The sequence below is a fragment of the Anaerococcus tetradius genome, assembly GCF_947087635.1.
GTDB classification, from domain to species: Bacteria; Bacillota; Clostridia; order Tissierellales; family Peptoniphilaceae; genus Anaerococcus; species Anaerococcus tetradius.
Window position 1 is genome coordinate 1 of the sequence record NZ_CAMUDP010000012.1, and the last position, 57,671, is coordinate 57,671.

The window sequence follows — 57,671 nt, forward strand, 5'->3', positions numbered from 1 at the left end:
ACAGACAGACAGACAGACAGACAGACAGACAGACAGACAGACAGACAGACAGACAAGATTAGATTAGGAAATATATTTAGTGCTGAAACTGGCGATGTTGATTTACAACAGTCGGATATAAATGGTAGAGGGACATATTTTATTAATTCAGGTCTACAAAATAACGGCATTAAGGGGAAAACAGATAAATGTGCAAAAATATTCCCATCGAACACAATTACAGTTGACTTTTGGGGCAATGCCTTTTATAGAAATTTTGACTATAAAATGGCAACACACAATCATGTATTTTCACTTAGTGGGGTTTCAATAAAGAATGAACAAGTTGGTTTATACCTTGTTTCATCAATGAGTTACCTCTCTAAAATATACTCATATAGTGATATGGGAACTTGGAATAAGATGAAAAAATTGGAGATAGTATTACCGACACTAGATGATGAGATTGATTATATATTTATGGATAAATTCATAAAAGTTGTTAAGAAGCTTATCATAAAAGATGTTGTAATATGGGCAGATAAAAAAATAGAAGCAACAAAACAAATTGTATTAAAACACTAAGGTGAAAAACGATTAGAAATAAAAATCTAGTCGTTTTTTTATTGTAAGAAAGGACACATTATGACAAGTAAAAGAATGAAGTTAAGTATTGAAGAGCAAATCGAAAAGAAAGAAGAAAGCATTAAGCAATTGCAAAATCAAAACAGACAATTGAAGAAAAAACTTAATGAACAAAAAAAGCAAGAAATAATAGACTAATAGATAAAGGAGAGGTGTTTGAAAGTATTTTTGAAAAAAAGTATTGATTTAATAAATCATTGATTTTATAACTAATCAAATAGTCAAGTCCATAATATTGTGTAAAATTTAAAAGATATCTGTAAAATTTTTGTGTATCAGCCTATATCCTTATAAAATGATATGTACCCTCCTTACTGGTTTGTCCAGTAAAGAGGTACATATAAAAGGGTAAAGGTTGATACATTTTATTTTTTTAAGGTAATATTAAGATACAAGAATCACATTAAGAAGTAGTTTCATTGTTTTATTTCAGAATTAAAAATGGAGCTAGAAACAGGACTTGAACCTGCAACCTACGGTTTACGATACCGGTGCTCTACCACTTGAGCTATTCTAGCATATATATATGATATCATATTTTTTGATTATTGTAAGCACTTTTAATTTTTTATTGTATCTTTAAGGATATTTGATATAATTATTAGTATGGAGTTATTATGGATTTTACAAATGTTTTTAATGATATAGGAAATGTATTAACCTACAATCAAATAACGCTAATTCCAATATTTTTTGCGGTGATTTTGTTGCTTTTGTTTGCTATTTCAAAGGCTTTTAGGAAGAGTGGTTTATTTTTGCTTGGACTAACTTTTGCAGTGGATTATGGGATTAGGTCTTTGCCAATCGACTTGTATGGTATGTTTCCTATTTTAAATAATGTTATTGCTGGTTTTTATTTACTTGGCGGTATTATTTTTGTTATTAGGATTATTAAAATTCTTGTTAAGTCGTCTACTAATTTGGTTAAGGCTAGTGAGTATAAAGCTAGGAAGAATGGATTTTTCAGCTATACTGGAGCTTTGCCTTTTTTAATTATGATTATAGTTAGTATTGTCGATAGTAATAATTTGTTGCCAAAGGCTTTAAAGAGTCTTTTTACTTCTTTGTCTTTTTTGTATATGATTTTTAGGACTTTATTTTCTACCTACAAGCATCTTAATGAAAAGGATATAAGGCTTGTGAATGATAAGATGAAGTTTGATGATATTGACCAATTTCTTAATGAGAAGACCAAGGATTCTAAGGCTAAGGGCATTAATGCTGATAGGAAGGTAAGAAAAAGTCTTGATGATGATGTTAAGATTTTTTCTGGTCTAAAGCCTAAGCTAGTTGCTAGTAAAAAGCCTGATAAGGTTGAGGATTTGAGAGATGATCTTTTTAGGCTTCAAGATAAGGAAAGAGAGATTGAAAAGATAGAAAAAGAACTTTCTAATACCGATATTATCCATATGGTTAGCAGGGAGGATAAGTCTTTTCTTAATGAAACTACTATTAGGATTACTAATATAGAAACGGGTGAAGTTACCTCATATACTAGTAGGAATGCTAAGTTCAATATCGTTGAAGAGAAGGAATATAAGGTTGATTTAGAGTTTAGGCATACTAATGAGTACGATTATGGGAGATTTATTGATATTTTGATAAAGTATTCTAAGGATAGACAAGCCTACAAGTTTGAGCTTATTGTCGCTCCTTCTGATATAAAAGAGTCTAAGATTGTTCTTTATGATCCATCGAATATTTTTGATTTTAGTGAAGAGAATTATCAAAATATTGGTGGTAAAATTATTAGTATGAATTTTCCAAAGTACAAAATTAATTTTATTACTGGAAATTAATTTTAAATAGTGGGGATAAGGATAGGATTTTGTGCCTATCTTTTCCCTTTTTAGGAGTTATTAGGTTAAGTATTTTATGAATATTACAGAAATTTTATCAAAACAATTAGAGATTAGCGAAAAAAGCATAGATGCTGTTACAAATCTCTTGGATGAAGGCTCTACTGTTGCTTTTATAGCCAGGTATAGGAAGGAAGTTACAGGTAATTTGTCCGATGTTGAGATTAGGGATATAGAAAAAAATCTCAAGAAGTATAGAAATATTGAGAAGAGACAGGAAGAGATTATTAATGCTATAGATGGTCAGGGCAAGCTTACCGATCAGTTGAGGGAGGAAATTCTTTCTACAAATACTCTAGCTATACTTGAGGATATTTACGCTCCTTTCAAGTCAAAGAGAAAGACAAGGGCTGATATCGCCCGTGAATTTGGTCTTGATAAGCTTTTGGATTTTCTAATGAATGAAGCTAAAAGCGAAAGTGAAGGCCTAGATGAAGCAGAAAAATATCTTGTTGAAGGACTAGATACAAAAGAGGATGCTCTTGAAAGGTCCTTAGATATCCTTGCCGAAGATATTGCTAACAATATAATGGCTAGAAATATCATTAGAAGGGATGCTTTCGTTAGGGCAAAGCTTGTAGCCACTTTGAAGGAAGATGAAAGTGGTCTTTATGAGAATTATTATGATTTTAATAAAAAACTTAGGGAAATGAAGTCTTTCCAAACCCTAGCTATTAATAGGGCTGAGAAGGAAAATGCCCTTAGTGTTAAGATTGAATTTACAGATAATTATAACAAAAAGTTAATAGGTGACTTGTACAGAAAAGATAAGAATTTTAATGATTATCAAAATTTCCTTCTGGATAAAACTGTAGATGATGCATATAAGAGGCTTATGCTACCTTCTATTACAACTGAGATGAGAAATTATATAACAGAAAAGGCTGAGGATGATTCTATAGAAGTTTTTGGCAACAACCTCAAGCCCTATCTTTTGCAAAGACCTATCAAGGGACAAGCGGTTATTGGTCTTGACCCAGGTTTTAGGACAGGATGTAAGGTTGCTGTTGTAGATCAATTCGGTAAGTATTTAGATTCTGCTGTCATCTATCCAGTTGAGCCCCACAATAAAGAAAAGGAGGCAATCGGAACTTTAAAGTCCCTCATTGAAAAATACGGGGTAAGTCTCATTGCTCTGGGTAATGCCACAGCTTCTAGGGAAACCGAACTTGTTGTAAATAAGTTAGTCAAAGAAGTGGATAATCTTAGTTATGCCATAGTAAATGAGGCAGGTGCTTCTGTATATTCTGCTTCTGAACTTGGAGAAGAGGAATTTCCAAATCTCGATGTTACTATTAGAGGAGCTATATCAATGGCAAGAAGGCTCCAAGATCCTATGGCTGAACTTGTTAAAATTGAGCCTAAGCACATAGGTATTGGTCAATACCAACATGACCTTGATTCTAAAAAACTTGATGAAGAACTTTCCAAGGTTGTAGAAGATGCGGTTAATGAGGTAGGAGTTACCATAAACAATGCTTCCTATAAACTTCTTAGCTATGTTTCAGGTTTAAACCCGAGCCTAGCAAAAAGAATCGAGGAAGACTTTAAGGAAGGTAAGTTAGTATATAGGAAAGATTTAAAGACTGTAAAGGGCTTAGGAGATAAGACTTACAAATTATGTGCAGGCTTTTTGAGATTTCCTGATTCTCCGGAAATTTTGGATAATACCGCAGTCCACCCCGAATCCTACAAGATTGCCAAGGAAATAAATAAGCACTCGCTTGACGATTTGGATTTAGAAAGCTTGGCAAGTAAGCTTGATGTTGGGCTTCCGACCCTTAAAGATATAATCGCCGAGCTTAAAAAGCCCGGTAGGGATCCGAGAGAAGATAATCCTGAAGTTTTAACTCGCAAGGAAGTAATGGGGATAGATGACCTAAAAGAGGGTATGATTCTTAAAGGAAAGGTTAGAAATATAACTGACTTCGGAGCCTTTGTCGATATAGGTGTAGGTGTCGATGGCCTTGTCCATGTTTCTAAGATCTCCGATAAATTTATCAAAAATCCACGCGAAGTTTTGACGAATGCGCAAATTGTTGATGTTAAAGTTGTAGAGATAGACAAAAAAAAGGAAAGAATAGGTCTATCAATGAAAGATATAGGTGAAAAATGAAATTATCAAAATATTATATGCCAACATTAAGGCAAGATCCAGTAGATGCAGAAACTGAAAGCCACAAGTTTTTAACTAGGGGGGGCTTTATTAGAAAACAAGCAAGTGGTGTTTATTCATTCCTACCACTTGGAAAGAAAGTAGTTAACAAGATTGAAGCTATAGTAAGAGAAGCTATGCAAGATTATGATTCTATAGAAGTTTCTACATCTATCCTTCAAACTAGAGAAATATGGGAAGCCTCAGGAAGATGGGAGACCTTTGGTCCTGAAATGTTCAAAATAAAAGACAGACATGATAGAGAATATTGCCTAGGGCCAACAGCTGAGGAATCTTTTACTAGTCTAATCAAAGACGAGCTTAATTCTTACAAACAACTCCCACTAAATATTTATCAAATAGTAGATAAATTTAGAGATGAGAAAAGACCAAGATTTGGTATCAATAGATCAAGGGATTTTTTGATGAAGGATGCCTACTCCTTTGATAAGGATATGGAAGGCCTTGAAGTATCCTACCAAAAAATGTGGGATGCCTATGAGCAAGCCTTTGACAGGATGGGTCTTGACTATAAAATCGTTGAAGGTGATTCTGGAAGCATGGGTGGAAAAAAGAGCCACGAGTTTATCGCCCTATCTGAAACAGGTGAGGGAGTAATTCTTTATACTGATGATTCAGACTATGCAGCTACAGACGAAAAAGCAAGATTTAAAGTAAATCCTATTATAGAAGAAGAAAAAGAGCTTAAACTAGTCGAGACCAAAGGAAAAACAACAATCGAAGAAGTTTGTGAGTTCTTGGATATAGACAAGAAAAAAACAGCTAAGGCAGTCGATCTTTTGGTTAAGGGTGAGCCTATCATCGTCTTCGTTCCAGGCAATAGGGAATTGAATATGGCTAAACTTATTTCCTATCTAAAAGTCCCAGAACATGAAATTGAGATGCTTGATGATGAAACAATTGAAAAAATCACTAAGGCTAAGGCAGGTTATACTGGACCAATAGGTCTTGGAGATGACGTTAGAGTTTTAATTGATGAGTCTTTAACTAAAATAAATAACCTCCTTGTTGGAGCTAACAAAACTGACTACCACTACATCAACGCAAACTTCGGCAGAGATTTTGATGGAGAAATTGTCGAAGATTTGCTTACTGCAAAGGCTGGAGATATGGCCTATGATAGCTCAGGCATCCTAAAAGAAGCTCGTGGTATAGAAGTTGGAAATATCTTCCAGTTAGGAACAAAGTATTCTGACAGCCTAGGGGCCTACTTCCTAGACGAAAATGGCAAGCAACAAGCCTTTATCATGGGATCTTATGGAATCGGTATAACAAGATCAGTGTCAGCCATAGTTGAACAATACCATGATGATAAGGGTATAATCTGGCCAACATCTGTTGCTCCTTTCGAAGCTATAGTAACTATTGTAAATATAAACAATGAAGAGCAAAAAGAACTCGGAGAGAAAATTTACAAGAGACTCAAGGAAGAAAGAATAGATGTCCTCCTAGATGATAGAAAAGAAAGAGCTGGAGTTAAGTTCAATGATAGAGATTTAATTGGTATTCCTTATAGAATCACCGTTGGAAAGGATGCATCAGACGATATTGTTGAATATTCTACAAGAGCCTTGATGGAAAATGAAAAAATCACATCTGATGAAGCAATAGATAAAATCATTAAGTCCGTCAAAAAAGACCTATCTTTTAATTAGAATTAGGGTATTATTATAGTGTAAGATAATTTGAATAAGAACTATAAGGAGACAATATGTTAGTTAATGCAAAAGAAATGTTAGATAAAGCTTATGAAAATGGATATGCAATTGGCCATTTTAATACAAATAACCTTGAATGGACAAAGGCAATCCTAAAAGCAGCAGAAGAAAAACAAACAGCTGTTATAGTAGCTGCTTCTGAGGGAGCTATCAAATATATGGGTGGCTTTAAAGTTGTCGCAGATCTAGTTAAGGTTATGCACGATGAGATGGGAATTACTGTTCCAGTTGCTATTCACTTAGATCATGGTTCATATGAAGGAGCTAAGAAAGCTATAGAAGCTGGTTTTACTTCAGTAATGTTCGATGGATCTCACTTCCCATTAGAAGAAAATCTTGAAAAAACAAAAGAAATCGCAGAATTAGCTCATTCTAAAGGAATGTCTGTTGAAGCTGAAGTTGGCGGAATCGGCGGAGAAGAAGACGGAGTAAGATCAGCAGGAGAACTTGCTGATGTTGAAGAATGTAAAAAAATTGCTTCATTAGGAATCGACTTCTTAGCAGCAGGAATCGGAAATATTCACGGTGTTTATCCAGCTGATTGGCAAGGACTTAACTTTGATAGATTAAGAGAAATCTCTGATGCAGTAAAAATGCCAATAGTTCTTCATGGTGGTACAGGTATCCCTGACGATCAAATCAAAAAAGCTATTAGCCTAGGCGTATCTAAGATTAATGTAAACACAGAATGTCAACTTGTTTTTGCAGAAGCTACAAGAAAATACATCGAAGCAGGTAAAGATAAACAAGGTAAAGGCTTTGACCCAAGAAAATTATTAGCAGACGGAACACAAGCAGTAATTGATAAAGTAGAAGAAAAAATCGATATGTTCGGTTCTGCAAATAGTGCAAAATAAAAAAAGAAAATGGGAGGGCCTTATGGTCCTCTTTTTCTTAAAAGGAAAATATGGATAAACTAAAAGAAAAAAAACTAGTAGAATTAAGAGAATTAGCCAAGGAAATGGGCATAGAATCTGTAAGCAAATACAGAAAAGATGAGCTAATCAAGCTAATAGAGGAAGAAGAAAATAAGAGAAGCGAAGAAAGCAAAGAAGAAGCAGAAAATGATTTAGGCAACAAATTTGACTGTGACGGAATATTAGAAATCCTACCTGATGGTTATGGATTCCTTAGAACCCAGCTTTATGAAAGTGGAGATGACGACATCTACGTCCCACCTAAGCAAATAAAGATGTTTCGACTAAAAACTGGGGATTACATAAGAGGAATTGCCAGAGAAAAACACGCAAAAGACAAGTTTGCCCCACTAATATTTGTATCAGATGTCAATGGCATCAATCCTGGAGTGGCCTACAATAGGCCTTATTTTGAAGATTTAACTCCAATTTATCCAAACGAGAAAATTTCTTTAGAAACAAGCAGAGAACATTTTTCAGAAAGAATCATAGATTTTATTAGTCCAATCGGTCGTGGCCAAAGAGGGTTGATTGTCTCCCAACCCAAGGCAGGTAAGACCACCCTCATCAAAGATATAGAAAGATCAATAGAAAAAAATTATGATGATATCAAAATAATTGTCCTTCTTATAGACGAAAGACCAGAAGAAGTTACTGATTTTATTAGATATGTCAATGAATATAGGGATCCATCAAATGAATTGATGAGAACAGAAGTAGCAGCCTCTACCTTTGATAAGCCACCTCAAAATCATATTGATATGGCTGAGATGGTCCTAGAGAGAGCTAAGAGATTTGTAGAAGAAAAAAAGGATGTGGTAATACTACTCGACTCCATAACAAGACTTGCAAGGGCCTATAATATTATGACCCCCCAATCAGGTAGAACCCTATCAGGAGGACTTGATCCCCTTGCCCTAGTCGGCCCAAAGCAATTTTTTGGAGCTGCAAGAAATATTGAAGGAGGAGGGTCTTTGACCATCCTTGCTACCGCCCTAGTTGATACGGGTTCTAGAATGGATGATATGATTTTTGAAGAGTTCAAAGGAACTGGTAATATGGAAATTCATCTTGATAGAAGGCTTGCAGATAGGAGGATTTTCCCAGCAATCAATATCGAAAAATCTTCTACAAGAAGAGAAGACTTACTATTAACTGATAAGGAACTTGAGGCTGTGTTCAAATTGAGAAAATCTAATATGTCCAATGCTGAATCAATCGTAGAGCTAATTGATTGGATGAAAAGGACGGAAAATAACAGTCAATTTATTGACTTGATTAATAATTCTTATTAGGTCTTGAAAAATTAATGGATAGATGGTACAATACTAATTGCTTATTGAAAGAAGAAACATGAGGTGTTCATATGAAAAAAGAATTACATCCAGAATATCACGAAGCTAAAGTAACTTGTATTTCATGTGGAAATGAATTTACTGTAGGTTCTACTGAAGAAGAAATCAAAGTAGAAGTTTGCAGCAATTGTCATCCATTCTACTCAGGAAAACAAAGAAATGCTGAACGTGGTGGAAATGTTGATAAATTTAACAAGAAATACGGTAGAAAATAGTAGAAATTATAAGGTAAGGCGACTTACCTTATTTTTGTGTTAAAAATAAGAAATACAAAAATGACCATAAAAGATTACTTAGATAAAAATTATGAAATAAGCTTAATAGCCCTCACTTACCTATTAAATACTAACAAAAGTTCAATTATCCTAAGAAGTGGGGAAGAACTTAATAACGAGATAAGAGTCAAGCTAGAAGAGATAATAGATAAATGCGAAAAAGGCTATCCTCTTCAATACGCAATTGGCGAATGGGAATTCTTCGGTCTAAATTTTAAAGTTGACGAGAGGGCGTTGATACCAAGATTTGAAACCGAAATAATCGTTGATTATCTAATTAAAGCTCCCTTTAAGAAAGATAAAATACTTGATATAGGCACAGGTAGTGGGGCTATAGCATTGAGCTTGGCTAAGAATTTAAAAGCTAGCGATATTCTTGCTAGTGATATTGAGGATAGGGCCTTGTCCTTGGCAGAGGAAAATAAAAAAAGATTAAAAATTTCCAATGTTTCTTTTATAAAATCTGATTTATTTGAAGAAATTTCAGGAAAATTCGATATAATAATATCAAACCCTCCTTACATAAATAGTAAGGATTTTAAAAAGCTTGATAAGACTTTGTACTATGAGCCAAAATCAGCCCTCTTAGCTGAAGAAAATGGTCTTTATTTTTATAAGAGGATAATAAAAGATGCAAGCTCATATTTGAATGAAGGAGCAAGGCTCGTTTTTGAAATTGGATATGACCAAAAGTCTGATATTAGCTCACTTTTGAACGAATCTGATTTTAAAAATATAATATGTATTAAGGATTATAATGATTTTGATAGATTTATAATCGCTGAGAAAGGATAAAAGATGTTTGAAAATATTGAACATATTAAGGAAAACTACAAGGATTTAGAGAAAAAGATGATTGATCCTGAAGTTTTAGCGGACATTAGCAGACTGACTAAAATAACTAGGGAATACAATTCTCTTAAACCAATCGTAGAAAAGTACGATCAAATAAAAGATGCTGAATCTACAATCGAAGAGAACAAAGAACTTATAAATGAAGCTGATGATCAAGATATGATTGATATGCTAAAAGAAGAAATCAAAGAAAATGAAAAACTTCTTGATCAATACAATGAAGAGATGAAGATTCTCCTAATACCAAAGGACCCTAATGACTCTAGGGATGTAATAGTTGAAATCAGGCCTGGTGCTGGTGGAGATGAGGCAGGGCTATTTGCTGGAGATCTTTATAGGATGTATCATATGTATGCCGATAAGGAAGGCTACAAGACAGAAGATGTAGAAGTTACTCCTCAAGGAGTCGGTGGAATTAAAGATGCTACCTTTATGGTTAGGGGTGAGGGAGCCTATTCTAGATTTAAGTATGAATCTGGAGTTCATAGGGTACAAAGAGTCCCAGAGACTGAATCTGGTGGCAGAATCCACACATCAACTGCAACCGTTGCTGTACTTCCAGAAGTAGACGAGTTAGATGTTCATGTAGACCCTAATGATATTAGAACAGATGTTTTTAGGTCATCAGGTAATGGAGGCCAATCAGTAAATACAACAGACTCAGCTGTAAGGCTTACCCACATACCTACAGGCATAGTCGTAAGTATGCAAGATGAAAAGAGCCAAATCAAGAACAAAGAAAAAGCTATGAAAATCCTTCTTGCCCGTATATATGAATTGGAAGAAGAAAAAAGAAATAAAGAAATAGCTGATAATAGAAAAAGCCAAGTAGGAACAGGTGATAGGTCTGAGAGGATTAGAACCTACAATTTCCCACAAGGTAGGATTACAGATCATAGAATAAATAAGACTATTTATCAATTAGATGACTTCCTTAATGGTGGCATCGGTGAGATGATTGATTCTCTTATAGCAGAAGATCAAACTAGAAAATTAGAAAAAATAGGCGAGGATGAGTAGTTGTTTGAATTCTTATCAAAGAAGTTTATAAAGGCTTCCGCAAAAAAAGATGAATTCACCTATAGGCTTTCTATAATCTCCCTATCATCATCAATAGGTATAGCTATAAACATCTTGCTCTTTGCAATGAAGGCGGGTATTGGTTTTGTAATACATTCTCAAGCCATTGTAAATGATGCTTTCAACAACTTATCTGATTCTGTTGTATCACTTATGGCACTTTTGGGATCTAATATCAGCAAGAAACCAGCTGATAAAGAACATCCCTTTGGCCATGGTAGGGGAGAATATGTTATAAGCCTACTAGTTTCCATAATAATAATGTATGTAGGCTTCATGCTTTTTATTAATTCAGTAAAAAGTTTTGGTGAGGAGAGATTCGAAGGGCTAACGATGCTATCTCTTGGAATCTTGTTAGTAAGTAATGCCGTCAAGGTTTACATTTACTTATTAAACAAGTCCTTATACAAGAAGTTTGAAAGTGAACTCAATCTTGGAGTCATGCTTGACGCTAGAAATGATATATTAGCAACAAGCGCAATAATAATAGGTGACTTCATACAGAATTTCTTAAGCTTTAATGTTGATGCCCTAATGGGTATAGTAATTTCGTTTTTTGTATTCCATCCAGGTTTAGAGATGTTTAAGGATACAATAGCTATCTTGTTGGGAAAAAGAATTGACATAGATATAGAAAAAGAGATTGACGAAATAATTATGTCTTGCGATTTAATTAAGGGCTATCATGACATGCAAATTCACGAGTATGGTAAGGGAAGAATGGCAGGCTCAGTCCATGTAGAAGTCCCATCCAATCTTACAGTTGAAGTAGTTCATAAGGCGATAGATAAGGTTGAAAAAGAAATAATTAAAAAGACAGGGGTTGAGATTACCTTACATATGGATCCGACCTACTGTGTAGTTGAAGATAATTGAAAGAAGAAAAAATGCAAACAGAAGTTTTAAAGATTGATAGGAAAAATATCGATCAAGAAAAAATAATAAAGGCCGCAAATTATCTTAAAGAAGGCAAGCTCGTTGCCATACCAACAGAAACTGTTTATGGCTTAGGGGCTAATGGATTAGATGAGAAGGCCTGTGTAAATATATTTAAAACTAAAAACAGACCAGCAGATAATCCATTGATTTTACATATTTCTAATATAGATATGTTGTATAATTTGGTAGAGAATGTGAATGACGATGCTAAAAAGCTGATGAAATTATGGCCGGGTCCCTTGACTATGATTTTCAAGAAATCGGACCTAATCCCTGATGTAGTAACGGCAAAGGGGGATACGGTTGCTGTAAGATTTCCAGTTGATGAAATAGCAAGAGCTATAATAGAGAAGGCTAATGTGCCGATTGCAGCCCCATCTGCCAATATCTCTGGACGTCCATCACCAACAAATGCTTATGATTGCTATTATGATTTGAATGGGAAAATTCCATTAATCATAGATGGTGGTTCTTGTGATATTGGTATAGAATCGACTGTAATTGACATGAGTGAAAATCCGCCTACTATACTTAGACCAGGTTATTATACTTTAGAAATGATTAGGGAAATTATCCCTGAGGTTAGACTTGATGATGCTCTGGTTGATGATAACAAAATTCCAAAGTCCCCAGGTCAAAAGTATAAGCATTATGCACCAAAGGCAAGGATGCAAGTCTATGTTGGTAAAGGAGCGGCCGATTTTATTTATAAAAAGGCTAGGGCTTATTCGAATTCGGGTCTTCATGTAGGAGTCTTAGTATTTGAAGAAGATATGGAAAGATTTAAGGATTTCGATAGGATTTCTTTTGGTGACAGGGACGATTTAAGCCAAATGAGTCACGTTCTTTTTACAGCTCTTAGGAAAATGGATAAAATGGGAGTTGATTTAATTCTTGCAGAAGGAGTTTTGGATAATAACCTAGGTAAGAGTATAATGAATAGAATGAAAAAGTCTGCCGCTGGCAATATTGAATATTTATAGGAGAAGTTATGGGAAAAGTAAATGTACTAGATCATCCAGTAATCAAACACAAAATTAGTATTATAAGAGACAAGAGAACAGGTGGAAATGAATTTAGATCCTTGGTAACAGAAATTGCTATGATTCTAGCTTATGAAGCTACTAAAGATTTAAGCCTCGAAGAATATGAAGTAGAAACACCTATTGCAAAGACAACAGGCTACAGACTAGCAGGTAAGAAGCAAGCTATTGTTCCAATACTTAGAGCGGGTCTTGGCATGGTAGATGGGGTACTAGAAGTTCTTCCAGCAGCCAAAATTGGCCATATAGGAATGTACAGGAACGAAGAAACCTTAAAGCCTGTGGAATATTATTGCAAACTTCCAAAGGATATTGGAAACAGAAACATCTTGGTAGTAGACCCAATGGTTGCAACAGGTGGATCTGTTAATGATGCTATCGAAAGATTAAAGGAAAGAGGATGTAAGTCCATTAAACTTCTTTGCATTATTGCTGCTCCAGAAGGAATCAAAGCTATTCAAGAAAAGCACGATGACGTTGATATATATATTGCCCAATTGGACGAACATCTTAACGAAAATGGTTATATAGTTCCAGGCCTAGGAGATGCTGGAGATAGATTGTTCGGTACCAAATAAGGACTTACTATGAGCAAAGAGATATTAATTATAAATTCAAATGGACCTTTGAAGGGAGAAGTAGAGATTTCTGGCGCCAAAAACTCTGCCCTGCCAATTCTCGCAGCTTGTGTTTTGGGAACCGAAGAAATCATCCTCGATGGTGTTCCAGAACTTAAAGATGTTGAAATCATGGTAGAGGTTTTGAAGCATCTTGGATCTAAGGTTGAGTACCTTGACAAAAATAGCCTTAAAATTGATTCAAGTGGAATTAATACCTGCGAGACTCCTTACGAGTTGATGGATAAGATGCGTGCTTCTTTCGTTGTTATGGGGCCACTTCTTTCAAGATTTAACAAGGCTTATACTAGAGCTCCTGGTGGTTGCAATATCGGTTCAAGACCAATAGATCTTCACCTCAAGGGCTTTAAGGCCCTTGGAGCTGAAAATAGAATAAATGATGATGAGATAGCCATTGAAGCAAATAATGGATTAAAGGGCAGTGAAATCTACCTAGACTTTCCATCTGTTGGGGCTACACAAAACATCATGATGGCAGCTTGTCTAGCAGAGGGTGAAACTATAATAGAAAATGCAGCCAAAGAACCAGAAATAGTCGATCTAGCTTCATTCTTATCAAAAATGGGAGCAAAGATTAAGGGGGCTGGTACTTCTACAATTACCATTAGAGGGGTAGAAAAACTCACTGGTACAAGGCACACCATAATCCCAGATAGGATAGAGGCTGCAAGCTACATGCTAGCTGCTGCAATGACTAGAGGCGAGGTTAAAATAACTAATGTAATTGGTTCACATATTAGACCAGTTATAGCAAAGTTGATTGAAATTGGAGCTGAAATTAAAGAAATTGAAGAAGAAGATATTATCTATATAAAGGCACCAAAAAGACTAAAGTCAACTAATATCCAAACTCTTCCTTATCCAGGTTTCCCCACAGATGTTCAGGCTCAATTCATGGCTTTACTAACTGTAAGTGATGGCGAAAGCAGGATTCAAGAGACTGTTTTTGAAAATAGGTTTATGCATGTTGATGAACTTTCAAAGATGGGAGCTGTTATAGCAACATCAGGCAATAGGGCAACCATTGCTGGTGTAGAAAAACTCCATGGAGCAAGTGTTAAGGCAACTGATTTAAGAGCAGGAGCGGCCCTAGTAATGGCTGGTCTTGTTGCAGAAGGAGAAACAAGAATTTCTGAAATCTATCACATAGATAGGGGTTATAGCAATCTAGTAGAAAAATTCAGCAAACTCGGTGCTGATATTAAAAGAGTTACCGTTGATTAATAGGAAATAAAATGAAGATTAAAGGCATAGTTACCAACATTATTTTTAGAAACGATGATAGTGGATACACGATTCTTTCTGTAGACACTTCTGATTCTGATATAACTTGTGTTGGAACTATGCCTTTTTTTAATCAGGGTGATAATGTAGAGATGGAAGGAGAAATAGTTTATCATGATAAGTATGGTGAACAATTTAATATTTCATCCATTAGTTTGCTTAAACCATCTAGCAGATCTAGTATTATAAAATTTTTATCATCGGGCAATCTCAAAGGCATAGGCAAAAAAACGGCTAATGCAATTTATGAAGCCTTTGGCAAAGATAGTATAGATCTTGTCTATCAAAATACTGATAGGCTCCTAGAAGTAGAAGGCATAGGAAAAAAGAAGCTAGAGGATATAAAACTATCTGTAGAAGAAACAAGGGATTCAAGAAGGAGTATAGAATATCTTCAGGGTCTAAATATTTCATACAGTCTAGCCATGAAAATCTACCAAAAATATGGAGAATCTACAATTGATTTAGTAAAACACAATCCCTACAAGTTGGTTGAAGATATAAGGGGAATAGGCTTTGCTATGGCAGATAATATAGCCCTTAATATGCAAATGGACTCGTCATCTAAGTTTAGAATTTCAGCAGGTCTATATCATGTATTAAATGCTGAAGCTGACCTAAATGGCCACACTTGCCTAAAACTCGACTATCTAGTAGATAAAAGCACTAGTTTACTAAAATTAGAAGTTGAAAAAATAAAAGAAGTAATTAATGATGATGTTATAGCTGGCAAATTGGTCCTAGTAGCCATAGAAGATGTTAATTATATTTATAGTGCCAGTCTCTTAAAGGCTGAAAAATCAGTAGCCATGGCCCTTGCCAGTAAGATTGATGAAAATTATATCTTCGATATTGACTTCGATTATGATTTATCTGTTTTTTCTGACGAGCAAAGGGAAGCTATAAAGATGGCTTTTGAGTCAATGGCCCTTGTAATAACAGGAGGACCAGGTACAGGAAAGACAACTATTATAAATGCCATTTGTAAGATTTTATCTAAAAATAAACTATCCTATGCCCTTGCAGCCCCTACTGGTAGGGCAGCAAAGAGGATAAAAGAATCGACAGGAGAAGATGCCTATACCATCCATAGGCTCATAGGAATAAGACCTGATGAAATTGTTGCCGAATACAACGAAGATAATCCAATCGAAAAAGATTATCTAATAGTCGATGAGATGAGTATGGTAGATATTCATCTTATGAAAAATTTGTTGGCTGCTGTCGGCGAAAAAACAGCCATAATTTTAGTAGGTGATAGTGATCAGTTGCCTTCTGTTGGTCCTGGCAATGTCTTAAAGGATATCTTGGATACAGATATTAAATCAGTAAGACTTAAAAAAATCTTTAGGCAAGCAGGTAAGTCGAATATTATTGTAAATGCTCATAGGATAAATGATGGAAAATACCCTATCCTAAATGAAAAAGACAAGGATTTTTTCTTTATAGATGCAGACAATAGGAATTTTATGGATAACCTCATTAATCTTTTGAAAGTTAGACTACCTGAATATTACAAGTTTGATCCTATTAAAGATATACAAATTCTTTCACCGTCCAAGAAAACTGACTGGGGAGTAGCTAATATTAACGAGAAAATTCAAGAAGCAATCAATAAAGAAAATGAAAGTTTGAAGGTAAATAATAGGCTTTTTAAGCTAAAGGATAAGGTCATGCAAGTTAGAAATAATTATGACCTAAAAGCTATAAATCATGGCGATGATTTCGATGAGGGTGTTTATAATGGTGATATAGGCTTTGTTGAAAAGATAGACACAATAGATGAGTCCCTAGATGTTAGGTTTGATGATGGAAGACTTATTCGTTACAAGAAGGAAGACATAAAAGATTTAGATCTTTCTTATGCTATAACTATTCACAAATCTCAAGGCTCTGAGTTTCCTTGCCTAATAATTCCTATGATGCAAGTAGCCCCTATGCTTCTTACAAGAAATCTACTTTATACAGGGGTTACTAGGGCAAGGAAAATTGTTATACTTTTGGGTAAGAAGAATATATTAAAGACAATGGTTGATAATAATAGGTCGAATAGGCGTTTCACTAATCTTTCTTACTGGATAAGAGAAATGGGGAAGGTAATTAATGATTGATTTATTATTTCTAGATAAGGGAACATGCTATGCTTGCCAAAGAGAGGAGATAGTAAAGTACAATTTGTGTCAGTCTTGCATGGATAAATTAGACTATTTGGCAAATGAGTTTAAAGTATCAGGCAATACTTGTTATAGTATATATTTTTACAATGACTTTATGAAAAAATTGATAGGCTCATATAAATTTAATAGGAATACCTCACTTGCTGATACTTTTGCTAGGATGGCTGTTGATTTTATAAGGGAGAAATCTCTTACAAATTTTGATTATATCTTAGCTTCTCCGTCATCAAGAAAAACATTAAACCATAGAGGTTTTGACCATATAGGCCTTATTGTCGATTATATAAGTAGAGAGCTTAATATTGAAAAACTTGATGATTTCAAGAAAATTAAGAACACTAGGGCCCAACATACCCTTACTAAGGAAGAAAGAATAGATAATCTTAGTGGAGCCTTTAGTCTAGATAGAGATATTGAAGGAGCGAGAATCCTCCTTGTAGATGATTTAATAACGACAGCTAATACTGTTCTAGAAATTATTAGGGAATTGAAAAAAAGAAAGGCAAGTGAAGTAGTAAGTCTTGCTATTGCATCAGAGCGTGGGGATTGATAAAAAAGGAGCTATGAAAAAATTTCAATAGCTCCTTTTTTTCGGTGCGCTCGGCATGAGCATATTCTAACAGGTGTAAGTCCTAAGTGTGCCCGGTAGTGGGAAACACATAGCCAAAGGCAAGGGTGTCCATCGTGAGGTGGAATCTGAAGGAAGCCCTAGGCAAACTCTTGGTCCGACGAACAGAAATCACATAAGGCAGTTACGTAGGATAAGCTTGCCAAACAAAGTAAAGTCCAATAACTACACGGAATACGTAAATGTATATGTGGCAGATAGATGAGAGTAAAGAATATGCCCAAACCCTATGAGGTCTCACTAGCGAAACAATAGTAACAACGAATAGTTAGAAGTCAGCAGAAGTCATAGTACTAGTTAAAACTAGGAAGGGCCGAACTACAGGAGGTATAAATTTATGAAAGAAACTAATCATGACAAAGACTGTAGAAAATTAACCAGACCAATCAAAGAAAACTTGGAAAGTGAAAATAAATTAGCTGGACACAGTCATGAAAAGATTAACTCAAAAGAAAATACCAAAAATGAACTAACAAAAGAATAGCTGAGAGGGGCTATATATCCCTAGTCAGCTATTACAATAAAGTTCAAATTAAACTGTAGAACCGCCGTATACGTAACCGTACGTACAGTGGTGTGAGAGGACGGTGAATGAAATAATCATTTACAGACCCGTATTTATCAATCAATCCTTAAGTTCTGGATATAATTTTACCAAATCTTCCTCAAACCTATCTTCTTGGATGCTTGCTAGAGAATCTAAAAGTTTAAGCTTATGTTTTTCAATTTCTATTTCTTCACTAAAACCTAGGATGAAGTTTTTTGCAATCCTGTAAATTATCTCTGTTGGGGCAAGACCATAGACTTGCTTTCCAAAGATATGGTTTAGCCTTTCCTTATTATCTGGTAAGGCTTCTTTGATTTTTTCACTTCTGTATAACCTTTTCACGATTTCTGCCACATAGAGTCCTGATTTCATGTATGGGTCTATGAAGGTAAAGTCTTTGTTATCAAAACAACCAGGATTTTCCTTTTCAAGGAGGTCTAGCATTTGGTTTACAACCTTCCTTGGCGTAAAGATTTGGTTGGTTTTTTGGGCTGGAATATAATCAAAAATATCCCTTTTGACTTCTTCGTCGAAATAATTGGCAAGTTTTACTTTTTTATCCAAAAATTCCTTAACAGAGTCATCAAAGACACGTTCATTGAAAAGATGACCTTCATAGTGCTTCATTTCACCAGTTTCTTCGTCTAGATAATTATAGCCATCTCTTAGCATCTTAAACTCATCTATACTTATAGATGTCACCTCAAGGAAAACATCATTAGGAATAATCTTATCAAAATTATCTAGTCTAGTCTCATCGTCACCATAGGCCATGAGGAAAGATGGAATAGTCCTAGAAAAGCCCCTGAGCTTATCTCTCATTGTATCTTCTTCGGTCTTCTTTTCCTTTTCTCTCTTATCTGTTTCTATGGTTGCTATAGCAATACTTTTAGAATCCTCAATTATATTATAATTAGCAAGCGATTCTTGGACTTTTTTGCTAAACTCGTCGTATTTTTCCCTACTTAAATCATCGTATTTTTTCTCTATCTCACTTGATTCTTTTGATGATTTGGAAGTGGCAAGTTCTTCATTTTTATAATGCTCTATTTTGTTTTTCTCAATTTCATATCCTTCGTATTCTTTTCTTACAATAGAATCAACCTTATCTTCAATATTTTTTTGGATTTTCTTTTCTGTAGACCTAGTCATGTCTTCTTTGTAAACTTCCTTGGTAGCATTAACAATAATACTACTTATTGGTTTACTATAAGTATCTATAAAATCTTCAAGCTCTGTCTTTTGAGGAGTTTTTTTGATAATTAAGTCAGACTCAGCCTGGCTTATACTATCTTCAATTTCTTCATAGATTTTCTTTCCAAAGACTTCCTGAGCTTTTCCTATGATTTTCTCTTCTGGAATATCTACTTGGCCATTTTCATCGAGGTCTAATTCGTCAGCTGTATCGTCATCAACTTCAATAGGTCTTTTTTTGCCTTCCTTGTATGAATTTAACTTATTTAGGGTGTCTCTGATTGCTTGTGGAGCCCTAAAAATATTGGAAATATTTGCAAATAGGAAGTTTGACATAAAGCCACGGTTAACAACTTCTACAGCCTTAATCTTCCTTGGGATAGAAAGGACTTTTTCGGCGTCAAGCTCTATCATAACCCCATTTTCGTCCTCACCATAAACAGGGAAGAAGTTAAGAAGTTCTCTGACATGCTTTTTCCTAGTCTCATCATCTCCGCCACCACCACTAGTGGTAGGAGAAAGGTCGTTTGCAAATTGCTCAAAAATATCAAGAGTCCTTGCAGGATCAAAGTCGAAAACATAGGCGTTTTTCTTCCTAAAATGTTTACCACCATTAGAAAATAGGCAAGGATTTTGTGCCCTAAAGGCCGCTTGCATATAAAGAGAAGGTGATTTCATATTGGCAAGCATTAGGACTGCTGTCCACTCAGGCACAGTTATACCTGTAGTAAGCTGTCCAACAGAAAGGGTAATGGTCTTATCGTAATTTTTTATAGCATCTCTTACACGGTCCAAAGACTCTTCTGTAATTATCTCATCATCAATCTTGCCATCACCTGCAGCAAGGACAATCTTATAGTCTTTAAAAACTGGATTTAACTCAAGCTTTCTCTTAAGAGCCTTGGCAGAATCAACCCTATTTAGAATCCAAAAAGAGTGTTTTATCTCATCTCTAAGCTCTGGTGTAGAAAAAGGAAACTTAGTCCTCTTTTCATCAGTCAAGGCATCTAGGAACTTGTCCACATCATCATTATAGACAAAGGCACCCCTCTCATCTGTTGAGAAAAACTCATTAAGGTCAAAGGCATATTCCACATTTTCTCCGTCAAGATCAATCCCGTCATCAAGCTCATCTCTGATAATATCTGAGATTTGATAGGTGAAAAGATTTAGTTTAGGCAAGCTTGCGTAAGGATTTTCTTCTAAATCTTCACCCACAAAATCTCTCTTCGCTCTTTGTTCGTCAGCATAGGTCCAATTATAAATAGCATCGTCTTCAAATTTGAAATTCGCAAGGGCCTTAAAAGGTGTTCCGGAAAGGTGAAGGGTATTAGCCCTAATTATTTGGTTAAAGGCTTGGTCGGTCTTGTAGGTATCAACACCCTCGTGGGCTTCGTCAATTATTAGTATATCCCAATTAGTGTTGGCGACTTTCTCAAGTTTTGGCATGTCACCACCAAAGTGAATTGAACCTTTAAGGTCTTGGAGACTTACAAATTCTATATAACCTTTGGTCTTATCAGGGTCCACCTTGTCCTTATACTCTTCTCTAGTCAAGACAAACTTCTTGTCCTTAAGGGCATCCACACGGCTAATAAAGAAATAACCGCTAGCAGGCCCGATAAATTTAACAAAATCATCATACCAAGAATTAGCAATGGCAGGCCTATTTGTAACAATCAAGATTTTTTCAAAACCCATCTTCATACAAAGGTCATAACAAGCAAGGGTCTTGCCAAAACGTGGCTTGGCATTCCAAAGAAATTCGCCCTTGTCATGAGACTTGAAATAATCCATGGTCATAGCAATAGCTTTTTCCTGTTCGTTTCTTAGCTTATAAAAAGCTGGCTTTTCATCGGCTTCTATAAGACCACGGTTTTTTCTAAATTTGAAAAAATTAAACTCAGCAAGGTCTGGTTCAATCTCAAACCACTCCTTACCTTCTTTTCGCTTAAAACCTAGATTAATCAAATATTTATGAAAATCTGAATCACCAAAAGTTTCATTAGAACCTTCATACACGGCATTATTTGCCCATTCTAACTTATAATCAACATCAGAAGTAGACACCTGTTCCCTAATCCTCACATCAGCATCTCTTTCGGTAAAACCAATTTTGGTCCAACCGTCATGCTTTCTAAGTTCAGGGGTAGTGTAGGCATAGCAGACAGGTATAACTTCCTTGGTAGTAGCAATCTTTGCTTCAGTCATTATTCCATCTCCTGTACTTTTTCTTCAATAAAGTCAATCTCCTCAGGACTCAACCCATATTTCTTGTATAATTGCTGGTCAATTTCAAGAATAGACTTAGACCAGTCAATGTCGGAATTTTCTGTGAAATCTTGGTTAGGTACATTTTCCCAAACTTTAGAATTTTTATTACCCTGAGTAACTTTTTTAGAATTTAACATAGCTCTAGCAAATTTGGTTTTAATATACTTCAAACTATTATTTGCCTCGTCAAAACTACCAAAATTACCAAAAGTTACAAAAGTTTCGGTATAACCTTCTTTAGGATTTCCGACAAATGGCTCACTTAATATTTCCCCAAAATCACCACTACCATTTGAACTAGGAAGTACTAATTTGTAGAACATGAAGTTGCTAGGTGGATTCAAATAATCTTTGTTAAAAAATTTGGTTGCTCTTTTATAATTCTCCCTACCAACTATCTTCACATTATCCTCATCTAGTTTTTCATCTGTAAAGACTTCAGGAAATTTTTTAAAACAAGTTGATGATAAATATCTTTTCGAACCTCCAGATACTCTATTTTTAAAGTCAGGATTTTCCTCATAGAATAATTTATCGTATTTATAACTAGTATTAGAAAATATAATTTTATCGAAGAAAACTTTTTCAATACTTCTTACCTTTTTAACTATATCTTCAATCTCAGAGTGAGGGTAAAAAATCTTAATTGGTTCATGAACTTTAGTATTATCCCAAGAAGTAATGGCAACCCCACCCTTAATATCAGTAGTAGGAAAAACTTTGGAACCAACCGGTTCATATTCTAAAATTTTAAAATGAGGACTATTTAACATTTTTTTATTCCATTTAGATGGAGTTTTTCCAGTGTCAAATAGAAATCTAGATGGTGTAATAAAAGATACAAATTTTCCAACATTTATTGATGCATCATAAAAGAAATGATAAATAGGTGGATCTTCGCTTCGACCTTCTACGGTTTCATTATAAGGTGGATTACCCACTACAAAATCAAATTTTTTCATATATTCTCCTTCATTGATACAAAGGTCTGAGACTTGTTGGCCTTCCAGTCAAAAATCCTACAGGCCACAGGTTCGCTTTCCTCTTCTTCTCTTACTTCCAAAAAACTCATCTGATCAGGCTCGCCTGCTGGTGCGCCAAAGGGCACAGTATCTGTTAGCCCATCCATTTGCCAGAGATTCCAAGAAATGATATTGGCGAGCTTTTCAAGGATTTTCTTATCCACATCCTCATCCCACCTTCTCTCGTAATAATCTACAAAAGTCAATAGAACATTTATCCTAGCTATCAAAAGGCTATCGCCCTGGTATTCATAACCATAAGAGGCTTGGACGGCACGAATGGCCCATTTTATCCAATCTTCCTTGCTTGTCGTGTTTTCATTAACTATCCTAAGCTTCCTATCGAGGATCCCTATCCTATTAATAGTGTGTCTGATAAGCTCACTAGTCGCTACATCATACCTAGAAACTAGATAAGGACCCTCTCCGCATGTTATCTCAAGTCTTGGAGAATCAACATAGGCCTGCCAGGTTTTGCCTTCAGGAAAGGAAATCTTTTCCCTAACAGGCTCCCAACTCTCTCCATTTTGGACATTGAAGACATCCTTTCTCCCAAACCAAACTTCGTCACAATAATTATTCATAAAATTGACAACCCAGCTAGGAGTGTAGACCTCAGCCTTCTTCCTAGTACGTTCAAGCTGGGTCTCAGCCGACTTGCTAGTCCTAGGCTCAAGGGCAAAACCATGAGCAAAAACAGCCTCAGAAATCTGAGCCCTATCATCAAAACTATCCCCAAAATCCTCATAGGTATTAGTCGCCCATATAATATTCTTTTTAGTAGCCTTATCCTTAAGCAAACGCTTTAGTGCAATTTTTAAAGGATAAGAGTTAAAATCAATCAACGGTTGTTCCATAATAACCTCAAATCTTATAAAGTAAAGAATTAAATTGTTACTATTATTATATCAGTTTTTGGTTAAATTTTAAAAATAATTACATAAATTGAATTTTGTCCTACGATTAAAGAAGAAATAAGCGTTGGACAAAATTTTAAAAAAATGAAAATATATTGACAAAAACTGAGTTCGGAATAAAATTTAAGTAAATACTAAAATTAATAAAATATGGAGGTAAATTTGGAATCTTTAAAAGAGTTAATTGCAACTGGAATAGTTAGAGCGTTAGAGCAAGAATTTGTCTATAAAAAACAAAACCTTGGTTTAAAAACCGCAAACTGCTATAGGGACTTAAAATTAGATACAATATATTCAATATTAGAAGAAATGTTTACTTCTGATGATTACTTTATACACAACTTTAGGAGAAGCTATTGGAAAGGGCAGATTTTAGTAGATTTAAATTCTAAAGCTTTAGTAAGTATTACTAGCACAAAGAATTTAAAAAGATTGTCAAAAGATAAGTCTCGTAAAGTTCCCCACTATATGAAAACAATTATTAACTCTTTAAATAGTGAATTTAAACCTCACAAGCAATTGTCATTTGATTCTTCAAATACTGATGGTGATGAGATATATAATAAAGAATTTAATGATATTTTTTCTGATATAGGTATTAGTTTAAAGAGATTTACTTATTATATAGTTGCCTATGACTATAAATCTAATAAAGTGCCCGACATTAACTGGTACTTATTTGGTAGAGATTTCTACATAGAAGATGAAGAATCATTGATGAAATATATTAAACCAGATGTTCTTGAATTAACAAGTTTAGAAAATGAAACAGATGATGCTAATACAAATTCGGAAGGTCATGAACCTAATGAAGGAATTAAACTTGGGTTAAAAAAGAAAAAATCGAAAAAACATAGTTAAGAGGTGTATATGATATGGGTTTTAAATTTAATGGAGAGAAACTTAAAACAGCAAGAACATATAGGAGTATGACATTAGCTGAATTAGGTAAATTAATTGATTTAAGTAAGCAAACTCTTTCGTTATATGAGAACAATAAAGGAAATCCTGATTTTGAAACTATTATAAAATTATCTAAGGTATTAAAATTTCCTACAAATTATTTTACTCAAGAATCTAATAATAATATAAAATCAGGATCAACTTATTTTAGAGCTTTAAGTACAACTACTAAGAAAAGTAGAGCTTCAGAAATTACAAGAGTTGAATTTATTGGTTCATTATATGAGGCGTTATATAATTATATTGATTTTCCTGAGTTGAATTTACCTACTATTTATCATGATAATGAGGATTTAACTGATGATTATATTGAAAAAATAGCATTGGAATTAAGAAATTGTTGGAATCTAGGATTAGAGCCTATTAAAAACCTACAACACGTTCTAGAATCAAATGGTCTAATTGTTGTAGGTGTCAATGTTCCTGATAGAAAGATTGATGCATACAGTCAAATTATTAATATAGATGATTATGAAACTTACATAATTGTTCTAGCTACTGGAAAAAAAGGCAAAGCGAGAATTAATTTTGACATGGCTCATGAATTAGGACATATTCTTTTGCACCCTTGGACAGAAGACATTGAGACGTTGTCAAATGAGGAGTTTAAAGAAAGAGAGAGACAGGCAAATAAGTTTGCCAGTTCATTTCTTTTACCAAGAGATACATTCTTAGCAGATTGCAGGAAATATCCAACAGAATTAGAATATTATAGAATGTTAAAAAATAAATGGGAAACTTCTATTCAAGCTATGTTATTTAGAGCCAACGAATTAGATGTTATAACCAATAATCAGTTTCAATATTTAATGAGACAAGTAAGTTCTAGAGGGTGGAGAAAAAAAGAACCAGGCGATTATCCATACACTCTAAATGAAAATATATTTAAAATGGCTATAAAATTACTTTTAGATAATGATTATTCGAAAGAAGATATTATTAACTTATTTAATGAATCTTCGGTGAATTTGTTTAGTGACGAAATTGAAGGGTTATTAAACTTACCAGAGGGATATTTGAAAATAGAAAATAAATGTGAAGATAATATTATAAAATTAAAGCTTAACGAGAAATCGTAAGAATTTTATTTGGTTAAGGTAATAAAACTAATAATAGACCAAGCTTGATATTTTGATGAGGCTTATGTGCTATAAAGTAATAATTAAGGGAAAATCTTGAAAACTAAGATAGTGATTGTATTGTCCATAATAAATTAGCCATGATATATATCAAAAATATATGTCCCTGGCATTTTGCTAATTTATTCAATGATAAAATAGATAAATTATTTTTTGATCATGATAGGATATAGATAAGCTAGGAATTAATAAAGAAAAATTTGTAATAAATTAATTGAAATAAAGAAAGTTTAAAAAACGGAAAATGGTGTCGTTATGAAGATTGAAGACTTTATCAAAGAGAGAAAAAAGCGAGATAATATAGACGAGTTTGATGTAAGTAAAAAAATAGATAATATTCATCAATTCATAAATTATGTATTTGAATATTTTAATTTATACATTGATATTGATGAATTAGAAAAAGAAAAAATAGAATTAAATGAAAAAGCCTTAAAATATAGGAAAGAATTATCTGATTATAGTATTGAAACTCAAGAATGGTTAGTAAAAATATTTATAGATGAAAATCTTAAATTTGTAAGGACATTAAGGAATAGACTGCATGAGGATATCGCATTTGGCCTTTATTATGATACAAAAGGCTGGCAAAAAGCGTCATTTAACTTATATGCAAAATTGATAAAAAAATATCCATTCTTAGATAGGTATATTGATGAACTAAATAGGTTTACTATAGATGAAAGTAACAGAACAAATATGAACTATTTAGATCAACTAAGTAATGAAGCTAAGGGAATACTCCCTGAAAAAGTTAAAGATTGGGTTTGTAAGACTGGAAAAAAATATCATGTTGATTTAATGGAATGGGCATTTGGATATGCCGAGTATTTTTGTGATAATTCAGAAGCCTGGCCTATATCTAGGAGAATAAAAGGCGAATATATCGACACTTACAACGTAAAACCAAAGAAAAATAGATTCGATATTGATGGACTATATAACCAGTTAGGAGATATTGAATATATTAGGGGTAAAAAGAAATATCTTGAAGTTATCATAATGTTTCAATGGGTAAATTTGATAGATGACCAATTTTTCGATTTCTACGAAGAGTTTTTGAAGGAAAAAGGATTTTAATGAGAAAATTATTTACTTTGTAGCATTAAGAAAGTTCTATTACAAAGTAAGAAAATAATTATTATTAAATCCTAGCATTTAAAGTGCTAAGGCTTTCCCATACCTTGTTTAATAAAAATGGGCGAAACCAGCCAATACCAGTAGACAAGTTCTGCTTTATTAGATAAAATATAGGGAGATAATTTCTTGTTTTAAATTAATAAAATATTTTGATGAGGCCTATGGTCTATAATAAATATGAAATTTTATAGTATTGACAAATAAGAATTATTTTATATAATATTTTTACAATGCTGGGGTGGTAATTAGGCTACCCATCACAAAAAAGCCAGGATATGTATCAGACATACATATTACTGGCTTTTTTTGGTAGTTTTGTTTTCAATCTCATAATGAATATTGGGAGTATTTACTAATCATTATAGTCAAATCTTTCTTTTTTGAAGGTGAAAAGGTCTTTGCCTTCGTATTGTTTGTATATTTTGTAGATGGTGTAGAACTCTTCTTCTCTAATGGCGTGGTCGCCTATTATGGTTCCAAATTTTACTCCGATCATGGCTCTTCCGTAGAGTTTTTGGTTGAGGTCTACAAAAATCCATGGACATATAGGGCTATAGCCTATAGGGTTATGCTCGCTGAAGCCTTCTTTTTCTAAGAATTCTACTAATTTAGCGTCCCCATTTTTTAGGTCATCATCTGCTACTAAGAAACTTACTTTTACTGTTCTTTTTTCCATAATTTCCTCCTTTTTAGAGAAGAAAAAAACACCCATCGACGATGGATGCGATCTGCCCCATCATTCAAGCTTTAGCACCTTAGATTTTTCCAGGTTGCTGAAGGATCGTCGAGCTTGTCTCTAACCTTCTCTTTATGGTAGTTTCATTATATTCTTGGATGGATTTTATGCAAGTTGGCTTATCCAAAACCTATAAGTCTCCCCATATTTCTCATAGGTTGCCTCTTGGCTGCCACAGCCTTGGGCGAATTTGTAGATTGTGACTTCTCCCAGGGATTTTCTTTTTTATGCTAGCTTCTTTTATTTTCTACCCTTATATTGTATCAGTTGCTTTTAAAAACTTTTATTGGGGTATCTATTTATTAGGATATATTTTTGCTAAGGAGGGCTTATGGAGTCTAGGAATTTGAGTTTTTTGGATGATGTTAGTGATGATTTTAAAATTTCTACCCTACATATTTTAAAGGATGGCGAGGAGGTGGACCTGGCTATAGAGGAGATTTTTGATAAGGATACTTTTGATCACCTTATTGGGGTTACTTATTCAATTTCTCCTTCTTTTGTGAACAAATATTTAATTGATTTTGCTTCTTGTGAGCTGGTGATTGGGATTGACAATGATTATATCAAGGATTCGATTAATAGGCTTGCAAAGCACCTTAAGGAGAATATTCTTGACCAAATCCAAGGTGAGCCGATTAAATTTTATGATGAGTTGGCTATGAAGGCTAAGTTTAATTTGGATAGGGGAGCCCTAAAGGTCTGGGTGTCGGCTAGCCACCTTATTCATTCAAAATTTTATCTCTTGTGGAATGATAGGGGCGATAAGAGGCTTGTTCTAGGCTCTGCCAATCTTTCTCAGAGGGCCTTTGATAAGGCTTCTATGCAATTTGAAAATATTCTTATCCTTGATGATTCTTCTTATTTTGATACCTATATGGCTTATTATAGGGATAGTCTGTCTAAGGTTTTGACTGATTATATACCTAAAGACCTCAAGAAACTTAATGCCAAGACTTTTAAAAATATTTCTTCTATTGATGAGATTTCTGCCGATGAGGTCTTTATTATTTCCAATGACCAGGTGGCTAATATCAAGGAGAAGGCTGTGGTGGATATAATTGAGGATGTGAAGGATAAGATTAGCCTTGGGATTTGTGAAGATTCCCTTATCAGCCAGCTTGATAATATCGATAGCGATAGGGCAGCCCAAAAAAGGGATGAAAAAATGAAGGCTGATGCAGAAGAGGTGTCCTTTGAGCTTGCTAAGGAGCTGATTAATAAGAGAAAGAATGAGCCGGCTCTTTACTCAAAGGAGACCATTAGCAAGAAGGTTAGGAAAAAGGTTGAAAAGATTAGCGTGAGGGAAGTTGAAAATACATCTGCCATAGAAAGGGTCGAGCTTTTTAGCAAGAGGGATTTGAGAAATTCTAGAAAGGATATGACAGGTCTTTTTGTAAGGTCTAGCCTTAATTCTAACAATCTTATCCCCTTTGGCAAGAAGGCCAGCCAGGAAGACCTCGCTAGGTCTTTGAAATGCCTAAATAACTATATGAAGGGCTTTGAATCTTATGCAAATTCCTATACAGATGATTATGGCAAGAGGATTTTCGAGAGTATCCTCTGCATTTTCACCTCTCCCTTTATTTACGAGCTGAGAGATAAGATTGAAATTGTTGAAAATAGGCTAGACATACCCCAATTTATCTTTATAGGTGGTGAGGCTGGCTCTGGCAAGTCTTCCCTCCTTTCGATTATGTCCAAGCTTACAGGCATCAACGAGGGCGGTTTTTACCAATGGAAGGACCTTTTAGGCACCAGGGGCAATAGCCAAAAAAGGGATAGGATTGACAACTTACTGGACTGGATTAGAGGGGAAAATGTTAACCCTATCCTCGTAGATGAGATTGACAATGAATTTTTTACTACAGAAAAATATGGCAAGGAATTTATAGTTTCAACATCAAATCTATCAATCAGGAGGGATAATCCTTATCCAATTATGATCGGGACGACCAATACCAAGTCCTACGCCCTGCCAAAGGAGGCCAGGAGGAGGTCCTATTATTTGATAATTGATAGGATTCTTAGAAAATCCCAAGAGTCGGCTGATTTTTATAAAGATATCTACGAAAGTATTGACAATACCCTCTTTTTGGATTTTTGCTATAGGATGGCCTTAAGGCTTGAAAGCGAGGAAGACTACAAGTGGGATATCTATACAGAAGATAATAATTTTGATTTTTTATACAATTCTAGGGAGATTTTCAAAGACTATTACGAAAAGGCCGACCTGCCTCTGCCAAGATATTTCCCAGAAAAGAAGTACAACGATGACACCGAGGCCAATAAGGAAAAGTGGAAAAACCTCTACCGAGGCTCTAGGGACCTTTTCGTATATGATGAGGAAACGGGCCATCTTTTTGTCAATATTAGCCAGCTTAACGAATCCTACAGGACCTACGGGGCAAGCACTGGGCAAATTTATGCCGATGCCCTCCCTCAGGAAGTCTGTGTGGGAAGCGTGCATGGAGTGGTAAATATAGAACTTGATACGGCTAAATTTTTGGCATGGATTGAAGTTGAAAATCCATATGCTAGGAAAAAGTCCTTTATTAAGTGGATACTTGGAGAGTAGGAAGCTTTCTATATTTTGTAGATGATTTAATAACGACAGCTAATACTGTTCTAGAAATTATTAGGGAATTGAAAAAAAGAAAGGCAAGTGAAGTAGTAAGTCTTGCTATTGCATCAGAACGTGGGAACTAAAAAAGGAGCATTGATGAAAATTCAATAGCTCCTTTTTGTATGTTTTATTGACTTAATACACTTACATTGATAAGGTTTAAGTTCTCCTCATCTATTATGCCATCGTCGTATTGCTTCTTTTGCATGGAGGCTGATAGGGCAAGACCAATATTTATCAGACTTATTAACTGGAAGGTTCCTCCATATGAGAAGAAAGGAAGGGGAATTCCTGTTACTGGCATAAGACCAATGGTCATTGAGATGTTTTCGAAAATATGGATAAACAAGAGGCCAGCTATACCTGTTAGCATGTTTGTAATAAAAGTATTTTTTGAAGTCTTAGCTATTATTACAAGTCTCATTATTATAATTGCAAAAAGACCTATTACTATTATAGAACCGATAAAGCCCAATTCTTCTGCAAGGACAGAAAAAATAAAGTCTGTTTCCTTTTCTGGTATATAACCATATTGGGATTGACTTCCTCTGAGATAGCCCCTGCCTGTTAGCATACCTGATCCTATAGCTATAAGTCCTTGTTGTTGTTGCCAGTTACTTCCTGAAGTATCTCTTGAAGGGTCTAGGAAGTTTTCGATTCTATCAAGTCTATAACCGGATAGATTTGTAAGAACTACAAATCCTACTATAAGACCAAGACCTGCGAATATTCCAATCCATTTCCAAGAAATACCAGCAATGAAGATCATAGCTGCTACAAAAAATACATAAACCATAGCTGTTCCGAAGTCTGGTTGTAAAAGGATAAGACCTATTGGAAATCCAGCCATAAGTATAATCTTTGCTAAAGTTTTTCTATCGTTGACATCAAATTTATGCTTATCCAGAAAAGCAGAAAGGGAAAATATGATGCCGACCTTCGCTATTTCTGAGGGTTGGAAGGAAAAAGAACCTATGTAAACCCAAGATCTAGAGCCCCATTCATCAAGACCACGACCTAAGGCGAGGGTCATAATAAGCAGGATAATCATTAGTCCGTAGACATACCAATACGATCTCTTAATAAAATCCAAATCAACTGTGCAAAGGATTAAGATTATAAGAAAACCGAGTATAGTTGCGAACAACTGAGTCAAAATAGGCTTGATATTACCACCATAAGCCGAATAAAGAACAACTAGACCTATTATGCTTAAAGCTATTGTAGAAAACAAAAGTATAAGGTCCAGTTCTTTTAAATCTTTTTTCTTTAAATTAAACATTAAATCACTCCAATTCTCTAATTATTATATAACATGGCAATCTCTTAATCAATCAAAATGTTATTTTAGAGGCTAAGAGTATAATAAAAAGCGAGGTGATAGTATTTTAGATTCAAAACAAATTAAGAAGTTTTTGGAAATTTTGGATAAGATGTATCCAGATGTTGATTATTCGATGTTAAAATTCACGACTCCCTTCGAACTTCTAGTTGCGACTATACTTTCTGCCCAATCGACTGATGTGAGGGTAAACAAGGTAACTAGTGTGATGTTTAAAGACATGAATACACCCGAACAATTTGCCAAAGCTGATATAAAAACTATTGAAAATTATATAAAGACAGTAGGAATTTACAAGAATAAGGCAAAAAATATTTCTGCTACAAGCAAGATTTTGTACAAGGACTACAATAGCAAGGTACCAAAAGATATAAAAGAATTGATGAAACTACCAGGAGTTGGCAGGAAAACAGCTAATGTTGTAGCATCAAATGCTTTTAATATACCTGCAATAGCAGTAGATACTCATGTATTTAGGGTCTCCAACAGATTGGGGCTTGCCTGTGCAAACAACGTAGAAAAAACCGAAGAACAACTTATGGCTAACATAGATAAAAATAGGTGGAGAAAGACCCATCACCAGCTAATAACCCATGGTAGGGCCTTGTGCAAGGCAAGAAATCCCTTGTGCGAAGAGTGTGATTTGAATGTTCTATGCGAATATTACAGGAGGGAATATGATTAAATTATTTGCCCTTGATATGGACGGAACCCTCTTAGATTCTAAATCAAGATTGAGGGAGGAGACAATAGATGCCCTAAAAGATTTACAAGCAAGTGGAGTAAGGGTCCTTCTTTGTAGTGGTAGAGTTTTCTCTTCAGTCTATCATTATGCAAGAGAAATTGATGATAAGCCTTGCCTTATAGCAAACAATGGGGCAGTTATGGGTTTATCTTACAAAAAGCTTTTTTACCAAGAGGCGATTTCTTATGAAGACTTAGAAAAACTCTATGAAATTTCCCTTGCCTATAATCTTGACTTTCATTTCTATGATTTAGATACCTATTATTCAAATAAGTTTGATAAAGATAGGGTTAGGCACTTACTAGTTGATCCAGATGATAGAGACCATTATACAGTGAAATTTTCAATAAGTGATAATCCTATAAAAGAATTAAAAGATAGAAAGCACATAGCTTATAAGTTTCAAATAAATAATCTCGATACAAATCCCCTAGGAAAAGAAAAACTCAAGAAATTGTTAGCCAAAGAGTTCTCTGATAAGCTTAGCTTTACTTCGTCATTTGATAGGGTCTTGGAAATTATGGCAGGAGGAGTAAGTAAGGCTAAGACTTTGGAAGGGCTTGTTGACAAAATGGGGCTTGATAGAAATAATCTAGCTGCCATTGGAGATGGTCTTAACGATTTGGAAATGTTAAAAATTTCAAAGCTTTCCTTTGCCATGGCAAATGGAAAAGATGAAGTCAAAGAAATAGCTGATTATATTGTCTCTAATAATGACAGTGGGGGGATATTAGAAGCTTGTAAGCTTATTAAGGAATATAACCATGTATAATATAGTTTTAATTTCACCAGAACATCCAGGTAATGTTGGAAATATAGGAAGGACTTGCGTCCTTACTGAATCAAGACTTCACTTGATAAGGCCCTTTAAATTTGACTTTTCTGATAGGTTTTTGAAAAGAGCGGGTATAGATTATTGGGAGAAGGTAGATTTGGTAATCCACGACTCTTTGGAAGAATTTATGGAATTTGTTAAAGACAAAAGATACTTCTTGATAGAAACTCCCAGCGATAAAAAATATACAGATGTTTCTTTCAAAGATGGAGACTACTTGATTTTTGGTAGAGAAAAAGAAGGCATAGATGAGTCTCTACTAAAAGCCAACAAGGATAAGATTCTAACTATACCTATGACTAAAAAGATCGATAGATCACTAAATCTTGCTAATTCGGTTTCTATAGTTTTGTATGAAGCCCTAAGGCAAGCTGGCTTTAATTTTTAAGGAGGAAAAATGTACGATATAATAATAATTGGTGGAGGTCCAGCAGGACTTACTGCAGGTTTATACGCAGGAAGAAGTAAACTAAAGACATTGATTATAGAAAAAGCTGTAGCTGGTGGACAAATTTCAGGAACAGCTTTTGTAGAAAACTATCCAGGCTCCATACCTGAAGCAACAGGCATGGGACTTGCAGAGAGAGTCTTAGAACAAGCAGAAGAATTTTGTGAAATCAAATATGCTAATGTAAAAGCAGTAGAACTAGAAGGCAAAGTCAAGAAAGTTATAACCGATGAAGGAGAATTCGAGGCAAAAGTCATAATAATTTCTACAGGGGCAAGTCATAGAAAATTGGGTGCTCCTGGTGAGGAAGAATTTGCTAATAAGGGCGTATCATATTGCGCTACTTGTGATGGCCCATTTTTTACAGGCCTTGACATCTTTGTAGTAGGAGGTGGAGATTCTGCCCTAGAAGAAGCAAACTACCTTACTAAGTTTGGAAAATCAGTAACTATAATTCATAGAAGAGATGAATTTAGGGCAAGTGGGGTTGTTGTCGATAAAATAAAATCTAACCCAAAAATCAAATTAGTCCTTGATTCTGTAGTTAAAGAGATAAAGGGAAATAAGGAAGCAGAAGCTCTCCTAGTAGAAAATGTTAAAACTGGAGAAATAAAAGAATTAAAATCTGATGATAATTCTCCAATTGGGGTATTTATATTTGTAGGATACATTCCACAAACCGATATATTCGAAGGCAAGATAGAAATGAACCATGGTTATATCCTAACCGATGAAGATATGAAAACAAATGTAGAAGGAGTATTTGCCATAGGCGATACTAGAGATAAGAAGGTTAGGCAAATGGTCACAGCAGCAGGAGACGGATGCACTGCAGCAGTTCTTGCAAATAGGTACCTTGAAGGTGCCAAATGGTAAATGTTGACAAAAATCTAACAAATAAGTAAAGTAGTATTTGTAGAAAGAATTAATTAGGAGGAAATAATGGCAACAAAAGTAGCAATTAATGGGTTTGGTAGAATCGGACGTCTTACACTAAGAAGAATCGCCGAAGTTGAAGATAATATTGAAGTAGTAGCAATTAATGACCTTATAGACAAAGAAGGTCTACTATATGCTTTCAAATACGATACAGCTCAAGGAAGATTCAATGGAGACGCTGAACTAACAGAAGACGGATTTAGAATTAACGGAAAAGAAATTAAAGTTTTCGCTGAAAGAAATCCAGAAGACCTACCTTGGGGAGAACTTGGAGTTGATATAGTTCTTGAATGTACAGGTTTCTTCACAGAAAAAGAAAAAGCTGAAGCTCACATTAAAGCAGGAGCTAAGAAAGTTCTAATTTCTGCACCAGGTAAAGGTGATATGAAAACTATAGTATTTGGTGTTAACCACGATATTCTTGATGGATCAGAAACAGTTGTTTCAGGCGCAAGCTGTACAACAAACTGCTTATCACCAATGGTTAACGTATTACTAAAGGAATTTGGATTTGTTTCTGGACAAATGTCTACAATCCACGCATACACAGCTACTCAAGCTATCCAAGATACACCAGCTTCTAAGAAAGATTTAAGAGGTGGTAGAGCTGCAGCACAAAACACAATTCCAGCATCAACAGGAGCTGCAAAGGCTGTAGGTAAGGTACTTCCAGAAGTAGAAGGAAAAATTGATGGATCAGCCCTAAGAGTTCCAACAATTACAGGATCAATCACAGAGCTTTACTCAGTGCTTGAGAAAAAAGTAACTGTAGAAGAAGTTAATGCAGCTATGAAGAAGTACTCAAATGATGCATTTGCGTACACAGAAGATGATATAGTATCAAGCGATATAATTGGTTACCCAGCAGGTTCAATATTTGATTCTCAACTTACAAAGATAGTTGAAGGAGCAAATGGAACACAAGTTGTTAAGACAGTTGCATGGTATGACAACGAAATGGGATATGTATCTAACTTAGTTAGAACACTTGACTATCTAGCAAATCTTTAAGAGTTAATTAAGGCGGAGGATAGCTTCCGCCTTTTTTCACGAAAACACGAGGAGACTTATGAATAAAAAAACTGTAAAAGACTTAGATGTGAAGGGCAAAAAGGTACTTGTAAGAGTAGACTTTAACGTACCTCTTTCTAAAGAAAATAACGAAGAAATAGCTGACGATACAAGAATCAGAGCAGCACTTCCAACAATTGACTACCTATTAGAAAATGAAGCAAAGGTAATCCTTATGAGCCACCTTGGCAGACCAAAGGGAGAAGCAAAACCTGAATTTTCTCTAAAACCAGTAGCTAAATGGTTAGAAAATCACTACAATGGCAAATTCCATTTCTTCCCATCAGATGTAGTTGTTGATGAAAAAGTTAAAGAAGAAGTTAATGGTCTAAAAGATGGTGAACTTTGCCTAATTGAAAATACTAGATATGTAGCAGGTGAAACCAAAAATGACCCTGAATTTGCTAAACAATTAGCTTCCCTTGCTGATTTATATGTAAATGATGCCTTTGGTACAAGCCACAGAGCACACGCATCAAACGTTGGTGTTGCAAGCATACTTCCATCAGCAGTAGGATTTTTGATTGAAAAAGAAATATCAGTAATGGGTAAGGCCCTAGAAGCACCAGAACATCCATTTGTATCAATCCTTGGAGGAGCTAAGGTTTCAGATAAGATAGGCGTTATTGAAAACTTGATTACAAAAGTAGACACTATCCTAATCGGTGGTGGTATGGCTTACACCTTCCTAAAGGCCCAAGGAAAAGAAATTGGTAAATCCCTTCTTGAAGAAGACAAGATGGATCTTTCCCTTGAACTAATCAAAAAAGCAGAAGCTAACAATGTAGAAATCTTACTACCGATAGATGTAGTTATTGCTGATGAGATTAAGGCAGGAGCAGAAACTGAGATAGTTGATATAGACTCTATTCCAGAAGATAAAGAGGCTTTGGACATAGGTCCAAAAACTGCTGAACTATTTGCTTCAAAGATAAAAGATGCTAAGACTGTTGTTTGGAATGGACCAATGGGAGTATTTGAAATAAAAGAATTCGCAAATGGAACTAACAAAGTAGCAGAAGCTCTAGCAGAATCTAATGCTGTAACAATAGTTGGTGGTGGTGACTCAGCTCTTGCAATAGAACTTGCTGGTCTAAAAGATAAGATAACCCACGTTTCAACAGGTGGTGGAGCAAGCTTAGAGTTCCTTGAAGGAAAAGACCTACCAGGTATCACTTCAATAGAAGACAAATAAGGAGAAACAATGCGTAAACCAGTAATAGTAGGAAACTGGAAGATGAATATGACAGTTTCTGAAGCAGAAAAGCTACTTGACGAAATTAAAAATCTAGACTTAGATGAAAATGTAGAAGCAGGTGTTTGTACACCAGCCATTGACCTAGTAGTTTGCAAGGAAAAATTAAGTGGAACAAATATTGGCTTTGGCGGACAAAATATGTATTTTGAAGAAAGTGGAGCTTTCACAGGAGAAATCTCACCACTAATGCTAACAGATGTCGGAGCAAAATATGTAATTTTAGGCCACTCTGAAAGACGTGAATACTTCAAAGAATGTGACTGTCTAATCAATAAAAAGGTAAAAGCAGCCCTAGCCCATGATTTAGTACCTATACTTTGTTGTGGAGAAACTCTTGAAGAAAGAGAAGCCAATGAACATGAAGCAAAAGTAAAAGGACAAATTGAAAAAGACCTCAAAGATGTTTCAACAGAAGATATTGAAAAAGTAATCATAGCTTATGAACCAATTTGGGCAATAGGTACAGGCAAAACAGCATCAAGTGAAGATGCAGATGCTATGTGTGGCTATATTAGAAGCTTAATAGCTGAAAAATATGGCAAAGATGCTTCTGAAAAAGTAAGAATTCAATATGGTGGTTCTGTAAAACCAAACAATGTAGTAGAATTAATGGGCAAAGATAATATTGACGGCGCCCTAGTTGGTGGAGCAAGCTTAAAGGCAGAAGACTTTGCTCTTTTAGTAAATTTCAATAAATAAGGAGAAATAAATGAGTTTAATAACAGATGTATATGCAAGACAAATTCTTGATTCAAGAGGAAATCCAACAGTAGAAGTAGAAGTTTACACAGAAGATGGCGGTTTTGGTAGAGCAAGCGTACCATCAGGTGCATCAACTGGTGAATGGGAAGCTGTAGAACTTAGAGATGGTGATAAAAATTATTACCTAGGAAAATCAGTTCTAAAGGCTGTTGAAAACGTAAATGAAATCATCGCTGAAGAACTTGAATACACTTATGATGTAACAGATCAAATTGGTGTAGATATGGCTATGATTGAACTTGATGGAACAGAAAACAAGGGCAAACTCGGTGCTAACGCAATCCTAGGCGTATCCCTAGCAGTAGCAAAAGCTGCAGCTAACGAACTAGGTATGTCCCTATATAACTACATCGGTGGAATTAATGCAAAACTTCTACCAACACCAATGATGAACATTCTAAATGGTGGAGAACACGCTGATAACTCAGTTGATATCCAAGAATTCATGATCTTCCCACTAGGAGCAGAAAGCTTTGCTCATGCTCTACAAATTGGTGCAGAAGTATTCCACAGCCTAAAATCAGTTCTTTCATCTAAAGGCTACAACACAGCTGTAGGAGATGAAGGTGGATTTGCTCCAAACCTAAAATCAAACGAAGAAGCCCTAGAGATTATCTGTGAAGCTATTAAGGCTGCTGGATACGAACCAGGTAAAGACGTATATATAGCAATGGACTGTGCTTCAAGCGAATTCTACAACAAGGAAGATGGAAAATATCACCTTGATGGAGAAGGAACAGTAAAAACTGAAGATGAAATGATTGACTGGTTAGAAGAATTAGTAGGTAAATATCCAATCATCTCTATCGAAGATGGTCTTGATGAAAATGACTGGGAAGGATGGGCAAAACTTACACAAAGACTTGGCAATAAAGTTCAACTTGTAGGTGATGACCTATTCGTAACAAATACAAAGAAACTTGAAAAAGGAATTAAAGAAGGTGTTGCTAACGCAATCCTAATCAAAGTTAACCAAATTGGTTCACTAACAGAAACACTTAATGCCATCGAAATGGCTAAAGAAGCAGGATATACTGCAGTTGTTTCTCACAGATCAGGTGAAACAGAAGACGTAACAATTTCCGACTTAGTAGTAGCTGTAAATGCTGGACAAATCAAAACAGGTGCTCCATCAAGAACAGACAGAGTTGCAAAATACAACCAACTTCTAAGAATAGAAGATGAACTAGGCGATGACGCAAGATTTAAAGGAATCAAGGCCTTCTACAACATCAACAAATAATATAAGCAATTAAGGCAGCCTTGGGGCTGTCTTTTTTTTATATTTATAATTAAAATTTTATTAAATGGATATAATATTAATAAGGAAGTAAAGGAGGCGTTATGTTATTTCCAATTAATAGTAAATCAAGAAGGCTTACGAGCCTAGATGGAAGCTGGGAGTTTAAGTTAGGAGATGGAAAGAAGGAATTTGATGAAAGTTTTAAAAATCATATCCTAAAAGATACGAGACCTATGCCTGTTCCATCATCATTTAACGATATATATGAAGATGTTAGGGATTATTTTGGTTGGGTATTTTATCAAAAAGTATTTGATTATCCAAAGTCAGATAAAAAGGATTTGATTTTAAGATTTGACTCTGTAACCCATTTCGCTAAGGTCTTTTTGAATGACGAACTTATAGGGGAGCACAAGGGTGGCTTTTTGCCATTTGAAATTGATATTACAGGAAAGTTAAAGGAAGAAGGAAATATCTTAACTCTTGCTGTAAGCAATGTAATTAATTATTCGACCTTGCCAGTGGGAGGTCTTAATAATATGATGCAAGGCTTTATGGGAATGGGAGAAAAACCTGATGTAAATCAAGAGCAAAAAGAAAACAATCCTAACTTCGATTTCTTCAATTATGCAGGTATACAAAGACACGTTTGGCTTATGGAAGTAGAGAAAAATCGTATAGATGACATAAGCATAGTTAGTGAAATTGAGGGAAGTTTAGCCAAAGTTTCTTATAAATTAGCAACAATAGGTGAGGGTGAGGCTAGCCTTAAAGTATATGATGAAGATAAAAATTTAATTACAACTTGTGTAGGCAAAGATAATACTTTTGAAATTAAAGATGTAAAACTTTGGGATGTCTTAAAAGCCTACCATTATGAATTTAGATTTACTTTTGCAGATGATGAGTATGTCTTAGACCAGGGTATTAGAAAAATTGAAGTTAAGGATGGTCAGTTCCTCCTTAATGATAAGCCAGTTTATTTTAAGGGTTATGGCAAACACGAAGATTATTTCCCAAATGGTAGAGGTTTCAATGAAGTACTTAGCCACAAAGACTTTTCTCTAATGAAAAAACAAGGCGCTAATTCATTTAGAACTAGCCACTACCCTTATGCTGAAGAGACGATAAGACTTGCAGATAGGTTGGGCTTTCTTGTAATTGATGAGACTACAGCAGTAGGTCTAAATGGTAGTTTCGGTGGAGGAGCAAACTTTAATGGTCAAGCCCTTTCAACCTTTGACAAACATGGTATAGCTGATACTTGTGGTGACCATCACAGGGATGTTATTAGAGATTTAATAGCTAGAGATAAAAACTATGCATGTGTAGTCATCTGGTCAATAGCCAATGAACCAGACTCAACTAGTGATGGAGCTTACGAATATTTTAAGGATAAGTTTGACCTAGCTAGAAAATGTGATCCACAAAAGAGACCTTGCACACTAGTTTCTGTTCAAGCCCAAGACCCGCTCAAAGACGTTAGTGCTAAACTATCTGATGTAATTTGTCTAAATAGATATTATGGTTGGTATTTTGGAGGTCCAGACTTAGTTAAACCTATGGACTTATTTAGAAAAGAACTCGATTATTGGAATGGATTAAATAAGCCTATAATCATAACAGAATATGGAGCAGACACTATAGCTGGCTTCCATGATTACTCAGACTATCCTGGTATGTACACAGAAGAATTCCAAGTAGCATATTACAAGGCAAGCAATGCTGTAATGGATGAGCATGAAAATATTGTTGGCGAGCATCCTTGGAACTTCGCAGACTTTGCAACAGCTCAAGGTTTGTTAAGGATAAATGGTAACAAGAAGGGAATCTTTACAAGAGATAGAAAACCAAAACTTGCCGCCTTCTATTTCCAAGAAAGGTGGAATAAAATAGACAATAATTTTGATAAGAAAAATAAATAGCAAATTTGTTAAGCTTGCAGGTGTAATATCTGCAAGCTTTTTAAATTAAATAACAGGTATCTTTATTTTTGTAAAGGACTTATTTTATTGAAATTTCATAGGAATTATGGTATTATAACATAGTATGAATCGGAGGTGTCTATATGGTAAATTTCTTAGCGATTGTGTTAGTTATTGCATCCCTTATTATTATAGTAGCAGTAACCTTACAAGATCCTAAAACTGAAGGTCTTGGAGCTCTCTCAGGAACACAAACTAACGTGTTTGGTAGAAGCGCTCACAGATCTAAGAATGAAATGTTAGATAAAGTTGCTATTGCTGGTGGAGTAATTTTGTTCCTAGCAAGCTTAATTATGATAGCAATTAACTAAGAAGGGGTAAGCTATATATATAGCTTAGCCTCTTTTTTTAATATAGGCATAAGGAGAAGTTATGAATTTAAAAGATGTAATATTAAATATAGTCTATGATCCATCCTACATAGCAATGACTAAAAAAGACCTTGATAAATATTTGAGAGTTGACAAGTACACCCAAAAAGCAGTTAGAGATATATTAAATGAACTTGAGAAAGAAAATAAAATTCGAATTTCAAAAAGGAATCGAATAATGCCTATAACAGAAGATGAATTAAATTTGATAGGAAATATTTCTATGGCTCAGGGAGGCTATGGTTTTTTTGTTTCTGATAATGAAGATTACGAAGATGTCTTTATTAAAAAAGATCAGTTGAAGGGTGCTCATAATAAGGATAGGGTTAGGATAAAACTTATTAAAGAAAGGCAAAAGGGCAGAAATGCCGAAGGAAAGGTTGTTGAAATATTAGAAAGAGCCAAGGAAGAGATAGTTGGAACTTATCAAAAAAACAAGGGTTTTGGCTTTGTTATTCCAGATGATAGGTCCTTTGGTGATGATATTTTTATAGGAGAAAAAAATTCTCTTAGGGCTAAGAATAAGGACAAGGTAGTAGTAGAAATAATTGACTATCCTAAAAATGGCAAGCCAGAGGGAAAAATTATAGAGATAATAGGGGGAAGGAAGGATAAGAATATTGATATCCTTTCACTTATTCGTGCTCACAATTTGCCATATGAGTTTTCTAAGGAAACTAAGAAAGAAAGCCTATATATAGAAGAAAAAATTAGCAAAAATGAAATAGAAGCAAGGACAGATTTTAGAAAGCTCTTTACAGTTACCATTGATGGACGAGATTCCAAAGATTTTGATGATGCAATTTCTATAGAAAAAAACGGGGAAAACTATGACCTATATGTCCATATAGCAGATGTTGCTCATTATGTTAAGAAATCAACTGCCATTGATGATGATGCTTACGAGAGGGGAAACTCTACCTACTTATTTAATATTGTCCTTCCTATGTTGCCAGAAGCCTTGTCTAATGGCATATGTTCACTTAATCCTAATGAAGATAGGCTTGCCCTTACATGTAAGATGACTATAAATGATAAGGGTAAGGTAATAGCTGATGATTTTTATGAGTCGATCATAAATTCTGATTATAGATTGGTCTACGACGATGTCAACGCCTTTCTTGATGATGGGGATGAAAATATCTATGATGATGAAATTATTAAAGAAAAGCTTCTTGATTTCGATAAACTTAGAGAGATTCTAAGGAATATGAGAGAAAAGAGAGGATCTATAGATTTTAATTTCTCTGAAAGCCAAATAGATGTTGCAGAAGATGGTAGGGTATTGAGCATATCCAAGATGCAAAGAGGCTCAGGCAATAAGATGATAGAGGAATTTATGCTAGCAGCCAATGAGTGCGTAGCAAGTCTTTTTGCCTACATGGATTTTCCCTTCATTTACAGAATCCACGAAAAGCCAAAGGATGAGAAGGTAGAAACTTTCAAGAAAGCCCTAGCTGCAATGGGATATACTATCAGAGGAAATGACCTACATCCAAAAGATTTCCAAAAAATTCTAGAAAAAGTTTGCGGAAAAGACATAGAATCTGTAATAAATCTCTTGATGCTTAGAACTATGCAAAAGGCAAAATATTCTAATCACAGAGACATCCACTTTGGTCTTTCCACATCATTTTATACTCATTTTACTTCGCCTATTAGGAGGTATCCCGACTTAATAGTTCATAGATTATTAAAAAAATACATCAACAACAAGTTAGGATCCATAAATCAGACCAGCCTAGAAAAATCCTTGGCTAATAATGCTGACCATCTTTCTATGACTGAAAGAAGAAGTGAAGAATGTGAAAGAGATGTAGAAGATTTATTAAAGTGTAAGTATATGATTCGCTATATTGGAGATGTTTTCCATGGAAATATATCTTCTATTACTGAATTTGGAATTTTCATTGAACTTGACAATACAGTCGAAGGACTTTTTATGTATAAGTTTTCCGATGACAGATACGAATATTTAGAAGATCAGATGAAAGCTTACAATACAGACAGCAAAAGCTTTTATTCTATTGGCGACAGGGTTAAAATAAGGGTAATGGATGTGGATATTTATCAAAGAAATATCGACTTTGATATGGAGGTAGATGATGAAATTATTAGCCAACAATAAGAAGGCTTATCATGATTATTTTATAGAAGAAAAATATGAGGCAGGCATTTCTTTATCAGGTAGTGAAGTAAAAAGCATGAAGCAGGGTAAAGTATCTATAAAGGAATCCTTTATAGGAGATAGAAACGGAGAAATGTTTATATATGGCATGCACGTTACACCCTATGATCATGCCTATGATAAGGACATCGATCCAACAAGGACTAGAAAGCTTCTGCTTCATAAAAAAGAAATAAATAAATTAATTGGCCAAAAAACTCAAGCAGGTTATACAATTGTCCCTCTAAGAGTCTACGAATCAGAAGGTCTAGTTAAGATTGAAATAGCCTTAGCCAAGGGTAAGAAGCAATATGATAAAAGAGACAGTCTAAAGGCAAAAGACGACAAGAGAAAAATCGACAGAGCCCTCAAGAACTATTAAAGTAAAGGATAGCCCATATATGACAAATCAAAGTAAATTAAAAGTAAAACTATTAAATTATACAGCTGATGCAGAGCTGACTATAGCCCAAGCAGGCAAGCTTTGCTACTCTCCAGTTGGAGTCGATGAAATATCAGAAAAACAAGATCAAGTATCTATAGCTAAATATGTAAAGATGCTTTCAGATCTTGGCCATCTCTCACCGATTGAGCATGTTTCTTTCACTTTTGCTGCCGAAGGAGTATCGAGAGTATTGACCCATCAATTAGTCCGTCACAGACTTGCATCCTACTCTCAACAGTCTCAAAGATATGTAAAGTTAGATCAATTTGAGTATATAATTCCTCCAGAAATAGACAAGAATGAGAAGGCTAGGGATATTTTCATAAAACAAATGGAAGATTCACAAAAAGCCTACGATACTTTGACCGACATCCTTTTTGAAAAATCCTACAAGGAGCTAATAAAAGAAGGAATGGATGAAAAGAAAGCAAAAAGGACAGCAGAAAAGAAAGCCATAGAGGATGCTCGCTATGTTTTTCCAAATGCTTGTGAGACTAAAATAGTATTTACGATGAATGCTAGAAATCTCCTACATTTCTTTAATATGCGTTCTTGCCTAAGAGCCCAGTGGGAGATAAGGGAACTTTCTGATCAAATGGTCAAACTAGTTAAGCAAATATATCCAAATCTTTTCTTAAAGGCAGGCCCATCTTGTATTGGTGCTGCCTGTCCAGAAGGAAAAATGACTTGTGGAAAAATTAAAGAAGTAAGGGATAGGTTTTATAATTTGTGATAGATTTATAAAAAAATTACAAAAGGATGGAAATTATGTCCTACATACAATTAAAAAATTTAACTAAAGAATTCAAATCCGGAGATAGTAAAATAATCGCTAATGACAATATCAACTTCTCCCTTGATAAGGGCAAACTCCTAATAATTGTTGGAGCAAGTGGTGCAGGCAAAACCACCCTACTTAACCTCTTGGGAGGAATGGATTCAGCAACTAGGGGTGAGATTTTAATAGATGGAAAAAATCTGACTTCATTAAATGATAGAGAACTTACTGAATATAGGAGAAATGATGTAGGTTTCGTCTTTCAACATTACAATCTCATACCAAACCTAACAGCTCTAGAAAATGTAGAAATGGCATCAGAAATTTCTGATAATCCACTAGACCCAGAAACTATTTTAGGAGAAGTTGGTCTTTCTCATAGATTAGCAAATTTCCCATCTCAACTATCAGGTGGTGAACAACAAAGAGTTGCCATAGCAAGAGCACTAGCTAAAAATCCGAAACTCTTATTATGTGATGAACCAACAGGAGCCCTTGACTATGAAACAGGTAAGCACATCTTAAAGCTTTTACAAGACGCTTCTAGAAAAATGGGAGCAACTGTTGTAATAATAACCCACAACTCTTTAATCAAAGCCATGGCAGATCAAGTAATAGAAATAAGGGATGGGAGAATCTACAAAGATTTTATTAATGAAAATCCCCTTTCTGTAGAAAAGTTAGAGTGGTAATATGAACAAGGCATATTTAAAAAGCATTATTGCTGATATGAAAAAAACCAAGGGTAAACTTATATCAATAATGGTCATGGTCGCTCTTGCAAGCCTTGTTGTAGTGGGTCTGCTTCTATCTGGGCCTTCAATGAGAAAGAGCCTAGATAATAGTCTAAGAATCTACCAACACCCAGACCTTATTGTAAATTCTAGCTATGGCCTTGATTTTGAGGATAAGACTATAATAGAAAATCAAGATAATATTTCAAAAATAGATTTCATAAAGGCGACTGATCTTATAGATAGAGATATGCTAATAAGAGTTAAAGAATATGACCGCCAAATTCCTAAAGCAGTAATATCTTCTGGAAGAATGATTAAGAAGCCTGATGAAATTGTGCTTGAAGAAAAATTAAAGGATAAGTACAAAATCGGTGATGAGATTAGCTTTTCTTATATAAATAATGATCAGAAAAAAAATAATGAGATGGCTAGGCTTAAATATAAGCTTGTAGGTTTTTATAAATCTTCTGATTATTTTTTGGAAGATATGAAGGAAATCTCACCCCTAGGCAAAAGCGAAATTAATGGCTACGCCTATGTCCTTTCCGAAAATTTTAAAGCTGATAAATACAATGAAGCAAATATTGTCTTTAGTGATTTGGAGGGAATGGATAAAACTAGTAAGGCCTACATAAAAAGTATCAAGAGCAAAAAAGGTGACCTGGAATACTTGATGAAAAATAGGCCAGAAGAAGTATTAAGAAACATAAAAAGAGATGCCAATAAGGAAATTTCTGATGCTCAAGATGACCTAAATAAGGCAGAAAGAGATATAAGTAATAACGAGAAGAAACTTATTGAAAGTAAAAAAGATTTAGATGCTGCTTTTGTCAAATACGAAAAAAACAAAGAAGATTTCAATAAGAAGATAAAAAAAGCTAATGATGACCTAGCAAAGGCTCATGCAAAACTTGTTGATGGCAAAAGTAAAGTTAAGGCTGGTAAGGAAGAATACCGAGCCAATCTTGATAAATATAATAAAGATATAGCTAATGGTCAAAAAGAACTTGATAAGAAGCAAAAAGAGCTTAATTTAGGCTTTGCTCAAATAGATGGGCCAAAAAAAGAAATGGATAAAGCCTATGATAATCTTAATAAGATGTATGAAGCATCCTTTAATCAATTAAAAGAAGCAGAAGCTAGTCTTATAATTGAAAAAAATTATATAAAGACTAAAAAACAAGACCTGGATGAGCTTAATAAAAGTGATAAAAAAGCTAATCCAAATATTGAAGGACAAATCCTAAGTCTAAAAGAAGAAATTAAGCAAAGAGAAGAGGCTCTATTTATTAATAGGGCAATCTATGAATCTGATAAAAAAGATTTAGCTAGTAAATATCAAGCTAGCAAATACGAGCTCGATCAAAAGTTGGGTGGAGTAAGACAAAAAGAGGATGAACTGAAAAAGGCTAAAGAGCAAATTGATAAGGCCTATGCTGAATTTAATCAAAAAAAAGAATATGGCAAGCTTGAACTAGATAAGGCAAAAAATAAGATAATAACAAGCGAAAAAGAGCTTAGCGATGGTCAAAAAGCCTATGAAAAAGGCCAAGTTCACCTTAGGGAAAATAAAATTGAAGGTGAAAGAAAACTAAGCGATGCCTATCAAAAGCTCCTAAAGGGCGAAAAAGACTACCGAGAAGGAAAAAAGAAGTTTGAAGAAGAAAAGGCAAAGGCTGATAAGGACATTAGCAAGGCGAAAAAAGATATAGGTGATTCGAAACAAGCCCTCCTAAGCCTACAAGATCCTGAGTATAAGATAGAGAGTATTTTCGATAATAGGGGAATAGATACTTATTATCAAAACTCCCTTAATATGGATAGGCTATCTAAAGTATTTCCAGCCTTCTTCTATCTAGTGGCAATGCTAGTAACCCTTACAACTATGAAAAGATATATAGCAGAGCAAAGGATGATAAATGGCTGTTTTAAATCTTTGGGTTATAGCAACAAAGACATAGCTAAAAGATTTTATATATATGGTATAATCCCAACCATATTTGCTTCTTTACTAGGAGCAATTTTGGGAAGATTTGTAATAGTCAAGGTTATCTTTGATGCTTATTCTACAGGCTTTAAAGTCCTAGCTATGGATGTAATAAATAGTCTATTTGCCATAATAATAGCTGTGAGCGTTTCAACTTTCTTAATAGCCCTTACGATTTTTATAAGCTCTAAGGAAACTGTAAAAGAAGTGCCAGCAAATTTACTAAAGGCCAAGGCTCCAGAATCTGGAACTAAGATATTTTTGGAAAGAATTAAATTCTTGTGGAAGCGACTTAGCTTTATGAGAAAAATAACAGCTAGGAACTTATTTAGATATAAGTCTAGGATGTTTATGACAGTCTTTGGTGTAGGTGGCTGTACAGCCCTACTATTCTTTGGCTTTGCTATGATGGATGCTATAAAAGATACATCAGCTATCCAACAAAAGGAGATTCTCCACTATCAAGCAGTTTCTATGATTAACACCAAGGCTAAGAAAGAAGACCTTGACTCCTATGAGAAACTTATTGGAGCCTATGATAATCTATCAATCTATAACAAGGAAGCAAGTCTAGAAAGTGATGGAAAAGATTTGAAGCTTTCCATAATCATTCCAGAAAATGACGAAAAATTATCTGATTTTGTAAGTCTAAGAGATTTGAAGAGGAAAAAGCTTAATCTAGCAGATAATCAAGTTATAATTACAGAAAATATAGCAAGAAAATTAGGGCTTAAAGTTTCAGATACTATAAAATTAAACATAGATGATAAGGACCAGGACCTAAAAATTTCTGCAATAAATGAAAATTATGTAAATGATTATATTTATATATCGAAAGACTATTACGAGAAAAATATAGGAAAACTTCCTAGCTTTAATTCTAATCTGATTAAGGGAGATCCTCTTGAGATTAAAGACAAGCTAGATAAGAATAAAGCAGTAAATGCAGTAGTTAATAAAACTGGCGTCTATGAATCCATAGATGCCCTACTTGATAACCTAATGCTTGTTATTCTTGTAATAACTCTCATATCCTCAGCCCTAGCTATTGTTGTTTTATACAATATTACTAGTATAAATGTTGGGGAGAGAAAAAGAGAACTTGCTACCATCAAGGTCTTAGGCTTCTATCCTAGAGAAGTCACCTCTTATATTTACAGGGAAATATTTATTTTGACCCTAATGGGAATACTAGTTGGATTTTTCCTCGGTTATCTTATGTTTAGATACATTCTAATAATAGTTGCCCCAGAAAATATTATGATATCCTACAGGACACATATTTTAAGTTATGTAATCTCATCGGCTATCACTCTAGTAATTTCCTTGCTTATATTAATCTTTGTTCATAGGGATTTAAAGAAAATTGACATGGCAGAGGCCATGAGCTCTGGCGAATAAAAACTTACAAGATAAGCTATGAAGGTAAGTATTTAATAGGCTAGACAAGTCGAGTATAATAAGTAAATAAGATTAAAGAAAAGTCGAGTTATGCTCGTCTTTTCTATTGGAAAAATTGATTCGAGGTATATATGAAAATAATATTTGTAAGACATGGTCTAACTGATGCAAATATCAATTGGAGATATTCTAAGGAGGATACTGTTCTTGCCAAGGAAGGTCTTTATATATTAGATAAAACAAAAAAATTATTAGACCCTTATAGAATTGATAAGGTCTACACATCAAATTTAATAAGAAGCCAAGAAACTGCAAAGATTTTAGGCTATGATGATTTTGTAATTGATTCTAGAATAAATGAGATGAACTTTGGAGACTTTAGAGGTAGGGGAATTGATGAAGTTAGGGAAAGTGAAAAGGAATTTTTCAAAAGCGAAAAAAATGATTATTTTTCAATAAAATATCCAAATGGCGAATCAAGAAAGGATGTCATAATAAGAACCTCTAATTTCCTTGACGAGATGTCCAAAACTGACGAAGAAACAATCCTTTGTATCTCTCATGGTATAGCAATTAGATCAACACTCTTTTGGATTTTAAGTGATTTAAATAACTGGTCCAATTTTTGGATAGACAATGGTTCACTTACTATCTACAAAATTGAAAATGGGAAAAAACTTATAGAAAGTGTAAATAAAATATGAAATTCATCCATCTGGCGGATGCTCATTTGGCCGATTCTTTTAATTTTGACAATAAACTCTCAAAAACCATAAGAGAAGCTTCATGGAAGAGCCTTACTAATATTTTATCAGCCAACAAGGATGTAGACTTTGCTTTAATTGCAGGAGATTTGTTTGAGAGATCGTATTTTACAGCTAAAGACTTCAAAAGACTCTTTGAAATCTTTGAAGATTTTTCTAAAGATATCTACTATGTAGCAGGCAATCACGATTATATTGATAATTATAGCAAGATATTTTTGAGAAATTCTCCCTTAAATTTTCATGTATTTGGGTCGGATGCCTTAGAAATGTTTGAAAAAAACGATTTAAGAGTTTATGGTATTTCCTATGATGATAGGTCTTTTTCTAAAAAAATCGACTTAAATATTAAGCTTGATAGTAATTATTTCAATATACTCTTAATTCATGGAGATCTGGATAGAAAAGCTTCATCCTACTTTAACTTAGATTCTAAACTTATTAAAAAAACAGCCTTTGACTATGTTGCTATGGGCCATATCCACAAGAGAGCGAAAAATTCCAATATTTATTATCCAGGAAGTCTTGAACCGCATGATTTTTCTGATATTTACGATTATGGTTATATATATTATGAAGATTCTAAAGTAGACTTTGTGGACTCTTCTATTCTAAAATTTTATGATTTTAAGCTTAATTATGAAGATTTCGCAAATGAAAATGACCTGCTAACTTTTGTCAATAATAAACTTAATCCTGATAAGACTAATATACTTAGACTTAGAATTACGGCTGGAAGAGCATTGGATGATAAATATATAGAAAAAAATTTAGATGCCTACTACAAAGAGCTAAGTATAAGGGATGATTTGAGTTTTGCTGATATAGTCAAACTATACCCTAATTCACTCCTATCTATGTATATTGACAAGTTTAGCAATAGTGATGGTGAAATAGAAAATTTGGCAAGGAAGCTCGGTATAGATGCTATTTTGAGGAGTAAGGATGACTGAAATTTTTATCAAAGAACTTTATTTATTATCCTTCGGGAAATTTGAAGATAAGAAAATAATTTTTGATCGAGATTTTAATCTCATTTATGGGAAAAATGAGTCGGGAAAGTCTACTATTACTGCCTTCATCGAGGGTATCCTTTATGGTTTTGATGATGGGAAAAATAGAAAGAGTTTTTCCAAGAAAAAAGAAATTTACAAGCCAAAATTATCTTATAAGTACGCAGGTTATGGGATTTTTTCCAAAGATGGAAGAGATATAAAAGTTACTAGGAATTTTGAAGATGGGTCTTATACGATGATAGATCTTTCTACCAATAAAGAAATTCAAGGAAAAAAATCTAACATAAATTTTCCTGGAGAATACTTATTAGGGATAAACTATTCACTCTACAAGAATTACCTTTCAAACTTTCAAAGTCAAAAAGATGACCCCAAGGCTAGGGAAAATCTTTTGGAAAGACTAGTTAATGAGGATATTGATTATAACTTCTCTGCCAATAAGGCTTTAGAAATATTAGATGATAGAGAAAATAAGATTGGTAGCGATAGGGCCTACACGAAAGTTTTCTACAAGACAAGGCTGGAAATAGAAGAGTTAGAAAATAAACTTTATGAAATTGACGGACTAAAAAAAACATATAGGTTTGACTTTGAGAAATTAAATAAAAATAAAGATGAGCTTACAAATTGCAAATTAAGATATGATAAACTAAAAAAAGCCTGCGATGCCTATAAAAATAATAGGGCCAGTGAAAATTATAGGAACTATAGCAAGTGGACTCAACACTTATATGATATTAATACAAAAATTTCTGACTACCAGGATGTCTATGGACTTGATGAAAAATATATAGAGAATTTAGAAAACGAAGCAAAACAAGCCAAGAATAAAAGCTCTTTAACTAATAAATGGGAAATTTTTTCTCTTATAATGATTTGCCTAGGCCTTGGATTTTTTGTAAATAAGTATTTTTATATCCTAGCTATGGCCTTGGTATTTACTTATTTTATTCTGCTTAGCAAAGATAAGTCCGTTAATAATGGAGAAGATTTATATGATAAGTATAATAAGACAAGGGCAAGATTTTTAAGATATAAAAGCTTAAAGGAAGAAAAAGATAAGGTTGAAGAAGTAATTAAGATTTTAGAAAAGCAAGATATAAAGGATTCTAACCTTACAGATTTCGACCTTGATTTAGATGATTTTGATATAGTAAAATCTGAAGAAGACCTAGATAGGATGTTAGAAGAAATATCTAGTTTAAATAAGGAAATAGCTAGTCAAGAGAAGGACTTATTGAGGATAGAAGATAAAATAAAAGACGAGCTAGACCTAGTTGAGAGATTAAATTTCCTCAAAAAGAAATTTTCAGACCTCGAAAAAACTAAAAAGGCTATTCTTTTATCTAAAAATATTATTAGGCAAATCGTAAAAGAAAATCCTGGTGATTTTAGGAGGCTTAATAATAGGATTAGCTCTATAATCAAAGAGATTAGCAAAAATGCCTATGAGTCGATAGTTTTCGATGAAAAATTAAGGGCGAAAATCAGGACAAGTGAGGGCTACTATATGGCACTAGATCAGTTGTCTATTGGTTTTTTTGATCAACTTAATTTTGCCTTAAAGCTTTCCTTGAACGAAGAAGTTTTTGCTGATATTTTCATGATTTATGATGATGCCTTTATCAATTATGACAGGCAAAGGCTTAGAAATGCCCTTTTCTTCCTTTTGGACTCTTCATCAAAAAGGCAAGTTATTTATTTTTCTTGCCATGAGAGGGAAAAAGAAATATTCGATGCGGAAGAAATTAAAATTAATTATATAGATGTGGAGGATGTATGATATATGCAATAGCTGATTTACATCTTGATTATACAGGAGAGAAGTCCATGGAGGTATTTGGTGATGGTTGGGCCAATTACCAAGAGAGAATTTTTGCTAATTGGGAAAAAATTATCGAAGAAAATGATACGGTTTTAATTCCTGGTGATATCTCCTGGGCAATGGATACTGACCAAGCGAAAAATGACCTTAGAAGAATTGATGAGATGAAGGGCAAAAAAATTCTCATGAAGGGTAATCACGATTTTTGGTGGTCGTCCCTAAAAAAACTTGAAGATTTGGGCTTTAGGTCTATAAGTTTTCTACAAAACAATCATTTTGAGGTTGAAGGATACGATATATGTGGTAGCCGTGGTTGGAGAGCTAAGGATAGTAAAGATTTTGGCGAACACGATTTAAAGATTTTTAATAGGGAACTTATCAGACTTGAAAATTCTTTTAAAGAGAGTAAGAATATTAAGAAAATAGCCCTTCTCCATTATCCACCTTTGAATGTGGATGGATCATTTAATGAGTTTTTTGACTTATGCAAGGCCTATAATGTTAGCAAACTAATTTATGGTCATCTTCATGGAGTTGGACACAAATTAATAAAAGAAGGGAATATAGAAGGCATAGATGTCTTTTGCGTTGCAGGAGATTATATAGATTTCATGCCAGTAAGGATTATATAATGCAAAGAGAAATTGAAGTAAAAGTATTAGATATAGATATAGATAAGATGAAAGAGAAGTTAGAAAGCCTAGGTGGTAAGTTAATTAATCACGAGTTTCAGACAAACTACACCTTTATTCCAAAGGGAGAGGGAGAATTTTCTGATGGCTATTTAAGAATCAGGGAAACTATTTATACAAATGGCGAGAACAAGGATATAGAACTTACCTTCAAGGAAGTAAAAACTGTTGATGATGTTAGGATTAACAACGAATATACTACCCATATTGATTCGGTAACTATGATGATTAAAATTCTTGAACATATGGGTATAGAGCTTGAATATCAAGGTAAGAAAGAGAGAATATCCTACACATACAAGAACCAAAGATTTGATATTGATATATGGGATAAAGAAACTTATCCAAAACCATATATGGAAATTGAATTTACTAACCAATCCATGATTGATGAAATAATTGATGACCTAGATATAGATAGGGCTAGTGTTACAAATAAGTCTATTACTGAGCTTAGAGAAGAATTGTAAAAAAATTTTGACTTTCGTTTATTTCGTGATATAATATGAAAAACTTAAGGAGTAAACGATGATTTCTATTAAAAATTTATTAAATTCGTATGATTTGACAAAAAAAGACCTATTAGAGATAATTGACCTAGGAAATGAAATTTATAAGAGTCCTGATAAATTTTCCCATTGTGCAGATGGAAAGATTTTAGGGACTCTTTTTTTTGAGCCATCAACTAGGACTAGATTATCATTTGAATCTGCTATGCTAAGACTTGGAGGATCTGTAGTAGGATTTTCTGATGCAGGTGTATCATCTTCAACCAAGGGAGAAAGCCTAGCTGATACTGTAAGAACTGTTAGCCAATATGCTGATATTATTGCTATGCGTCATCCTCAAGAAGGTGCTGCATTTCTTGCAAGTAAGACCGCTGACTGTCCAATAATTAATGCAGGAGATGGTGGCCACCAACATCCAACTCAAACCCTAACTGATATTCTTACTATATCAAATTACAAAAAGGACTTATCTGGTCATGTGATTGGACTTTGTGGTGATCTTAAGTATGGTAGGACAGTTCATTCTCTACTAAAGGTTATGAGCTTGTTTCCAAATAATAAATTTATCTTAATCTCACCAGATGAGCTAAAACTTCCAGAGTATGTAAAAAAAGAAGTTTTTGCTGATGGAAATAACAACTATGAGGAAGTTAGAAGCCTAGATGATGTAATGGATAAGCTAGATATTCTTTATATGACAAGAATACAAAAAGAAAGATTTTTCTCTCAAGCCCAATATACAAGGCTTAAAGATTCATACTTACTTGATAAGGAAAAACTAAAAATGGCAAAGAAAGACTGTATAGTTCTTCATCCCCTACCAAGGGTAACTGAGATTGCTACAGAAGTAGATTCAGACCCAAGGGCAGTTTATTTCAAACAAGTAAAATTTGGAATGTATGTAAGAATGGCACTTATTTTAAAACTTTTGGAGGCAAACAATGATAGAAATAACTAGTATAAAAGAGGGAATAGTAATAGATCATATCAAGGCTGGTTTGGGTATGGAAATATTTGATAAGCTAAACCTTAGACAGTTAGATGATGAAGTAGCTATTATATTAAATGCTAACTCAACCCAACACGGCAAAAAAGATATATTGAAAATTGCAAACAATGTCGACATAAACCTAGATGTAGTATCAATAATTGATCCTTCTGCTACAATTAATATCATTAAAGGTGAAAAGGTAGTGGATAAATTGACTCTCAAATTGCCAAAACATGTAAAGGGTCTACTTCATTGTCAAAATCCAAAGTGTGTATCAACTAGTGAAAGAGCAGTTGAAAGTGAATTTAGCCTAATAGATGAAGAAGAAAAAACTTATAAATGTGATTATTGCGGTCATATTTACGATGTGGAAGAATAAATGAAGCAAATTTTTAAAAATCTATACGCTTTCGATGATAAGCTAATTTCAAAAAAACCGATTTATGTAGAGGATGGAATAATTGTAGATGAATTTGAAAAGGATGATGAAACTGAAATAATTGATTGCGACAATCTAGCTGTACTTCCTGCCTTTACAGATCTTCATGTACATTTTAGAGATCCAGGTTTTACCTATAAGGAAGACTTAAAGACAGGGTCTTTGGCAGCTATTAAGGGGGGATATACATCCCTCCTTCTTATGGGTAACACCAATCCACCAGTTTCTTCTCCAGAAGTCTACGAAGATATAATAAAAAGGTCAAAAGACTTAGACTTAATTGATATCGAGCAAGTTTATACAATTACAGAAAATCTTGCAGGTAAAAGCCTATCTCATCTAGACACTATGCCAAAGTCCGTTAAGTTCATCTCTGACGATGGTCGTGGGGTAAATGATGATAACATAATGTATGAGGCTATAATCAAGGCAAAAGAACTAGGTGTAAAGATGGCCCTTCATGAGGAAGTTGCCAAAGTATCTGCTAAGGATTATGAAATAGCAGAAGATGCTATGACTCTTAGGGATTGCTATTATGCCTATAAGCTTGACTATCCCCTACATTTTTGCCATGTTTCAACCAAGGGAGCGATGACAGCTATTAAGTATTTTAAGGACTTGGGCGCACCAATCACTTGCGAAGTAACTCCACATCACTTATATTTTTCTGACAAGAAAAGAGAAGAGATGAAGGTAAATCCGCCAATAAGAAAAGAAGTTGACAGGCAATTTCTTATAGAGATGATAAAAGAAGGCTATGTTGATGCTATCTCAACTGATCATGCTCCTCACACAAAGGAAGAAAAAGAAAAGGGGGCACCAGGTTTCATTGGAATCGAAACAGCTTTTTCAACCTGCTATGAAGTCTTAGTTGAAAGCGGGATAATATCTCTTAATCAATTGATTAGGATTATGTCAACAAGGCCTGCTGAGATTTTAGGACTTAATAAGGGAAGGATAAAAAAGGGATACGAAGCAGACTTTGTCCTAATTGATTTGGACCAATCCTATATTTATAGGGAAGATGAAATCAGGTCTAAGTCCAAGAACTCTTTGATGATTGATAAGAAGCTTGATGGAAGAATTAAGCGAGTTTACAAGAAAGGAAGATTAAAATATGAAGATAATAGATAGATTATACGAAAAAGTTTCACAAAACGGTTTTGTATGTGTAGGACTCGATACCTCCATGGATTATATTCCTAATAAGATTAAGGAAAACAAGACGATAGCTGAAGCTATTTTTGCCTATAACAAGGAAATAATTGATAATACTTATGATGTTTGTGCTATATATAAACTTCAAATAGCCTACTATGAATCATATGGTCTTGAGGGCATGCTCGCTTACAAAAATACCTTGGCTTATCTAAGACAAAGAGGCCTTCTTTCAATTGGAGACGTTAAAAGAAGCGATATAGCAGCAAGCGCTCAAATGTATGCAAAGGCCCACTTTGAAGGCGATTTTGAAACGGATTTTATAACCCTAAATCCTTATATGGGTATGGATTCTATTTCTCCTTACGAAAAATACATAGAAAGTGGAGATAAGGGAGTTTTTGTCCTTCTCAGAACTTCAAATCCAGGGGCCAAGGACTTCGAGATCCTCCCAGTCGAAGGTGAAGAATTTTTCTACAAGGTTGGAGATAAGATGAAAGAATTAAACGACAAGTATTTGGGAGAAAATTCTTATGGGCCAATAGGACTTGTAGTAGGTGCAACCCACAGCGAGGAAGTAGAAAAGATTAGGAATAGATATGACAAGATGTTTTTCCTAATTCCAGGCTTTGGAGCACAAAAAGCTGATAGTATGAATGTATATAAATTACTTCAAAATCTAAATGGGGGAGTAGTTAATTCATCAAGAGCAATTCTTAAAAACTGGCAAAATTTTGAAGATGGAGCTTGTAGGGTAGGTTTTTATGCAAGGAAAAAAGCAATAGAAACCTTTGAGGAAATAAAAGCAAATGAAGTCCTATAAGAAAGCAAAAATAATAGAAAACAAGAAGATAGCAGAAAATGTGTATCTGATGAAACTAGCCTGCGACTTTAAAGCCTTGCCAGGTCAGTTTTTTATGTTTAGGTCAGAAGCTTTTAGGCACGATCCACTATTATCAAGACCTTTTGGTGTATGTGATGAAGAAGATGGAGAGCTTTCTTTTCTGTATCAAGTCGTAGGAAAGGGAACTGAAATAATGGCAGGTCTAAAAAAGGATGCTGAAGTAAAACTTTTGGGCCCTCTAGGTAAGGGCTTTAGTAAAAAAGATGTCAGAAAAATTGCTGTAGTAGGCGGGGGAATAGGTATTGCTCCCCTCCTATATTTAGTAAAAAAACTTGATGTTAAATGCGATTTCTATGCAGGTTTTGCCAAAGAGCCTTATTATATGGATGAATTTAAAGACCATGTAAATAAATTAGTTACTACAAGTGGCTACTACGATAAGAAACTCATTACAGAAGAAATAAATCCTGATGAATATGATATGATTTATGCTTGTGGTCCTAATCCCATGCTAAAGGCCTTGTATAATAAAGCAGCAAATACACCTATGGAAGTATCAATGGAAGCCCACATGGCTTGCGGTATTGGAGCATGTCTTGGTTGTACGGTAGAAAAATCCAATGGAGACTTCCTAAGAGTATGCAAGGACGGACCAGTTTTTGATGCTAAGGAGGTATTTGGATGAATACTAAAGTAAGAATTGCTGGAGTAGACTTTAAAAACCCAGTAATAGCTGCAAGTGGAACTTTTGGTTTCGGCAAGGAGTTTTCAGAATATATTGACCTCAACAAGC

The 57,671-nt window shown here is 34.4% G+C and carries 53 protein-coding genes, 1 tRNA gene and 1 riboswitch (1 of these 55 running past the window's edge); of the genes, 48 read left to right on the forward strand and 6 right to left on the reverse strand.

The window, feature by feature from the left end; genetic code table 11:
• On the forward strand, positions 1 to 564 hold a 564-nt coding region (locus tag P6936_RS05020), incomplete at its 5' end, for a restriction endonuclease subunit S (RefSeq protein ID WP_276881012.1).
• Between the two features lie 60 nt (positions 565 to 624).
• Complete coding sequence (locus P6936_RS05025) at positions 625 to 762, forward strand: hypothetical protein (protein WP_276881013.1); 138 nt, start codon at positions 625 to 627, stop codon at positions 760 to 762.
• A 304-nt stretch (positions 763 to 1,066) separates the two neighbouring features.
• Here P6936_RS05025 and P6936_RS05030 read toward each other — a convergent pair.
• Positions 1,067 to 1,142, reverse strand: a tRNA-Thr gene (locus tag P6936_RS05030).
• A gap of 99 nt (positions 1,143 to 1,241) precedes the next feature.
• Between P6936_RS05030 and P6936_RS05035 the strand changes: the two genes are divergently transcribed.
• The 15 genes from P6936_RS05035 (at position 1,242) to P6936_RS05105 (ending at position 18,052) form a co-directional block, all read left to right on the forward strand.
• On the forward strand, positions 1,242 to 2,423 hold the full coding sequence (locus P6936_RS05035) for a hypothetical protein (protein ID WP_276881014.1): 1,182 nt from the start codon (positions 1,242 to 1,244) through the stop codon (positions 2,421 to 2,423).
• A 76-nt stretch (positions 2,424 to 2,499) separates the two neighbouring features.
• Positions 2,500 to 4,599 (forward strand): Tex-like N-terminal domain-containing protein, encoded by a 2,100-nt coding sequence (locus tag P6936_RS05040; protein ID WP_276881015.1) that lies wholly within the window; start codon positions 2,500 to 2,502, stop codon positions 4,597 to 4,599.
• The gene (locus tag P6936_RS05045) at positions 4,596 to 6,314 is read left to right on the forward strand and encodes a proline--tRNA ligase (protein WP_276881016.1); all 1,719 of its coding nucleotides are present in this window, start codon (positions 4,596 to 4,598) and stop codon (positions 6,312 to 6,314) included. The genes P6936_RS05040 and P6936_RS05045 overlap by 4 nt, the downstream gene beginning before the upstream one ends.
• A 56-nt stretch (positions 6,315 to 6,370) precedes the next feature.
• Complete coding sequence (gene fba / locus P6936_RS05050) at positions 6,371 to 7,234, forward strand: class II fructose-1,6-bisphosphate aldolase (RefSeq protein ID WP_004836230.1); 864 nt, start codon at positions 6,371 to 6,373, stop codon at positions 7,232 to 7,234.
• 50 nt (positions 7,235 to 7,284) lie between these two features.
• Positions 7,285 to 8,589, forward strand: coding sequence for a transcription termination factor Rho (gene rho / locus P6936_RS05055; RefSeq protein ID WP_004836229.1), 1,305 nt, complete (start codon positions 7,285 to 7,287; stop codon positions 8,587 to 8,589).
• Positions 8,590 to 8,660: 71 nt separating this feature from the next.
• Positions 8,661 to 8,864, forward strand: coding sequence for a 50S ribosomal protein L31 (gene rpmE / locus P6936_RS05060; protein ID WP_004836227.1), 204 nt, complete (start codon positions 8,661 to 8,663; stop codon positions 8,862 to 8,864).
• A 60-nt stretch (positions 8,865 to 8,924) separates the two neighbouring features.
• Positions 8,925 to 9,719 carry a peptide chain release factor N(5)-glutamine methyltransferase gene (gene prmC, locus P6936_RS05065; RefSeq protein WP_276881017.1) on the forward strand — a complete coding sequence of 265 codons (795 nt, stop codon included), beginning with the start codon at positions 8,925 to 8,927 and terminating at the stop codon, positions 9,717 to 9,719.
• A 3-nt stretch (positions 9,720 to 9,722) separates the two neighbouring features.
• A complete protein-coding gene (gene prfA / locus P6936_RS05070) occupies positions 9,723 to 10,799 on the forward strand; it encodes a peptide chain release factor 1 (RefSeq protein ID WP_004836224.1) in 1,077 nt (358 codons plus the stop codon).
• Entirely contained in the window at positions 10,800 to 11,735 is a 936-nt protein-coding gene (locus tag P6936_RS05075; RefSeq protein WP_276881018.1) for a cation diffusion facilitator family transporter, read from the forward strand. It abuts the gene before it with no gap.
• An 11-nt stretch (positions 11,736 to 11,746) separates the two neighbouring features.
• Positions 11,747 to 12,781 (forward strand): L-threonylcarbamoyladenylate synthase, encoded by a 1,035-nt coding sequence (locus P6936_RS05080; protein ID WP_040349322.1) that lies wholly within the window; start codon positions 11,747 to 11,749, stop codon positions 12,779 to 12,781.
• Positions 12,782 to 12,789: 8 nt separating this feature from the next.
• Entirely contained in the window at positions 12,790 to 13,419 is a 630-nt protein-coding gene (gene upp, locus P6936_RS05085) for a uracil phosphoribosyltransferase (RefSeq protein ID WP_004836218.1), read from the forward strand.
• A gap of 9 nt (positions 13,420 to 13,428) precedes the next feature.
• Positions 13,429 to 14,703: a UDP-N-acetylglucosamine 1-carboxyvinyltransferase gene (murA, locus tag P6936_RS05090; protein WP_276864682.1), complete on the forward strand. Its 1,275-nt coding sequence runs from the start codon at positions 13,429 to 13,431 to the stop codon at positions 14,701 to 14,703.
• A gap of 11 nt (positions 14,704 to 14,714) precedes the next feature.
• On the forward strand, positions 14,715 to 16,874 hold the full coding sequence (locus tag P6936_RS05095) for an ATP-dependent RecD-like DNA helicase (RefSeq protein ID WP_276881019.1): 2,160 nt from the start codon (positions 14,715 to 14,717) through the stop codon (positions 16,872 to 16,874).
• Positions 16,867 to 17,490, forward strand: coding sequence for a ComF family protein (locus P6936_RS05100; RefSeq protein ID WP_276881020.1), 624 nt, complete (start codon positions 16,867 to 16,869; stop codon positions 17,488 to 17,490). The genes P6936_RS05095 and P6936_RS05100 overlap by 8 nt, the downstream gene beginning before the upstream one ends.
• A gap of 415 nt (positions 17,491 to 17,905) precedes the next feature.
• Positions 17,906 to 18,052, forward strand: coding sequence for a hypothetical protein (locus P6936_RS05105; RefSeq protein WP_276864687.1), 147 nt, complete (start codon positions 17,906 to 17,908; stop codon positions 18,050 to 18,052).
• A gap of 141 nt (positions 18,053 to 18,193) precedes the next feature.
• Here P6936_RS05105 and P6936_RS05110 read toward each other — a convergent pair whose 3' ends face one another.
• The 3 genes from P6936_RS05110 to P6936_RS05120 are packed head-to-tail and all read right to left on the reverse strand — an operon-like array spanning position 18,194 to position 23,462.
• Positions 18,194 to 21,520, reverse strand: a complete 3,327-nt coding sequence (locus tag P6936_RS05110) for a DEAD/DEAH box helicase (protein WP_276881021.1) — start codon at positions 21,518 to 21,520, stop codon at positions 18,194 to 18,196.
• Entirely contained in the window at positions 21,520 to 22,545 is a 1,026-nt protein-coding gene (locus P6936_RS05115) for an Eco57I restriction-modification methylase domain-containing protein (RefSeq protein ID WP_276881022.1), read from the reverse strand. Before P6936_RS05115 ends, P6936_RS05110 begins: the two co-directional genes overlap by 1 nt.
• Complete coding sequence (locus P6936_RS05120; RefSeq protein WP_276881023.1) at positions 22,542 to 23,462, reverse strand: restriction endonuclease subunit M; 921 nt, start codon at positions 23,460 to 23,462, stop codon at positions 22,542 to 22,544. The genes P6936_RS05115 and P6936_RS05120 overlap by 4 nt, the downstream gene beginning before the upstream one ends.
• Positions 23,463 to 23,684: 222 nt before the next feature.
• Between P6936_RS05120 and P6936_RS05125 the strand changes: the two genes are divergently transcribed.
• From P6936_RS05125 to P6936_RS05135, 3 genes are all read left to right on the forward strand, one after another.
• Entirely contained in the window at positions 23,685 to 24,383 is a 699-nt protein-coding gene (locus P6936_RS05125; RefSeq protein ID WP_276881024.1) for a DUF5986 family protein, read from the forward strand.
• Positions 24,384 to 24,397: 14 nt separating this feature from the next.
• Entirely contained in the window at positions 24,398 to 25,564 is a 1,167-nt protein-coding gene (locus P6936_RS05130) for a helix-turn-helix domain-containing protein (protein ID WP_004836208.1), read from the forward strand.
• A gap of 315 nt (positions 25,565 to 25,879) precedes the next feature.
• Positions 25,880 to 26,704 carry a hypothetical protein gene (locus tag P6936_RS05135; RefSeq protein WP_004836207.1) on the forward strand — a complete coding sequence of 275 codons (825 nt, stop codon included), beginning with the start codon at positions 25,880 to 25,882 and terminating at the stop codon, positions 26,702 to 26,704.
• A 412-nt stretch (positions 26,705 to 27,116) separates the two neighbouring features.
• Here the strand turns inward: P6936_RS05135 and P6936_RS05140 are convergent, their stop codons facing one another.
• Complete coding sequence (locus tag P6936_RS05140) at positions 27,117 to 27,440, reverse strand: hypothetical protein (RefSeq protein ID WP_276861555.1); 324 nt, start codon at positions 27,438 to 27,440, stop codon at positions 27,117 to 27,119.
• Positions 27,441 to 27,469: 29 nt separating this feature from the next.
• Positions 27,470 to 27,581, reverse strand: a riboswitch (SAM riboswitch).
• Between the two features lie 250 nt (positions 27,582 to 27,831).
• On the opposite strand from P6936_RS05140, the gene P6936_RS05145 reads away from it, so the two are divergent.
• Positions 27,832 to 30,078 (forward strand): restriction endonuclease PLD domain-containing protein, encoded by a 2,247-nt coding sequence (locus P6936_RS05145; RefSeq protein ID WP_276861556.1) that lies wholly within the window; start codon positions 27,832 to 27,834, stop codon positions 30,076 to 30,078.
• Complete coding sequence (locus P6936_RS05150; protein WP_004836200.1) at positions 30,060 to 30,209, forward strand: phosphoribosyltransferase; 150 nt, start codon at positions 30,060 to 30,062, stop codon at positions 30,207 to 30,209. The genes P6936_RS05145 and P6936_RS05150 overlap by 19 nt, the downstream gene beginning before the upstream one ends.
• A 44-nt stretch (positions 30,210 to 30,253) precedes the next feature.
• On the opposite strand, the gene rodA is transcribed toward P6936_RS05150, so the two are convergent.
• Positions 30,254 to 31,408, reverse strand: coding sequence for a rod shape-determining protein RodA (rodA, locus tag P6936_RS05155; RefSeq protein ID WP_276881025.1), 1,155 nt, complete (start codon positions 31,406 to 31,408; stop codon positions 30,254 to 30,256).
• A 103-nt stretch (positions 31,409 to 31,511) separates the two neighbouring features.
• Between rodA and nth the strand changes: the two genes are divergently transcribed.
• From nth to P6936_RS05285, 26 genes are all read left to right on the forward strand, one after another.
• Positions 31,512 to 32,153, forward strand: coding sequence for an endonuclease III (gene nth, locus P6936_RS05160; protein ID WP_276881038.1), 642 nt, complete (start codon positions 31,512 to 31,514; stop codon positions 32,151 to 32,153).
• A complete protein-coding gene (locus P6936_RS05165; RefSeq protein ID WP_276881026.1) occupies positions 32,146 to 32,985 on the forward strand; it encodes an HAD family hydrolase in 840 nt (279 codons plus the stop codon). Before nth ends, P6936_RS05165 begins: the two co-directional genes overlap by 8 nt.
• The gene (locus P6936_RS05170) at positions 32,978 to 33,436 is read left to right on the forward strand and encodes a tRNA (cytidine(34)-2'-O)-methyltransferase (RefSeq protein ID WP_004836194.1); all 459 of its coding nucleotides are present in this window, start codon (positions 32,978 to 32,980) and stop codon (positions 33,434 to 33,436) included. Before P6936_RS05165 ends, P6936_RS05170 begins: the two co-directional genes overlap by 8 nt.
• A gap of 9 nt (positions 33,437 to 33,445) precedes the next feature.
• The gene (gene trxB, locus P6936_RS05175; RefSeq protein WP_276881027.1) at positions 33,446 to 34,372 is read left to right on the forward strand and encodes a thioredoxin-disulfide reductase; all 927 of its coding nucleotides are present in this window, start codon (positions 33,446 to 33,448) and stop codon (positions 34,370 to 34,372) included.
• A 66-nt stretch (positions 34,373 to 34,438) separates the two neighbouring features.
• Entirely contained in the window at positions 34,439 to 35,446 is a 1,008-nt protein-coding gene (gene gap, locus P6936_RS05180) for a type I glyceraldehyde-3-phosphate dehydrogenase (protein WP_004836191.1), read from the forward strand.
• Positions 35,447 to 35,504: 58 nt separating this feature from the next.
• Positions 35,505 to 36,701, forward strand: coding sequence for a phosphoglycerate kinase (locus P6936_RS05185; protein ID WP_004836190.1), 1,197 nt, complete (start codon positions 35,505 to 35,507; stop codon positions 36,699 to 36,701).
• A gap of 9 nt (positions 36,702 to 36,710) precedes the next feature.
• Positions 36,711 to 37,463 carry a triose-phosphate isomerase gene (gene tpiA, locus P6936_RS05190; RefSeq protein ID WP_004836189.1) on the forward strand — a complete coding sequence of 251 codons (753 nt, stop codon included), beginning with the start codon at positions 36,711 to 36,713 and terminating at the stop codon, positions 37,461 to 37,463.
• A gap of 10 nt (positions 37,464 to 37,473) precedes the next feature.
• The gene (gene eno / locus P6936_RS05195) at positions 37,474 to 38,769 is read left to right on the forward strand and encodes a phosphopyruvate hydratase (RefSeq protein WP_276881028.1); all 1,296 of its coding nucleotides are present in this window, start codon (positions 37,474 to 37,476) and stop codon (positions 38,767 to 38,769) included.
• A gap of 101 nt (positions 38,770 to 38,870) precedes the next feature.
• Entirely contained in the window at positions 38,871 to 40,694 is a 1,824-nt protein-coding gene (gene uidA / locus P6936_RS05200) for a beta-glucuronidase (protein WP_276881029.1), read from the forward strand.
• Positions 40,695 to 40,837: 143 nt separating this feature from the next.
• Positions 40,838 to 41,065: a preprotein translocase subunit SecG gene (gene secG / locus P6936_RS05205; RefSeq protein WP_004836185.1), complete on the forward strand. Its 228-nt coding sequence runs from the start codon at positions 40,838 to 40,840 to the stop codon at positions 41,063 to 41,065.
• Positions 41,066 to 41,126: 61 nt separating this feature from the next.
• The gene (gene rnr / locus P6936_RS05210) at positions 41,127 to 43,253 is read left to right on the forward strand and encodes a ribonuclease R (RefSeq protein ID WP_276881030.1); all 2,127 of its coding nucleotides are present in this window, start codon (positions 41,127 to 41,129) and stop codon (positions 43,251 to 43,253) included.
• Complete coding sequence (gene smpB, locus P6936_RS05215) at positions 43,231 to 43,674, forward strand: SsrA-binding protein SmpB (RefSeq protein WP_040349233.1); 444 nt, start codon at positions 43,231 to 43,233, stop codon at positions 43,672 to 43,674. The genes rnr and smpB overlap by 23 nt, the downstream gene beginning before the upstream one ends.
• A gap of 19 nt (positions 43,675 to 43,693) precedes the next feature.
• Positions 43,694 to 44,470 (forward strand): FAD-dependent thymidylate synthase, encoded by a 777-nt coding sequence (gene thyX, locus P6936_RS05220; protein WP_004836181.1) that lies wholly within the window; start codon positions 43,694 to 43,696, stop codon positions 44,468 to 44,470.
• A 35-nt stretch (positions 44,471 to 44,505) separates the two neighbouring features.
• The gene (locus P6936_RS05225) at positions 44,506 to 45,207 is read left to right on the forward strand and encodes an ABC transporter ATP-binding protein (protein WP_040349232.1); all 702 of its coding nucleotides are present in this window, start codon (positions 44,506 to 44,508) and stop codon (positions 45,205 to 45,207) included.
• Between the two features lies 1 nt (position 45,208).
• Entirely contained in the window at positions 45,209 to 48,640 is a 3,432-nt protein-coding gene (locus P6936_RS05230; RefSeq protein WP_276881031.1) for an FtsX-like permease family protein, read from the forward strand.
• 131 nt (positions 48,641 to 48,771) lie between these two features.
• Complete coding sequence (locus tag P6936_RS05235; protein WP_276881032.1) at positions 48,772 to 49,344, forward strand: histidine phosphatase family protein; 573 nt, start codon at positions 48,772 to 48,774, stop codon at positions 49,342 to 49,344.
• A 26-nt stretch (positions 49,345 to 49,370) separates the two neighbouring features.
• Positions 49,371 to 50,357, forward strand: coding sequence for a metallophosphoesterase family protein (locus tag P6936_RS05240; protein ID WP_276881033.1), 987 nt, complete (start codon positions 49,371 to 49,373; stop codon positions 50,355 to 50,357).
• The gene (locus tag P6936_RS05245) at positions 50,350 to 52,203 is read left to right on the forward strand and encodes an ATP-binding protein (RefSeq protein ID WP_276881034.1); all 1,854 of its coding nucleotides are present in this window, start codon (positions 50,350 to 50,352) and stop codon (positions 52,201 to 52,203) included. Before P6936_RS05240 ends, P6936_RS05245 begins: the two co-directional genes overlap by 8 nt.
• Entirely contained in the window at positions 52,200 to 52,877 is a 678-nt protein-coding gene (locus P6936_RS05250) for a metallophosphoesterase (RefSeq protein ID WP_276881035.1), read from the forward strand. The genes P6936_RS05245 and P6936_RS05250 overlap by 4 nt, the downstream gene beginning before the upstream one ends.
• Positions 52,877 to 53,407, forward strand: coding sequence for a class IV adenylate cyclase (locus P6936_RS05255; RefSeq protein WP_004836174.1), 531 nt, complete (start codon positions 52,877 to 52,879; stop codon positions 53,405 to 53,407). The genes P6936_RS05250 and P6936_RS05255 overlap by 1 nt, the downstream gene beginning before the upstream one ends.
• A gap of 58 nt (positions 53,408 to 53,465) precedes the next feature.
• Complete coding sequence (gene pyrB, locus P6936_RS05260; RefSeq protein ID WP_004836172.1) at positions 53,466 to 54,404, forward strand: aspartate carbamoyltransferase; 939 nt, start codon at positions 53,466 to 53,468, stop codon at positions 54,402 to 54,404.
• Positions 54,388 to 54,816: an aspartate carbamoyltransferase regulatory subunit gene (locus P6936_RS05265; RefSeq protein WP_276861569.1), complete on the forward strand. Its 429-nt coding sequence runs from the start codon at positions 54,388 to 54,390 to the stop codon at positions 54,814 to 54,816. The genes pyrB and P6936_RS05265 overlap by 17 nt, the downstream gene beginning before the upstream one ends.
• Entirely contained in the window at positions 54,817 to 56,010 is a 1,194-nt protein-coding gene (locus tag P6936_RS05270) for a dihydroorotase (protein ID WP_004836168.1), read from the forward strand.
• On the forward strand, positions 55,994 to 56,857 hold the full coding sequence (gene pyrF, locus P6936_RS05275) for an orotidine-5'-phosphate decarboxylase (protein WP_004836167.1): 864 nt from the start codon (positions 55,994 to 55,996) through the stop codon (positions 56,855 to 56,857). Before P6936_RS05270 ends, pyrF begins: the two co-directional genes overlap by 17 nt.
• Entirely contained in the window at positions 56,844 to 57,563 is a 720-nt protein-coding gene (locus tag P6936_RS05280) for a dihydroorotate dehydrogenase electron transfer subunit (protein ID WP_276881036.1), read from the forward strand. Before pyrF ends, P6936_RS05280 begins: the two co-directional genes overlap by 14 nt.
• Positions 57,560 to 57,671, forward strand: partial view of a dihydroorotate dehydrogenase gene (locus P6936_RS05285; protein WP_060929029.1) — the 5' portion only. The gene runs 788 nt beyond the window's last position; only the first 112 of its 900 coding nucleotides appear in the window; it begins with the start codon at positions 57,560 to 57,562; its stop codon lies beyond the right edge, outside the window. The genes P6936_RS05280 and P6936_RS05285 overlap by 4 nt, the downstream gene beginning before the upstream one ends.

Bases quoted from the DNA above. Each gene is read 5' to 3' on its own strand.
- P6936_RS05025 (WP_276881013.1), top strand. From the start codon at position 625: ATGACAAGTAAAAGAATGAAGTTAAGTATTGAAGAGCAAATCGAAAAG.
- P6936_RS05035 (WP_276881014.1), top strand. From the start codon at position 1,242: ATGGATTTTACAAATGTTTTTAATGATATAGGAAATGTATTAACCTAC.
- P6936_RS05040 (WP_276881015.1), top strand. From the start codon at position 2,500: ATGAATATTACAGAAATTTTATCAAAACAATTAGAGATTAGCGAAAAA.
- P6936_RS05045 (WP_276881016.1), top strand. From the start codon at position 4,596: ATGAAATTATCAAAATATTATATGCCAACATTAAGGCAAGATCCAGTA.
- fba (WP_004836230.1), top strand. From the start codon at position 6,371: ATGTTAGTTAATGCAAAAGAAATGTTAGATAAAGCTTATGAAAATGGA.
- rho (WP_004836229.1), top strand. From the start codon at position 7,285: ATGGATAAACTAAAAGAAAAAAAACTAGTAGAATTAAGAGAATTAGCC.
- rpmE (WP_004836227.1), top strand. From the start codon at position 8,661: ATGAAAAAAGAATTACATCCAGAATATCACGAAGCTAAAGTAACTTGT.
- prmC (WP_276881017.1), top strand. From the start codon at position 8,925: ATGACCATAAAAGATTACTTAGATAAAAATTATGAAATAAGCTTAATA.
- prfA (WP_004836224.1), top strand. From the start codon at position 9,723: ATGTTTGAAAATATTGAACATATTAAGGAAAACTACAAGGATTTAGAG.
- P6936_RS05080 (WP_040349322.1), top strand. From the start codon at position 11,747: ATGCAAACAGAAGTTTTAAAGATTGATAGGAAAAATATCGATCAAGAA.
- upp (WP_004836218.1), top strand. From the start codon at position 12,790: ATGGGAAAAGTAAATGTACTAGATCATCCAGTAATCAAACACAAAATT.
- murA (WP_276864682.1), top strand. From the start codon at position 13,429: ATGAGCAAAGAGATATTAATTATAAATTCAAATGGACCTTTGAAGGGA.
- P6936_RS05095 (WP_276881019.1), top strand. From the start codon at position 14,715: ATGAAGATTAAAGGCATAGTTACCAACATTATTTTTAGAAACGATGAT.
- P6936_RS05100 (WP_276881020.1), top strand. From the start codon at position 16,867: ATGATTGATTTATTATTTCTAGATAAGGGAACATGCTATGCTTGCCAA.
- P6936_RS05105 (WP_276864687.1), top strand. From the start codon at position 17,906: ATGAAAGAAACTAATCATGACAAAGACTGTAGAAAATTAACCAGACCA.
- P6936_RS05110 (WP_276881021.1), bottom strand. From the start codon at position 21,520: ATGACTGAAGCAAAGATTGCTACTACCAAGGAAGTTATACCTGTCTGC.
- P6936_RS05115 (WP_276881022.1), bottom strand. From the start codon at position 22,545: ATGAAAAAATTTGATTTTGTAGTGGGTAATCCACCTTATAATGAAACC.
- P6936_RS05120 (WP_276881023.1), bottom strand. From the start codon at position 23,462: ATGGAACAACCGTTGATTGATTTTAACTCTTATCCTTTAAAAATTGCA.
- P6936_RS05130 (WP_004836208.1), top strand. From the start codon at position 24,398: ATGGGTTTTAAATTTAATGGAGAGAAACTTAAAACAGCAAGAACATAT.
- P6936_RS05135 (WP_004836207.1), top strand. From the start codon at position 25,880: ATGAAGATTGAAGACTTTATCAAAGAGAGAAAAAAGCGAGATAATATA.
- P6936_RS05140 (WP_276861555.1), bottom strand. From the start codon at position 27,440: ATGGAAAAAAGAACAGTAAAAGTAAGTTTCTTAGTAGCAGATGATGAC.
- P6936_RS05145 (WP_276861556.1), top strand. From the start codon at position 27,832: ATGGAGTCTAGGAATTTGAGTTTTTTGGATGATGTTAGTGATGATTTT.
- rodA (WP_276881025.1), bottom strand. From the start codon at position 31,408: ATGTTTAATTTAAAGAAAAAAGATTTAAAAGAACTGGACCTTATACTT.
- P6936_RS05165 (WP_276881026.1), top strand. From the start codon at position 32,146: ATGATTAAATTATTTGCCCTTGATATGGACGGAACCCTCTTAGATTCT.
- P6936_RS05170 (WP_004836194.1), top strand. From the start codon at position 32,978: ATGTATAATATAGTTTTAATTTCACCAGAACATCCAGGTAATGTTGGA.
- trxB (WP_276881027.1), top strand. From the start codon at position 33,446: ATGTACGATATAATAATAATTGGTGGAGGTCCAGCAGGACTTACTGCA.
- gap (WP_004836191.1), top strand. From the start codon at position 34,439: ATGGCAACAAAAGTAGCAATTAATGGGTTTGGTAGAATCGGACGTCTT.
- P6936_RS05185 (WP_004836190.1), top strand. From the start codon at position 35,505: ATGAATAAAAAAACTGTAAAAGACTTAGATGTGAAGGGCAAAAAGGTA.
- tpiA (WP_004836189.1), top strand. From the start codon at position 36,711: ATGCGTAAACCAGTAATAGTAGGAAACTGGAAGATGAATATGACAGTT.
- eno (WP_276881028.1), top strand. From the start codon at position 37,474: ATGAGTTTAATAACAGATGTATATGCAAGACAAATTCTTGATTCAAGA.
- uidA (WP_276881029.1), top strand. From the start codon at position 38,871: ATGTTATTTCCAATTAATAGTAAATCAAGAAGGCTTACGAGCCTAGAT.
- secG (WP_004836185.1), top strand. From the start codon at position 40,838: ATGGTAAATTTCTTAGCGATTGTGTTAGTTATTGCATCCCTTATTATT.
- rnr (WP_276881030.1), top strand. From the start codon at position 41,127: ATGAATTTAAAAGATGTAATATTAAATATAGTCTATGATCCATCCTAC.
- smpB (WP_040349233.1), top strand. From the start codon at position 43,231: ATGAAATTATTAGCCAACAATAAGAAGGCTTATCATGATTATTTTATA.
- thyX (WP_004836181.1), top strand. From the start codon at position 43,694: ATGACAAATCAAAGTAAATTAAAAGTAAAACTATTAAATTATACAGCT.
- P6936_RS05225 (WP_040349232.1), top strand. From the start codon at position 44,506: ATGTCCTACATACAATTAAAAAATTTAACTAAAGAATTCAAATCCGGA.
- P6936_RS05230 (WP_276881031.1), top strand. From the start codon at position 45,209: ATGAACAAGGCATATTTAAAAAGCATTATTGCTGATATGAAAAAAACC.
- P6936_RS05235 (WP_276881032.1), top strand. From the start codon at position 48,772: ATGAAAATAATATTTGTAAGACATGGTCTAACTGATGCAAATATCAAT.
- P6936_RS05245 (WP_276881034.1), top strand. From the start codon at position 50,350: ATGACTGAAATTTTTATCAAAGAACTTTATTTATTATCCTTCGGGAAA.
- P6936_RS05250 (WP_276881035.1), top strand. From the start codon at position 52,200: ATGATATATGCAATAGCTGATTTACATCTTGATTATACAGGAGAGAAG.
- P6936_RS05255 (WP_004836174.1), top strand. From the start codon at position 52,877: ATGCAAAGAGAAATTGAAGTAAAAGTATTAGATATAGATATAGATAAG.
- pyrB (WP_004836172.1), top strand. From the start codon at position 53,466: ATGATTTCTATTAAAAATTTATTAAATTCGTATGATTTGACAAAAAAA.
- P6936_RS05265 (WP_276861569.1), top strand. From the start codon at position 54,388: ATGATAGAAATAACTAGTATAAAAGAGGGAATAGTAATAGATCATATC.
- P6936_RS05270 (WP_004836168.1), top strand. From the start codon at position 54,817: ATGAAGCAAATTTTTAAAAATCTATACGCTTTCGATGATAAGCTAATT.
- pyrF (WP_004836167.1), top strand. From the start codon at position 55,994: ATGAAGATAATAGATAGATTATACGAAAAAGTTTCACAAAACGGTTTT.
- P6936_RS05280 (WP_276881036.1), top strand. From the start codon at position 56,844: ATGAAGTCCTATAAGAAAGCAAAAATAATAGAAAACAAGAAGATAGCA.